Annotated in this window: 51 protein-coding genes and 1 pseudogene (2 of these 52 running past the window's edge); 19 read left to right on the top strand and 33 right to left on the bottom strand. The window is 73.3% G+C overall.

The features are described 5' to 3' along the window. Positions 1-437, bottom strand: the 5' portion of a protein-coding gene (locus AC1VWI_RS01805; protein ID WP_499516694.1) for an EamA family transporter. It extends 466 nt beyond the left edge of the window; only the first 437 of its 903 coding nucleotides appear in the window; its start codon is at positions 435-437; its stop codon lies off the left edge, out of view. Beyond that, positions 437-1,042 carry a GNAT family N-acetyltransferase gene (locus AC1VWI_RS01800; protein WP_499509098.1) on the bottom strand — a complete coding sequence of 202 codons (606 nt, stop codon included), beginning with the start codon at positions 1,040-1,042 and terminating at the stop codon, positions 437-439. The genes AC1VWI_RS01805 and AC1VWI_RS01800 overlap by 1 nt, the downstream gene beginning before the upstream one ends. Before the next feature lie 61 nt (positions 1,043-1,103). On the opposite strand from AC1VWI_RS01800, the gene AC1VWI_RS01795 reads away from it, so the two are divergent. Then, the gene (locus tag AC1VWI_RS01795; RefSeq protein ID WP_499509097.1) at positions 1,104-1,523 is read left to right on the top strand and encodes a hypothetical protein; all 420 of its coding nucleotides are present in this window, start codon (positions 1,104-1,106) and stop codon (positions 1,521-1,523) included. Between the two features lie 27 nt (positions 1,524-1,550). On the opposite strand, the gene AC1VWI_RS01790 is transcribed toward AC1VWI_RS01795, so the two are convergent. Together AC1VWI_RS01790 and AC1VWI_RS01785 are read right to left on the bottom strand one after the other, a co-directional pair. Then, complete coding sequence (locus tag AC1VWI_RS01790; RefSeq protein WP_499509096.1) at positions 1,551-2,474, bottom strand: RNA polymerase sigma-70 factor; 924 nt, start codon at positions 2,472-2,474, stop codon at positions 1,551-1,553. 26 nt (positions 2,475-2,500) lie between these two features. Then, positions 2,501-2,974 (bottom strand): carboxymuconolactone decarboxylase family protein, encoded by a 474-nt coding sequence (locus AC1VWI_RS01785; RefSeq protein WP_499509095.1) that lies wholly within the window; start codon positions 2,972-2,974, stop codon positions 2,501-2,503. A gap of 160 nt (positions 2,975-3,134) precedes the next feature. Here AC1VWI_RS01785 and AC1VWI_RS01780 point away from each other — a divergent pair, with 160 nt between their 5' ends. Continuing rightward, positions 3,135-3,788, top strand: coding sequence for a DUF2238 domain-containing protein (locus AC1VWI_RS01780; protein WP_499509094.1), 654 nt, complete (start codon positions 3,135-3,137; stop codon positions 3,786-3,788). Here the strand turns inward: AC1VWI_RS01780 and AC1VWI_RS01775 are convergent. From AC1VWI_RS01775 to AC1VWI_RS01765, 3 genes are read right to left on the bottom strand one after another with little or no spacing between them, the layout of a single operon-like run. Beyond that, positions 3,781-5,007: a cytochrome P450 family protein gene (locus tag AC1VWI_RS01775; protein ID WP_499509093.1), complete on the bottom strand. Its 1,227-nt coding sequence runs from the start codon at positions 5,005-5,007 to the stop codon at positions 3,781-3,783. The two genes, AC1VWI_RS01780 and AC1VWI_RS01775, sit on opposite strands and share 8 nt — an antisense overlap. Next, entirely contained in the window at positions 5,004-5,726 is a 723-nt protein-coding gene (locus AC1VWI_RS01770) for an SDR family oxidoreductase (protein ID WP_499509092.1), read from the bottom strand. Before AC1VWI_RS01770 ends, AC1VWI_RS01775 begins: the two co-directional genes overlap by 4 nt. Before the next feature lie 50 nt (positions 5,727-5,776). After that, positions 5,777-6,637, bottom strand: coding sequence for a DUF427 domain-containing protein (locus AC1VWI_RS01765; RefSeq protein ID WP_499509091.1), 861 nt, complete (start codon positions 6,635-6,637; stop codon positions 5,777-5,779). 164 nt (positions 6,638-6,801) lie between these two features. On the opposite strand from AC1VWI_RS01765, the gene AC1VWI_RS01760 reads away from it, so the two are divergent. Next, positions 6,802-7,410 carry a CGNR zinc finger domain-containing protein gene (locus AC1VWI_RS01760; protein ID WP_499509090.1) on the top strand — a complete coding sequence of 203 codons (609 nt, stop codon included), beginning with the start codon at positions 6,802-6,804 and terminating at the stop codon, positions 7,408-7,410. Positions 7,411-7,446: 36 nt separating this feature from the next. Here the strand turns inward: AC1VWI_RS01760 and AC1VWI_RS01755 are convergent, their stop codons facing one another. From AC1VWI_RS01755 to AC1VWI_RS01745, 3 genes are all read right to left on the bottom strand, one after another. Further along, positions 7,447-8,316, bottom strand: coding sequence for an alpha/beta fold hydrolase (locus tag AC1VWI_RS01755; RefSeq protein WP_499509089.1), 870 nt, complete (start codon positions 8,314-8,316; stop codon positions 7,447-7,449). Positions 8,317-8,389: 73 nt separating this feature from the next. Continuing rightward, the gene (locus AC1VWI_RS01750) at positions 8,390-9,295 is read right to left on the bottom strand and encodes a LysR family transcriptional regulator (protein ID WP_499509088.1); all 906 of its coding nucleotides are present in this window, start codon (positions 9,293-9,295) and stop codon (positions 8,390-8,392) included. A gap of 80 nt (positions 9,296-9,375) precedes the next feature. Beyond that, entirely contained in the window at positions 9,376-9,810 is a 435-nt protein-coding gene (locus tag AC1VWI_RS01745) for a VOC family protein (RefSeq protein ID WP_499509087.1), read from the bottom strand. 159 nt (positions 9,811-9,969) lie between these two features. Between AC1VWI_RS01745 and AC1VWI_RS01740 the strand changes: the two genes are divergently transcribed. After that, a complete protein-coding gene (locus AC1VWI_RS01740; protein WP_499509086.1) occupies positions 9,970-10,677 on the top strand; it encodes a TMEM175 family protein in 708 nt (235 codons plus the stop codon). 15 nt (positions 10,678-10,692) lie between these two features. On the opposite strand, the gene AC1VWI_RS01735 is transcribed toward AC1VWI_RS01740, so the two are convergent. Together AC1VWI_RS01735 and AC1VWI_RS01730 are read right to left on the bottom strand one after the other, a co-directional pair. Continuing rightward, positions 10,693-11,439 (bottom strand): DUF4232 domain-containing protein, encoded by a 747-nt coding sequence (locus AC1VWI_RS01735; protein WP_499509085.1) that lies wholly within the window; start codon positions 11,437-11,439, stop codon positions 10,693-10,695. Between the two features lie 114 nt (positions 11,440-11,553). Then, positions 11,554-12,948: a serine/threonine-protein kinase gene (locus AC1VWI_RS01730; RefSeq protein ID WP_499509084.1), complete on the bottom strand. Its 1,395-nt coding sequence runs from the start codon at positions 12,946-12,948 to the stop codon at positions 11,554-11,556. Positions 12,949-12,957: 9 nt separating this feature from the next. Between AC1VWI_RS01730 and AC1VWI_RS01725 the strand changes: the two genes are divergently transcribed. Both AC1VWI_RS01725 and AC1VWI_RS01720 read left to right on the top strand, forming a co-directional pair. Next, on the top strand, positions 12,958-13,545 hold the full coding sequence (locus AC1VWI_RS01725) for an RNA polymerase sigma factor (RefSeq protein ID WP_499509083.1): 588 nt from the start codon (positions 12,958-12,960) through the stop codon (positions 13,543-13,545). Positions 13,546-13,678: 133 nt separating this feature from the next. Further along, the gene (locus tag AC1VWI_RS01720) at positions 13,679-17,485 is read left to right on the top strand and encodes a Kelch repeat-containing protein (RefSeq protein WP_499509082.1); all 3,807 of its coding nucleotides are present in this window, start codon (positions 13,679-13,681) and stop codon (positions 17,483-17,485) included. 59 nt (positions 17,486-17,544) lie between these two features. On the opposite strand, the gene AC1VWI_RS01715 is transcribed toward AC1VWI_RS01720, so the two are convergent. Both AC1VWI_RS01715 and AC1VWI_RS01710 read right to left on the bottom strand, forming a co-directional pair. Continuing rightward, positions 17,545-17,748, bottom strand: a complete 204-nt coding sequence (locus AC1VWI_RS01715; RefSeq protein ID WP_499509081.1) for a hypothetical protein — start codon at positions 17,746-17,748, stop codon at positions 17,545-17,547. 249 nt (positions 17,749-17,997) lie between these two features. After that, positions 17,998-19,434 carry an aldehyde dehydrogenase gene (locus AC1VWI_RS01710; protein WP_499509080.1) on the bottom strand — a complete coding sequence of 479 codons (1,437 nt, stop codon included), beginning with the start codon at positions 19,432-19,434 and terminating at the stop codon, positions 17,998-18,000. A gap of 210 nt (positions 19,435-19,644) precedes the next feature. Between AC1VWI_RS01710 and AC1VWI_RS01705 the strand changes: the two genes are divergently transcribed. Further along, positions 19,645-20,268 (top strand): TetR/AcrR family transcriptional regulator, encoded by a 624-nt coding sequence (locus AC1VWI_RS01705; protein WP_499509079.1) that lies wholly within the window; start codon positions 19,645-19,647, stop codon positions 20,266-20,268. A 50-nt stretch (positions 20,269-20,318) separates the two neighbouring features. Here AC1VWI_RS01705 and AC1VWI_RS01700 read toward each other — a convergent pair whose 3' ends face one another. After that, positions 20,319-21,281 (bottom strand): zinc-dependent alcohol dehydrogenase family protein, encoded by a 963-nt coding sequence (locus AC1VWI_RS01700; protein WP_499509078.1) that lies wholly within the window; start codon positions 21,279-21,281, stop codon positions 20,319-20,321. A gap of 92 nt (positions 21,282-21,373) precedes the next feature. On the opposite strand from AC1VWI_RS01700, the pseudogene AC1VWI_RS01695 reads away from it, so the two are divergent. Continuing rightward, a pseudogene (locus AC1VWI_RS01695) lies at positions 21,374-22,004 on the top strand (TetR/AcrR family transcriptional regulator). A 119-nt stretch (positions 22,005-22,123) separates the two neighbouring features. Here AC1VWI_RS01695 and AC1VWI_RS01690 read toward each other — a convergent pair. Both AC1VWI_RS01690 and AC1VWI_RS01685 read right to left on the bottom strand, forming a co-directional pair. Then, positions 22,124-25,843, bottom strand: a complete 3,720-nt coding sequence (locus AC1VWI_RS01690) for a S8 family serine peptidase (RefSeq protein ID WP_499509077.1) — start codon at positions 25,841-25,843, stop codon at positions 22,124-22,126. Between the two features lie 494 nt (positions 25,844-26,337). Next, the gene (locus AC1VWI_RS01685; protein WP_499509076.1) at positions 26,338-27,309 is read right to left on the bottom strand and encodes a LysR family transcriptional regulator; all 972 of its coding nucleotides are present in this window, start codon (positions 27,307-27,309) and stop codon (positions 26,338-26,340) included. A 130-nt stretch (positions 27,310-27,439) separates the two neighbouring features. On the opposite strand from AC1VWI_RS01685, the gene AC1VWI_RS01680 reads away from it, so the two are divergent. The 4 genes from AC1VWI_RS01680 to AC1VWI_RS01665 all read left to right on the top strand — a co-directional run bounded on the left by AC1VWI_RS01680 (position 27,440) and on the right by AC1VWI_RS01665 (position 30,766). After that, positions 27,440-28,135: a type 1 glutamine amidotransferase domain-containing protein gene (locus AC1VWI_RS01680; protein WP_499509075.1), complete on the top strand. Its 696-nt coding sequence runs from the start codon at positions 27,440-27,442 to the stop codon at positions 28,133-28,135. Between the two features lie 44 nt (positions 28,136-28,179). Beyond that, positions 28,180-29,697, top strand: a complete 1,518-nt coding sequence (locus AC1VWI_RS01675) for an MFS transporter (RefSeq protein ID WP_499509074.1) — start codon at positions 28,180-28,182, stop codon at positions 29,695-29,697. Positions 29,698-29,702: 5 nt separating this feature from the next. Beyond that, positions 29,703-30,488 (top strand): SDR family NAD(P)-dependent oxidoreductase, encoded by a 786-nt coding sequence (locus AC1VWI_RS01670; protein ID WP_499509073.1) that lies wholly within the window; start codon positions 29,703-29,705, stop codon positions 30,486-30,488. 104 nt (positions 30,489-30,592) lie between these two features. Continuing rightward, positions 30,593-30,766 (top strand): hypothetical protein, encoded by a 174-nt coding sequence (locus AC1VWI_RS01665; RefSeq protein WP_499509072.1) that lies wholly within the window; start codon positions 30,593-30,595, stop codon positions 30,764-30,766. Positions 30,767-31,006: 240 nt separating this feature from the next. Here the strand turns inward: AC1VWI_RS01665 and AC1VWI_RS01660 are convergent, their stop codons facing one another. The 5 genes from AC1VWI_RS01660 to AC1VWI_RS01640 form a co-directional block, all read right to left on the bottom strand. Beyond that, the gene (locus AC1VWI_RS01660; RefSeq protein ID WP_499509071.1) at positions 31,007-31,384 is read right to left on the bottom strand and encodes a thioesterase family protein; all 378 of its coding nucleotides are present in this window, start codon (positions 31,382-31,384) and stop codon (positions 31,007-31,009) included. An 83-nt stretch (positions 31,385-31,467) separates the two neighbouring features. Beyond that, complete coding sequence (locus AC1VWI_RS01655; protein ID WP_499509070.1) at positions 31,468-31,842, bottom strand: DUF488 domain-containing protein; 375 nt, start codon at positions 31,840-31,842, stop codon at positions 31,468-31,470. Positions 31,843-31,943: 101 nt separating this feature from the next. After that, positions 31,944-34,304 (bottom strand): SpoIIE family protein phosphatase, encoded by a 2,361-nt coding sequence (locus AC1VWI_RS01650; protein WP_499509069.1) that lies wholly within the window; start codon positions 34,302-34,304, stop codon positions 31,944-31,946. Between the two features lie 118 nt (positions 34,305-34,422). Continuing rightward, positions 34,423-35,319, bottom strand: a complete 897-nt coding sequence (gene murQ, locus AC1VWI_RS01645) for an N-acetylmuramic acid 6-phosphate etherase (RefSeq protein WP_499509068.1) — start codon at positions 35,317-35,319, stop codon at positions 34,423-34,425. A gap of 58 nt (positions 35,320-35,377) precedes the next feature. After that, positions 35,378-36,328: a MurR/RpiR family transcriptional regulator gene (locus tag AC1VWI_RS01640; protein WP_499509067.1), complete on the bottom strand. Its 951-nt coding sequence runs from the start codon at positions 36,326-36,328 to the stop codon at positions 35,378-35,380. Positions 36,329-36,533: 205 nt separating this feature from the next. Between AC1VWI_RS01640 and AC1VWI_RS01635 the strand changes: the two genes are divergently transcribed. The 4 genes from AC1VWI_RS01635 (at position 36,534) to AC1VWI_RS01620 (ending at position 43,297) form a co-directional block, all read left to right on the top strand. After that, complete coding sequence (locus AC1VWI_RS01635) at positions 36,534-37,529, top strand: N-acetylglucosamine kinase (protein ID WP_499509066.1); 996 nt, start codon at positions 36,534-36,536, stop codon at positions 37,527-37,529. An 8-nt stretch (positions 37,530-37,537) separates the two neighbouring features. Next, positions 37,538-39,124, top strand: coding sequence for a sodium:solute symporter (locus AC1VWI_RS01630; protein ID WP_499509065.1), 1,587 nt, complete (start codon positions 37,538-37,540; stop codon positions 39,122-39,124). A gap of 85 nt (positions 39,125-39,209) precedes the next feature. After that, entirely contained in the window at positions 39,210-40,388 is a 1,179-nt protein-coding gene (locus AC1VWI_RS01625) for an anhydro-N-acetylmuramic acid kinase (RefSeq protein WP_499509064.1), read from the top strand. Between the two features lie 50 nt (positions 40,389-40,438). Continuing rightward, positions 40,439-43,297 (top strand): FAD-binding and (Fe-S)-binding domain-containing protein, encoded by a 2,859-nt coding sequence (locus tag AC1VWI_RS01620; RefSeq protein ID WP_499509063.1) that lies wholly within the window; start codon positions 40,439-40,441, stop codon positions 43,295-43,297. Between the two features lie 9 nt (positions 43,298-43,306). Here AC1VWI_RS01620 and AC1VWI_RS01615 read toward each other — a convergent pair whose 3' ends face one another. Continuing rightward, positions 43,307-43,846, bottom strand: a complete 540-nt coding sequence (locus AC1VWI_RS01615; protein ID WP_499509062.1) for a precorrin-3B C(17)-methyltransferase — start codon at positions 43,844-43,846, stop codon at positions 43,307-43,309. A gap of 148 nt (positions 43,847-43,994) precedes the next feature. On the opposite strand from AC1VWI_RS01615, the gene AC1VWI_RS01610 reads away from it, so the two are divergent. After that, a complete protein-coding gene (locus tag AC1VWI_RS01610; protein WP_499509061.1) occupies positions 43,995-44,450 on the top strand; it encodes a hypothetical protein in 456 nt (151 codons plus the stop codon). A gap of 45 nt (positions 44,451-44,495) precedes the next feature. Here AC1VWI_RS01610 and AC1VWI_RS01605 read toward each other — a convergent pair whose 3' ends face one another. After that, entirely contained in the window at positions 44,496-45,653 is a 1,158-nt protein-coding gene (locus AC1VWI_RS01605; RefSeq protein ID WP_499509060.1) for a serpin family protein, read from the bottom strand. 143 nt (positions 45,654-45,796) lie between these two features. On the opposite strand from AC1VWI_RS01605, the gene AC1VWI_RS01600 reads away from it, so the two are divergent. After that, the gene (locus AC1VWI_RS01600) at positions 45,797-46,015 is read left to right on the top strand and encodes a hypothetical protein (RefSeq protein WP_499509059.1); all 219 of its coding nucleotides are present in this window, start codon (positions 45,797-45,799) and stop codon (positions 46,013-46,015) included. Between the two features lie 129 nt (positions 46,016-46,144). Here AC1VWI_RS01600 and AC1VWI_RS01595 read toward each other — a convergent pair whose 3' ends face one another. The 7 genes from AC1VWI_RS01595 to AC1VWI_RS01565 all read right to left on the bottom strand — a co-directional run bounded on the left by AC1VWI_RS01595 (position 46,145) and on the right by AC1VWI_RS01565 (position 52,041). After that, positions 46,145-46,678, bottom strand: coding sequence for a GNAT family N-acetyltransferase (locus AC1VWI_RS01595; protein WP_499509058.1), 534 nt, complete (start codon positions 46,676-46,678; stop codon positions 46,145-46,147). A gap of 207 nt (positions 46,679-46,885) precedes the next feature. Continuing rightward, positions 46,886-47,326 carry an ATP-binding protein gene (locus AC1VWI_RS01590; protein WP_499509057.1) on the bottom strand — a complete coding sequence of 147 codons (441 nt, stop codon included), beginning with the start codon at positions 47,324-47,326 and terminating at the stop codon, positions 46,886-46,888. Between the two features lie 144 nt (positions 47,327-47,470). After that, positions 47,471-47,920, bottom strand: coding sequence for an SRPBCC family protein (locus tag AC1VWI_RS01585; protein ID WP_499509056.1), 450 nt, complete (start codon positions 47,918-47,920; stop codon positions 47,471-47,473). Positions 47,921-48,095: 175 nt separating this feature from the next. Continuing rightward, positions 48,096-49,136 carry a hypothetical protein gene (locus AC1VWI_RS01580; protein WP_499509055.1) on the bottom strand — a complete coding sequence of 347 codons (1,041 nt, stop codon included), beginning with the start codon at positions 49,134-49,136 and terminating at the stop codon, positions 48,096-48,098. A gap of 334 nt (positions 49,137-49,470) precedes the next feature. Continuing rightward, entirely contained in the window at positions 49,471-51,351 is a 1,881-nt protein-coding gene (locus AC1VWI_RS01575) for a transketolase (protein WP_499509054.1), read from the bottom strand. Between the two features lie 128 nt (positions 51,352-51,479). Beyond that, on the bottom strand, positions 51,480-51,647 hold the full coding sequence (locus AC1VWI_RS01570) for a hypothetical protein (protein ID WP_499509053.1): 168 nt from the start codon (positions 51,645-51,647) through the stop codon (positions 51,480-51,482). Between the two features lie 37 nt (positions 51,648-51,684). Continuing rightward, entirely contained in the window at positions 51,685-52,041 is a 357-nt protein-coding gene (locus tag AC1VWI_RS01565; protein ID WP_499509052.1) for a PRC-barrel domain-containing protein, read from the bottom strand. Between the two features lie 214 nt (positions 52,042-52,255). On the opposite strand from AC1VWI_RS01565, the gene AC1VWI_RS01560 reads away from it, so the two are divergent. Next, entirely contained in the window at positions 52,256-53,674 is a 1,419-nt protein-coding gene (locus AC1VWI_RS01560; RefSeq protein ID WP_499509051.1) for an RtcB family protein, read from the top strand. 43 nt (positions 53,675-53,717) lie between these two features. On the opposite strand, the gene AC1VWI_RS01555 is transcribed toward AC1VWI_RS01560, so the two are convergent. Next, complete coding sequence (locus AC1VWI_RS01555) at positions 53,718-54,161, bottom strand: archease (RefSeq protein ID WP_499509050.1); 444 nt, start codon at positions 54,159-54,161, stop codon at positions 53,718-53,720. 50 nt (positions 54,162-54,211) lie between these two features. After that, on the bottom strand, positions 54,212-54,636 hold the final stretch of the coding sequence (locus tag AC1VWI_RS01550; protein WP_499509049.1) for a methyltransferase. Its footprint extends 727 nt past the window's final position; the window shows 425 of its 1,152 coding nt (coding positions 728-1,152); the start codon falls outside the window, past its right edge — the gene reads right to left on this strand; the stop codon is at positions 54,212-54,214.

Raw genomic sequence — 54,636 nt, 5'->3', positions numbered from 1 at the left:
CCGCCGGCCGCGAGCAGGGCCCAGAACGCGTCGAGCCATCGCCTCGATCCGGCCAGGGCCACCGCCAGCGGCCCGAGGAACTCGACGGTCACCGCGATCCCCAGCGGGATCCGGGCCAGCGCCAGGTAGAAGCACAGGTTCATCAGGCCGAGCGTCACGCCGTAGCCGAGCACCACCGTCCATGTGCGACGGCTCATGCGCAGCGACGGCCGCCACAACAGCATCAGCACCGCCGCCGCGAAGAACAGCCGCAACGCGACCGTCCCGAAGCTGCCCACCGCGCTGAACAGGTGCTTGGCCAAGGCCGAGCCCACCTGGACGCTGACGATGCCGAGCAGGACCAGTGCCGTGGGCGGGATCGCGCCGTAGGCACGTCCGGCCGGCGTGGTCAGCGAGGCCCGGGGGGACGGGCCGCGTTCCGTCCTGCCGGCGGTCATCAGGGGCACGGGTGGATTGTCGAGGACCGGCCGCCGCGCGCCACGTGGTTCTCCCGCGCCGCCGGGTCGCGGAGGCCGACCGCGTCGTGCTGCCAGAACGCCTCGGCGTAGACCAGGGTGCCCGTCATCCAGGGTTCGTACGCGGGGAGCGCGATCGCCTGGAAGGCCCCGTCCGGGATGCGCAGGGACGGCTTGCGGAAGCCCTGGTCGCCGCCGGGCAGGAACCCGAGGCGCGCGTAGTAGGCGGGGTCGCCCTCGACGAAGACGACGGGGACCGCCCGCTCGACCAGCGTCCGCAGTCCGCGCCGGACCAGGGCCGTGCCGATCCCGGTCCCTTGGTGCTCGGGCAGGACGGCCAGCGGGCTGAGGACCTGCACCTCGACCAGGCGCCGGGGGGCGTCCAGCAGGCTGCGGGTGAACATCACGTGCCCGACGGCCCGGCCGTCGTGTTCGGCGACCAGCGAGAGACCGTCCGTGGGCGTGACGCTCCCGCGCAGGGTGCCGACCAGATCGGCCACGACCGGGCCGTGGCCGTGGCCGAAGGCCCGCAGGTGGACCTGACGTACGGACTCGGCGTCGTCCGGGAGCTCTTCGCGAAGACCCATGCCCGGAGGGTAGGTTCCCGTCCCGGCCGGCGCACACGGTTTTGAGCGGGGAGGAGGCGTCGTGGGGTGGAGTCCGCTGATCTTCACGTTCGTCGACGGCGCGGAGGTGCCCGTGCCCGTCGACGGCGCGTTGGTGCGGGCCGTCCTGGAGCCGCACGCCGTCGGGGAGCCGCCGCTCACCGCGGCCTCGGACGAGGGGCTGTACTTCCTGGTGCGGGCCGCGGACGGCGGCGAGGCCGAGGTCTACGTCGGCGAGCGGGACATCATGGTCTCGCGCCCGCACGCCGGCGGGGTGTTCGGGATCGTCGCGGAACTCGTCTCCCGGCTCGGCGCGGTCGTCCTCGACCCGAGCGACGGCGCCGTCGTGTGCCGGGCCGAGGAGTACGCGCACCTTCCGGCGGGCATGCGGGACGCCGCCGTCGTCGTCGAGATGACGGGCGAGGCCCTGGAGACCGCGCTCATCGGGCCTCGCCGGCCCTGACGACCAGGCCCGCCAGGCTCAGTGCCGTCAGTTCCCCTGCCTGCGCGCCCGCTTCACCTCCCGGTGCACCGCCCAGGCGTCGGCGACCGGGCCGAGGTGGCCGAGCTTGTCGGGGTTGAGCACCGAACGGATGGCCTGGATCCGTCCGTCGAGCACGTCGAGGGCCATGGTGTGCAGGACCTTGCCGTCCCGGTCGCGGAAGACCGCTCCGGGCTGGCCGTTGACCTCGCGCGGCTCGAACGTCACGTCGATCCGGACCAGCCAGGGGAAGACCGTGCCCAGCACCCGGGCCACGTTCTCCGCGCCGACGACGGCCCGCGCCAGCTGCGGGGCCCTGCCGCCGCCGTCCCCGACGAGCTGCACGTCGGCGGCGAGCAGGTCCCGCAGCGCGTCGACGTCGCCGTCCTTCAACGCGTCGAAGAACCGCCGCGCCAGTTCCTGCCGCGCCTGGCGGTCCGCCGCGAACCGCGGCCGTCCCGCCTCCATGTGCCGCCGCGCCCGCACCGCCAGCTGACGGCACGCCGCCTCCGAACGCCCCACCGCCTGGGCGACCTCCTCGAAGCCGAAGCCGAACACTTCCCGCAGCACGAACACCGACCGCTCCAGCGGGCTGAGCCGCTCCAGCAGCAGGAGCGCGGCCATCGAGACCGAGTCGGCGAGCTCCGCCGACCGCGCCGGATCCTGGTACGGATCGCTCAGCAGCGGCTCGGGGAACCACGGCCCGACGTACGCCTCCCGCCGCACCCGCGCGGAGCGCAGCACGTCGATCGAGATCCGGGTCACCGTGGCCGACAGGAACGCCTTGGCCGACACGGGCCGGGCCGGCGAGCCGTCGAAGCGCAGCCACGCCTCCTGCACCGCGTCCTCGGCCTCGGCCACGCTGCCCAGGATCCGGTAGGCGATCGAGAACAGCAGCGGCCGCAGCTCCTCGAACTCCTCCACCTTGCCCACGCCGGATCCCCTTCCCCCGGTCCTGTTCAGTGGAACCGCCCGGGCTCGTAGTCGCCGGCCGGCTGCCGGGCGATGACGTTCAGCCGGTTCACCGCGTTCATGAAGGAGACCAGGATCACCAGGGCGGTGAGCTGCTCCTTGTCGTAGTGCCGGGCGGCGCGCGCCCACGCCTCGTCGCCGACCCCGCCACCGCCGTCCGCGACCCGCGTGCCCTCCTCCGCCAGTTCCAGCGCGGCGCGTTCGGCCTCGGTGAAGACCGTGGCCTCCCGCCACGCCGCGACCAGGTGGAGCCGCACCGGGGTCTCGCCCGCGGCGCCGGCCTCCTTGGTGTGCATGTCGATGCAGGCGCCGCAGCCGTTGATCTGGCTCACCCGCAGCGCCACCAGCTCCTGCGTCGCGGCCGGCAACGACGACTCCTTGAACGACCTGCCCACGGCCATGAAGTGCTTGAGGGCCTTGCCCGCGGTCGGGTCGGCAAGGTAGTCCAGTCGCGCGTCCATGGTGTGCTCCTCCGGTGTCCGCCGTCCGTGTCGTCCACGGCTTCACCCCTTGGGACGAGACAGCCCGGACGCCAGTGACACGGTCAGGTGTGAGCCGCGTCTCACGATTGAGTAGCCGTACTCATGCGCCCCTGCACCGCACCCCGCGACCCTGGTGGACATGACAGACCTCACCGTCCCCGTCCGGCGCGTCGGGCTGCCCGTGCTGGCCGGCGGTTTCGCGCTCGCCGTCCTCGTGGTGTCCGGAATCCATCCCCGCGAGCGCGGCACATGGGTGCTGGAGACCTTCTGGATCATGATCGGGCTGCCGCTCGCGGTCGCCCTGCGGCGCCGGTTCCCGCTGACCGGGCTGCTGTGCGTGCTGCTGGCCCTGCACGCCCTGGTCCTGTCGGTGGGCGGTCACTACACCTACGCCCAGGTCCCGTTCGGCGAGTGGCTGCGCGACGCCCTGGACCTGTCGCGCAACCCGTACGACCGGATCGGCCACCTCATGCAGGGCTTCGTCCCTGCCGTGCTCGTCCGCGAGATCCTCGCCCGCACCTCCCCGCTGCGCCGCAGCCGGTGGCTCGCGCCGCTCACCGTCTGCGCCTGCATGGCGTTCAGCGCGTTCTTCGAACTGCTGGAGTGGTGGGCCGCGTTGATCGGCGGGGACGCCGCGGACGCGTTCCTCGCCACGCAGGGGGACGTCTGGGACACCCAGTGGGACATGTTCTGCGCCCTGGTCGGTGCCGTGCTGTCGCTGCTGCTGCTCAGCAGGCTCCACGACCGCCAGCTGGACGTCCTCGCGCCGCGCGGCACCGGGCGGCTCAGGTGAGGGCCACGGGCAGCCGGGCGTGCCCGTTGGAGATGAAGGACGTCACCGGCTCCAGCGCGCCGGGTTCCTCGGCGAGCGTCATCGCGGGGTGGCGCGCGAAGAGCGCGGGCAGGGCGACGGCGGCCTCCAGCCGGGCCAGTGGGGCGCCGAGGCAGTGGTGGACGCCGTGCCCGAAGGCGAGGTGGTCCTTGTCGGCCCGGGTGACGTCGAAGTCGTCGGCGGTCGGTCCGTGCCGGCCGGGGTCACGGCCGGCGGCGGCGTACGAGGCGAGGATCGCGTCCCCCTTGGCGATGGTGGTCCCCGCCACGTGGATGTCCTCCACCGCGTAGCGCAGGGGCAGGTGCGCGACGGGTGCGTCCCGGCGCAGGCTCTCCTCGATCACGTCGTCCCAGGTGGCCCGCCCGGCACGGACGGCGTCGAGCTGGGCCGGGGAGGTCAGGAGGGCGAAGCAGGCGTTGTCGAGGAGGTTCACCGTCGTCTCGTGCCCGGCGGCGATGATCAGCAGCAGCGTGTCGGTCACCTCGGCCCGGGTGAGGTGTTCGTCGTCCTCCTCCGCGGCGACCAGGGCGCTGGTCAGGTCGTCGCCGGGCCGCCTGCGGCGCAGGGCGACGAGTTCGTCCAGCAGCGCGTACGTGTTCCGGTGGTTGGCGGCAGCCTCCGCCGCCCCGAGGGAGGTGGTGAAGAGGTTGTCGATGCACACCCGCAGTCCGGTGGCCATCCCGCCCTCGGGCACGCCCATCAGTTCGGTGACGACCCGTACGGGGATCGGGTACGCGAAGTGCCTGCGCAGGTCGGCCACCCCGTCGCGTGCCGCGGCGGGCAGCCCGTCCAGCGTGGCGTCGACGATCCGCTGGATCCGCGGGCGCATCGCCGCGGTCCGGCGCGGGGTGAACGCCGGTGCCACCAGCCTCCGCAGCCGCCGGTGGTCGTCGCCGTAGGCGGTGAACATGTTGCGCACCGCCACCCACGCGTACAGCGGCCACTGCGGGGTGATCCCGCCCGACGCGAAGCGCGGCCAGTGCCGTTGGGAGTCCTTGGACACCCGCGGGTCGGTGAGCAGGTGCTCCAGCGCGGCGTGGCTGTTCACCGACCACGCCTCGACGCCGCCGGGCAGCAGCACCTTCGTCACCGCGCCGCGGGCACGCAGCGCGGCACTCTCGGTGTGCAGGGCCCGGCCGCCGGGGTCGAGGAGGAAGGGGGAGTGGCGCCGGTCGGTCATCGTCGCACCAGCGGCTGGCCGCCGTCGACCGCGAGGGAGACCCCGGTCATGAAGGTGTTGGTCATCGCGAACACCACGGCCTGGGCGACGTCCTGCGGCGTGCCGATCCGCCGGGCGGGGTTGCTGCCGGACAGGCGGGCGAAGAGCCCGGACTTCCCCTCGTCGCCGAGTCCGTCCCACGCGCCGGTGTCGATGGTGCCGGGGGACACGGCGTTGACGCGGATCGGGGCGAGTTCCACGGCCAGCGACCGGGTGACGGTGTTGACCGAGCCGTTGGTGGCGGCGACCCCGAGGAAGCCCGGGTCGGGTTCGAGGGCCGCGACGCCCGAGAACAGGACGAAGGACCCGTCCTCGGGCATGCGCGGGGCGAAGTGCTTGGCCAGCATGATCGGCCCGACCACCTTGGTGTGGAAGGACAGGATGATCGCCTCGGGGGTCAGTTCGCTCACCTTCCCCCGGGCCCGGGCGGACGCCGTGGAGACCACGTGGTCGACGCTGCCGAGGTCCTCGGCGAGTGCGGCGATCGTGCCCTCGTCGGTGAGGTCGACCCTCCGTACGGTGACGTCCGTGCCCTTGTAGGCGTCCTCGAGGTCGCCCGGCGTCCGCCCGGCGGCGACGACGTGCGCGCCCTCGGCGAGCGCGGCGTCGGCGACGGCCCGGGCGATGCCGCTGCCGCGGCCCACCACCAGGACGGTCCGGTCCTGCAGGGAAGCTGACATGGGACTCTCTCCTTGATCTCGTCGCGTGTGAGGGTGCGCCGGCGGTGTGCCTAGCGGCCGCGGACCTCGTCGGTGTCCAGGCCGCGGTCCACGCCGTGGGGGATCACCTGCTGGCCGGGCTCCGGCTCCAGCCGCTTGCCGTCGAGGGTGACCTCGACCTTGTCCGGCTCGAAGGAGACCAGGTCGTCGATGCGGCCGACCTCGGGGTAGGCGTCGCGGTACGACCACGCCGCCTTCCGGACACCGCCGATGTCGTAGTAGGCGGCGATCCCCTTGTACGGGCAGAAGGTCCGGTCCTCTGCGGGCGTCAGCGCGCTCTCGTCGACGTCCGCGCGCGGCACGTACCACCGGGGCGCGAAACCCGACTCGTACAGCACCACGGGATGCTCGGACCGGGCCACCACACGGCCTTCTGAGCGGACCTCCAGCGTGCGGGACGTGGTGCGGATGTCGATGCGGTGGTACGCGTCCGCGGCGTGGCCGAGGATGCGGTCGTCCTCCTCGTAGAAGGCGTCCATCGCCCGCCAGGCGAAGGCGATCCGCCCCTTGAGGTCGCCCGCGTGCTCCGGGAGCCCGACCAGTTCCCAGGCGGCGCGCTCGGCCGTCCGCCCGCCGGCGCGTACCGCGAACCAGGCGGTGTCCCCCAGGTCCTTGTGCCGCGTGACGTGGTCCCCGGCGACCAGCGCCTCGGGCAGGACGTCGGAGCGCGGGAAGTACGCGACCGGATAGCGGCCCGGCTCGTGGAGCAGCACCACGTCCTCACTGTCGGCGATCCACTCGTCCGCGAACCGGACCCGCATGCGGCGTCGCAGGCGCTCGGCGAAGAGCATGCGCTCGGGGAGCGGATCGGGCACCAGGAAGTGCCCGATCCGGGTGGCGGAGAGCGGACCTTGCTGCCAGGACAGTCCCATGGCTCTTCCTTCCTCGTCGGCCCTCGTAATGGATACTTCGACGCTAGAACCGTTAGTGGCGTGGAACAAGCGATCAAGGATTCGTCTTTTGGAGGCGATCACGTTGTAATTCGACGGTCGGGGATCCGCTGGATTCCCGGTCTTCTAATGCATATCTTTCATCTGTGAGCGTTCGTGTAGGGCTCGAGGAGCTGCAGGCCGCGGGTTTCCCCATGGGCGGGGAACCCCTGGTCGTCCTGGACCTCGCGGACACGGTGAAGACCGCCCGCGAGCCGGCCGCCGACCTGATCGGCACCCCTGCCGCGGCCGCCGCCTGGTGGGGGATCCAGGCGAGGCGGCTCCCGCCGGGCCCCGCCCCCGATCCGGTGGCGACCCGCAGGCTCCGCGCGGCCGTCCGGGAGGCGTTCGACGCGCATCTGGAAGGCCGGCCCGTGGATCCGGCCGCGGTGGAGGACATCAACGCCGCGGCCTCCTCCGCGCCCGTCAGCCCCCGGCTCGTCGTCACCGGCGAAGGACTCCGGGAGACCGCCAGGCGGCACACCGAATACGGCGGGAACGCCGCGCTCGCGGTGATCGCGGCCGAGGCCGTGGCGCTGCTGGGCAACCCCGACCGGCTGCGGCTCCTGCGGCGCTGCGCCAACCCGGAGTGCTCGATGCTGTTCCTGGCGGGGAACAGGCGCCGCAAATGGTGCGCGAGCAACATCTGCGGCAACCGGACCCGCGTCGCACGCCACTACGAACGCAACCGTTCCGGCCGCACCCCGGCCGGATGAGCTGCCCGGCCCGGGCCCGGGGCGGCGACCCGCCGCTCAGACCGGGACCCGGCCCAGGAAGCCACGGATGTACTCCGCGATGGGCTCCAGATGGCTCTCCAGCGCGAAGTGCCCGGACTCCACCAGGTGTACCTCGGCGTCCGGCAGGTCGTGCCGGAAGGCGCGGGCACCGTCGGGCCCGAAGATCTCGTCGCGCTCGCCCCACACGGCCAGCAGCGGGACCTGGGAGTCCCTGAAGTACTGGTGGACCGCCGGGTACATGTCGACGTTGCGCGGGTAGTCGCGGAACAGGCTCAGCTGGATCTCGGCGTTGCCCGGCCGGTCCAGGAGCGCCTGGTCGTGGACCCAGTTGTCGGGACTGACCAGGCTGGGGTCGGCCACCCCGTTCAGGTACTGCCAGCGGGTGGCCTCCAGGGTCAGCACGCCGCGCACCGGCGCCTCCGTCTCGGGGTTCGGGTCCTTGGCGTAGGCGAACAGCCCGTCCCAGAAGGGCATGACGAACCCCTCCGTGTACGCGTTGCCGCTCTGGCTGACGATCGCGGTGATCCGCCGCGGGTCCGCCAGCGCCAGCCGCCATCCGATGGGGGCGCCGTAGTCCTGGACGTACACGGCGAAGCGGTCCACGCCGAGCTGTTCGAGCAGCCCGGAGGTGACCTCGGTGAGGGCGTCGAAGGTATACGGGAAGTCCGTCACCGCCGGCATGGCCGACTGGCCGAAGCCGATGTGGTCGGGGGCGATCACGCGGTGGCGGTCGGCGAGGGCGGGGATCAGGTTCCGGAACATGTGCGAGCTCGTCGGGAACCCGTGGAGCAGCACCAGGACGGGTGCCCCGGGGTCACCGGCCTCCCGGTGGAAGACCTCCAGGCCGTTGACCTCGGTGGTGCGGTAGTGGACGGTGCGGGTCATCTCTGACCTCCTGGGCGCTGTGATCGGTTGCTGTTGTGGGGGCGGGCACCGACGACGGCGGGGCCGGGCGCGGCTAGGCGGTCGGGAGCGCCGCGGCCGTGTCCACGTTCGGGAGCCCCCGGCTGCGCAGGTCGGCGATGAACCGCCGGACCAGGGCGTCCGAGGGCGTCATCGTCAGGGCCACGATGTCGCGGTGGACGCGGGGCTCCAGCCGCCGGACCACCGCCGCGGGACGGCCGGCCAGGGCCGACACCGGGACCAGGCTCACCCCCATGCCCGCTCCCGCGAGCTGAGCGGCGGTGCGCGGACTGCGCGTGCGCAGCACGGGACTCAGGGTCACCTGGTGCGAGGTGACGAACCGGTCCACCCAGACCGCCATCCCGTTGTCCGGGTCGTAGTGGACGAAGGGCTCGTCGGCGAGCTCCTTGACCGCGACCGACGCCCGCGAGGCGAAGGGATGGCCGGGGAAGGTGACCACCACCATCTCCTCCCGCCCCAGCACCTCCGCGTGGGCCGTGGTCGCGGTGGGTTCCGGTCCCACCACCAGGTCGGTGGCGCCGTTCATCAGGTGCTCCACCATGCGGTCGGCGCTGCTGAACTCCGCCAGTTCCAGTCGGACCTCGGGCCGGCGCGAGCGCCAGCGGCGCAGTACCGGTACGAGGAGCCACGCGGTCATGGTCTCCGCGCAGGCGATCCGCAGCCGCCCGCCGCTGCCCGCGCCGACCTGCCGTCCGATCCGGACGGCCCGGGTCGCGGCCGCCAGTGCGATCCGGGCCTCCTCGGCCGCGGCACGGCCGGCCGCCGTCACCCGCACACCGCGGGCCAGCCGCTCGACCACGGAGGTGCCCAGTTCCCGTTCCAGCGCCGCGATCTGGTGGGAGAGCGCCGGCTGGGACATGTGCAGGGAGGCCGCGGCCCGTGTGACCGAACCCTCGTCGACCAGGGCCACCAGGCACTCCAGCGCCCGCAGTGTCGCCATGTCTAAAATCTATCCGAACTGTTCGAAACGTCCATAAGCCGAAAATCGCCCGGCTCTCTCTGCGGCGGTGCGCGCCGGCTTCACTCCGCCCGGTGGAAACCGCGCTCCTGCACCACCCAGGTGTTGCCGTCCGGGTCGGCGAAGTCGACGAAACTGGCGTAGTCACGGCGCTCGGGGTCAGGCCCGGGCCGGAAACCGCCCCTCCACCCGTCGAGGGGCCACTTGTGCCGGACCTCGCCGACCGCCACGCCGCGCCCGGCGAGATCCCGGCGGGCCCGCTCGACGTCAGCGACGACCAGGTGGAGGTTGCGCAGCGAACCCGGGACGGCATCGGTGAGACCGATCCCGATCTGCACCGAGCACGCCGATCCCGGCGGCGTCAGCTGCACGACGCGGAAGTCGTCGCCGGGCGCGTAGTCGACGTCGAGGGTGAAGCCGGCGCGCTCCGTGTAGAAGACCAATGACCGGTCGACGTCGCTCACCGGAAGGATGACGACCTCGAAGCTGTAATCCATCAGTCCATCTTTGATCAACGCTGCGGCACATCGCCACCGATGGGGCATGCGCAGCTCGAATGGCCAGCGAAGAAAGCGAGAATCCCGCGCCGGCGCCCCCGCGACCGACATGCTCTTCGGCCTCCGTCGCCCCCGTACCCCGGCGCCTAGGATCACACCATGGCAAACCGACCGGATCGTGATGTTCCGTCAGGCCCGGCCGCCGACGACGGCATGCGCCTGGCGGACACCAGCCGGGTCGAGGGCTTCAGCGACGCCGTCTTCGCCATCGTGATCACGCTGCTCGTCCTCGACCTCTACGATCCGGACCACGGGCCCGGCGAACTCGTGCCGGGGCTCGCCGGCAAGTGGCCGGCGTACGTGGCGTTCCTCGTCTCGTTCGTCTACGTCGGCGTCATCTGGCTCAACCACCACGGGCTCTTCCGCCTGATCCGCCGGATGGACGTCGGCCTGCTGTGGATCAACCTCGCCATCCTGTTCAGCGCCGTCATCGTGCCGTTCCCCACCGCGGTCCTCGGTGACGCGTTCGGCGATGCGGGGACCCCTCACGACCAGCGCGTCGCGGTCGTCCTGTACGCGCTGGTCGCGGCCGTCATGTCGGCGCCGTGGTGGGGGGTGTTCGGTTATCTGTGCGACCACCCGGAACTGCTCGAGCCCGGTGTGTCGCCCGGCTACCTCCGCTCGCAGCGGACCCGCCCGCTGACCGGTCTCGTCCTGTACGTGGTCTGCGGCATCGGAGGCTGGTTCATCGCCCCCGTCGTGGGGCTGGTGTGCATCGCCGTGGTGATTCTCTACCACGCCCTCACCAGCGAGGGCCTCCACGAAGGCCCCCTGGGCCGGCTCCTCGGGGCCGCCCGGCGGCGATGAGCCGCGCCGCACCCGTCACGCGGGTCCGCTGCCCGGCTGGAAGGGCCCCAGGCGGGGCACGGACGCCTTGCCGGTGTTGGAGACCTTGCCGCCGGTCCACGGCACCTTCAGGGACGTCGTCTCGTCCGGCGGGGTGACCAGCACCGCCGCCGGGGTCACCGTGGTCACGCCCGTGACGGCCGGGTTGGAGAAGGACATCGCCGACCAGGCACTGGCTCCCGGCGCGAGCGAGACCCGCCGTGCCGGCTGACCCGTGGCGCGCTCCGGGTCCACGGTCACCTGTTCCCCGGCGGCGTTGACGAAGGCGACGCCCGGGAAGCCGTGGACCGTGCAAGTGCGAGCGGAGCGGTTGGTGAGGACGACCGGGAAGTTCTCCTGGCCCGCGCCGGGGTCGTTGCGGCCGATCGACGCGCTGAGGTCCGAGGTGCGGCAGCGCCCGCCGGCCTGCGGCGGCGTGGAGGCGGTGGGGGACGGCGGGTGCGCCGCGGGGGCGGAGCCGGCGGTGTCCTCGGAGGGCGTGGTGGAGGTCGGCGGCTCACTGCTCGCCGGATCCCCGCTCGCCGGACCGGCCGAGCCGGGGAGGGTGTGCGGGGCGCTCGCGGTGCCGTTCCCGCCGGCCCCACAGCCGGTCAGGGCCGCGGCCAGGACGAGCCCGCCCGCGAGCAGCGGGACGACTCCGCCGCGGCCGGTGAGCCGGCCGGACGGCGTCGCGCTCCGGTCGAGCCGCTCGATGGGCCTTGCCTCGTGCTGGGCCACGCGCATGTCTCTTTCCTCCTCGGCAGGGCGCCGCCGGGTGCCCTGTGCCGGGTCCGCATCCTGTACTCCTGGTGAGATGCACCGCGGGCGTCGGAAGTTCTCGGCGATCCGTGGCACCGCTCAACCGGTGATCTGCAGGCCGCCGAGGACATCGTCGGTCAGGCCGGGGCCGCCGTCCTGCCGGATCTGCACGTACACCTGGGGCTGCGCGGCACCCGCCCGGGTGAGGCTGATCTCGTCGATCGAGCCGCCCTCCGCGCCGCAGCCGGTCCAGTGGCGGACCCGCCCGCTCCATCCCGGCGACCCTTCGGTCCCGTAGCCGCGGCTACCCCGGTAGCGGCAGCCGCCGTGCCGGACGGCGTCCACCCGGGCGGTGAGGTCGCCCCGCTCGCTCAGCCCGACGAACACGCCGTCGACGCCGGAGCCCAGGTCCTGCCAGCTCCTCACGTCGCCGGCGACCAGGAGGGCCGGTTCATGGGCGTCGGGAAGGCCCAGCACCCCGGGGCTCCAGCCGCCGCGGACGAGTTCGCGGCCCCAGCCCGCGGGGACCTGCACCCGGATCCGGCCGGTGGCGTCGCTGACCGACACCGGCGGCACTTTCTGCGGGGCCCCGGAACGCGAGGCGGCGAGACCCGCGCCGGCGGCCGCGAGCGCCGCGGCGCACAGGGCGATCACCAGGGTCCGCCCACGCCGCCGGCGCGGCCGTCCTTCCTCGTGGCCCGCGGACCGGGCGGCCAGCGCGTCCAGTTCGTCGGCGAAGCGCGACGCGCTGGGCCAGCGCTTGCGCCGGTCCGGCTCCAGGGCGCGCAGCAGCGCCCGCTCCACGGCCGCCGGGAGGTCCGGGCGCAAGCGGCCGGGCCGTACGACCTTGCCCGCGGGGCCGGGCACCGAGCCGGTGACCAGGTGGTACAGCAGGGCCCCCAGGCCGTACACATCGGCGCGCACGTCGATGCCCCCGTCCGGGCGGGCCTGTTCGGGCGCCATGTAGCCGGCCGAACCGGCGGCCATCGTCAGACCGGAGGCCTGGGCAAGCGCCTTCGCCAGGCCGAGGTCGGCCACGAGCACCCGCTCCTGACCCTCCCGCGCCCCGGTGATCAGTACGTTGGACGGCTTGATGTCGCGGTGCACGACACCCGCCTCGTGCAGCGCCGCGACACCGCGGGCGGCCTCCGCCGTCAGCCGCAGCGCCTCGGCCAGGACCGGCCGTCCCTGGCCGAGGAGGTCGTCCAGGGTGCCCCCGTCGGCGTACTCCATCACGAAGTACGGCCGCTCGTCGGGCAGTTCCCCGATGTCGAAGACCTGCACGAGCCGGCTGGACGCGGCCTTGCGCAGCAGGCGGGCCTCGGAGAGGAAGCGCTCGCGCAGGTCCAGTCGGTACGCCCAGTTCTCGGCCATCACCTTGACGGCGACGGGCGCGTCGAGCGAGTCGTCATGGGCCAGCCACACCATCGCGAACGCCCCCGAACCGACGGGTCGCACCAGCCGGTAGCGGCCGATCTGCTGAGGTGGGGGCATGTGCCTATCATGCACCGACCCCGAGAAGGACCGAGGAGGACCCCTGTGACGCCCGCCCAGGAGACGGAGGAGCTCGCCGCGCGGGCGGCGGCCGGGGACGCCGCGGCCCTGGAACTGCTCCTCGCGCGGATCCGGCCCGAGGTCCTGCGCCGCTGCGGGCGCTTCCTGCCCCACCGCGAGGACGCCGAGGAGGCCGCCCAGGACGTGCTGTTCCAAGTCGCCCGCAGCATCGGCTCCTTCGAGGGACGGAGCCTCTTCCACACGTGGCTGTACACGGTCGTCGCCAACTGCTCGCGCCAGAAGTACCGCGAACTCAAACGGCGACGCGCCGAGCAGCCCCTCTCCGCGGCCGAGGCCGACACGCCCGACCCGCGCAGGACCAGCGTGGTCGCCGGGACCCGGCTCGACCTGCTGGAGGCCCTCGAGCGGCTGGAGGCCACCGGCCCCGAACTGGTCGCGCCGCTGGTGTACCGCGACATCTGCCAGATGGAGTACCGCGAGATCGAGGCGCGCCTCGGCATCCCGCTCGGGACGGTCAAGTCGCGGCTGCACAAGGCGCGCAGACAGGTCCGGCAGTGGCTGGTGGACACGGCCTGACACGCCCGCGACCGCGGTTCGCGGGAAATTCCCCCGCCGGACCCGGAACTTCCGCCGGACTTCGCGCAACTCACCCATCCGGGGGCGGTGTGTGCCGCCGCCCGAGGATGCCGACAGGAGTTGCGATTTGTCCATGTTCCCGAGCCGTCCGCCCCAGCGGCGCAGACGGCTGTCCCTCGGCGCCGGGCTGCTGAGCGCCGCCGTCCTCGCCGCGCTCGGCGTCCCCGCCCAGGCCCTGGCCGCAGAGGGCGGACGGACCACGGCGCCGCCCACGTCCGCGCAGACGCCGGGGGGCCACGTCGAGCCGCTCTGCGGTAAGCCCAAGCCGCACGAGTTCACCTGCTTCGGACTGCGCCGCACCGACGTTCCCGCGCGCAAGGGCGCGCGGGCGGCCGGGCAGGACCCGGAGGGCTTCGGGCCCGCCGACCTGCGCAGCGCCTACGGCCTGCCCGCCGACGGCGGGGCGGGCCGGACCATCGCCGTCGTCGACGCCTTCGACAACCCGAACGCCGAGGCCGACCTCGCCCTCTACCGGGCGCAGTACGGGCTGCCCGCCTGCACCACCGCCGACGGTTGCTTCACCAAGGTCGACCAGCGCGGCGGCACCGACTACCCGGACCCCGACCCCGGCTGGGCCGGGGAGATCTCCCTCGACCTGGACATGGTCTCCGCCGTCGCCCCGAACGCCCGGATCCTGCTCGTCGAGGCCGACTCCGCCGGCATCGACGACCTCGGTGCCGCCGTCGACCAGGCCGTGGCGCTCGGCGCGGGATACGTCTCCAACTCCTACGGCTCCAACTACGCGTTCTTCCCCGAGGACCCGGCTGAGTCCGCGGCCGACGTCCACTACGACCACCCCGGTGTCGCCGTCGTCGCATCGTCCGGGGACTCCCGCTACGGCGTCGCCTACCCGGCCGCGTCCCCCCACGTGACCGCGGTCGGCGGCACCACCCTCACCCGGGACGCCGGCACCGCCCGCGGCTGGGCGGAGTCGGTGTGGAGCCACGACGGGGCCGGAACCGGCTCCGGTTGCTCCCGCTACGAGGCCAAGCCCGCCTTCCAGAAGGACACCGGCTGCCCGGGGCGCACGGTCGCCGACGTCTCGGCCGTGGCCGACCCGGCCACCGGTGTCGCCGTCTACGACAGCTACAGCGGCGGCGGCTGGGGCGTGGCGGGCGGCACCAGCGCCTCCGCGCCCATCATCGCCGGCGTCTACGCCACCGCCGACGCCCCGGTCGCCGGAACCTACCCCAACACCTACCCGTACGCCTCCGGCGGCGCCGGACTGCACGACGTCACCTCCGGCGCCAACGGCCGGTGTTCCCCGGCGTACCTGTGCACCGCGGGCCCCGGCTACGACGGGCCCACCGGCCTGGGCACCCCCGGCGGCACGGGGGCCTTCCGGATGGGGCCGCACGGCACCGTGACCGGCACCGTCACCGACCGGCGCAGCGGCGCGCCCGTGCCAGCGGCGGTGGTGAGCGCGGGCATCTTCCGCGCCACCACCGACGCCCGCGGCCGCTACCGCCTGCCGCTGCCCGCGGGCCGGCACGACGTCCGGGTCGAGGCGTACGGCTACGCGCCCGGGCAGGCCGCGGCCGTCGACGTCACCGACGGCGCCGCGCTGCCCCGGGACGTCGGCTTGCGTAAACTGCCTACCTCTCGGGTCTCAGGCACCGTCATCGACGGGTCCGGGCACGGCTGGCCGCTCCACGCGAAGATCACCGTGGACGGCGTCCCGGGCGCCCCGGTCTGGTCCGACGCCTCCACCGGCGCGTACCGCCTCGACCTCCCGGGGAACCACACCTACACCCTCCGGGTCGTCAGCGACGACTCCCACTACCGGTCCCTGGTACGGCAGGTGATGGTGGGCTCCGCCGACCGCGGCCTGCGCCTGGCGCTGCCCGCGGACACCTGGGCGACCGGCAACCCCGCCTACCGTCTGACGGTGCGCACCCTCGACACGCAGCCTTTCGACTCCACGGCCGGGGCACCCGGGGGCTGGAGCGTGGTCGACGCCCCCGGCACCGCCCACGGCTGGGCGTTCGACGATCCGGGCGGCCGCGGCAACACCACGGGCGGCTCCGGAGCCTTCGCCGTCGCGGACAACGACCACGCCGGCTGGGACACCGCACTGGACACCCAGCTGATCAGCCCCGCCTACGACTTCAGCGGTACGGGCGATCCCGCGCTGGCCTTCGCCACCGACTACCAGGGTTCCGCGGAACAGAGCGGCGACGTCGACGTCAGCGACGACGGCGGCAGGACCTGGACGACGGTGTGGCACCAGGACCAGCTGTGGAGCAGCGGCCGCGTCGACGTCCCGCTGACCGCCTACGCCGGCGAGCGCGCGGTGCGGCTGCGCTTCCACTTCACCGGGCCCGGCATGCTGTGGGCCGTCGACGACGTGGCGGTCAGCCGGCGGGTCCTCACCCCCGTCCGCGGGGGAGTGGTCACCGGCACGGTCACCGACGCCAACACCGGACGGGGACTCGTCGGCGCGGTGGTGCACGGCGGGGCCCACGGCCCTTCGGCGCCGACCACCGCCACCACCGGCGACCCGCGCACCGGTGACGGCCTCTACCGGCTGTTCGTCCCCGGTGGCGGCAGCCGCGCCGTCACCGTCGCCAAGCCCGCGTACCGGACGGCGTCCCGTACCGTGACCGTCCGGCCGGACCGGGCCGTCAAGGCCTCCTTCTCCCTCACGGCGGGGCGGCTGTCGGTCGGCACCACCCGGATCGACACCACCACCGCACCCGGTGGCAAGGCGGCCCGGAAGGTGACCGTGCGCAACACCGGAACCGCCACCGCCACGCTCCGCATCGGCGAACGCACCGGCTCCGGCCCGGACTCCGGGCCCCCGGCCACGGGCTGGCGCACCCTGCCGGACCTCCCCGCCCCGGTGATGGACAACGCGGTGGAGACCTACGGCGGCAGGCTCTACTCCGCCCTCGGCTCCGACGGCTCCACGCCCACCGCCGACCTGTACGTCTTCGACCCGTCGGCGGGCACCTGGACCCGCGGCGCCACCGCGCCCGAGCCCCGGCAGGCCACCGCCCACGGGATCATCGACGGCCGCCTCTACGCGGTCGGCGGCTGGGGCCCGCAGGAGACGGTCAGCAGCACCCTGCAGGTCTACGACACGGCGCGGAACACCTGGGCGCTGGGCCCTGGCGTTCCCCAGGGCCACTACGGCGCGGCGGGCGCCGTCCTCGACGGGCGGCTGTACGTCGTCGGCGGCTGCACCAACACCGAGTGCGCGAGCACCGTGTACGTCTTCGACCCGGCCTCCGGCAGGTGGGCCAGGGCCGCGGACTACCCGCAGTCGGTCAGCTGGGCCTCGTGCGGTGCCATCAGCGGCAAGCTCTACTGCGCGGGCGGCACCCACGAATACGTGGAGACGGCCGCGGCGTACGTCTACGACCCTGCCTCCGACGCCTGGCAGCCCCTCGCGGACATGCCCGTGGGCCTGGCCACCGCCGCCTACGCAGCCGCCGACGGGCGGCTCCTGGTGTCCGGCGGCTTCAAGCGGGTCGGCGTCAACAGGGTCCTGACCCCGGAGGGCTACGCCTACGACCCCGGCAGCGACACCTGGTCCGCGCTGCCCCGCACCACGACCGCCGTGTACCGCGGCGGCGGCGCGCCCGGCATGTACCGGGTGGGCGGCAGCGACCAGAGCCGCTTCCCCGTGCCGGTGGCCACCGTGGAGGAACTGCCGGGCTGGGACGGGACCGAGACGGACGTGGGCTGGCTGTCGGAGAGCCCGGTCCGTCTGACCCTGCGGCCCGGCGAGCGGGCGACGTTCACCGTCACGGCGGACGCCCGTGGGATCCGCGGGCCGGAAGACCGGACGGCGTCCCTGGTGATGCGCAGCGACACACCGTACTGGCTGCCGCCGGTCCCGGTGTCCCTGCACGTCATGAAGGGGCGCACCCCGTAGGCCTCATCGCCGCGATCCCGGACGGACCGGAGTCCGTCCGGGGTCGCGGCGCGTGTCTGCTAGACCCACCTGCAGGTGAGCCACTTCTCGTGGTCGTAGTGGTCCTGCGACGGGTACCGCTCCACGATGGGCACCACCTCGGTGGTGTCCTCGGGCCGGACGCGTTCGGGCAGGGCGCCGAAGCGGGCCTGGCGCGTCACCGCGCCGGTGTCCGCGGCCTTGGCCACCTTCACGACCTTGACGGCCTTCTGCGTGTTCGGCATGCCGGTCCTCTCTCTCGCGGTGTCGTCCTCAGAAGACCTGGAGGAAACACCCGCAGGCGATGGTGACGACGGCCACGGCCACCGTGGCCACTTTCATGACGCTGAGCACTTTCACGGAACCCTCCGGTGGGGGATCGGCGGAGTCGGGCACCACCGCGGCTGCTGCCGACGGTCGCACAGGCAATCGTCACCTGTCAAGGAGGTGACGATTGCCGGGCCTGTAAGGTCCACCGCGCCATGGCGCGGGCATCACGGCTGGTAGACGGAGTGCAACTCCTGGTACGCCTGGAGCCCCTCCGGGCCCAGCTCCCGGCCGAGGCCGCTGGCCTTCACGCCCCCGTACGGGGAGGCGAGGTCGGGCACGTAACCGTTGATCCCCACCGTGCCGCTGCGGATCCGCCGGGCGACGCGCGTGCCGTGCTCGGGATCGGCGGTCCAGACCGTGCCCGCGAGGCCGTACGCGGAGTCGTTGGCGAGCCCGACGGCCTCGTCCTCGCCGTCGTACGGCGTGATCGACAGGACCGGCCCGAAGATCTCCTCCTGGGCGATGACCGAGGCGTTGTCGACGTCGGCGAAGACGGTCGGCTGGACGAACCATCCCCGGTCGAGATCGGCCGGCCGCCCGCCGCCCGTCGTCAGCCGGGCGCCCTCGCGCAGTCCCCTGGCGATGTAGCCCTCCACGCGGTCGCGCTGCCGGGCGCTGACGAGCGGTCCGATCTGCGTGGTGCGGTCCAGGGCGTCGCCCACGACGGCGCCGCCCGCCATCGCCGTGCAGAACTCGACCACCTCGCCGTAACGGTCGGCGGGGGCCAGGATCCTCGTACTGGCGAAGCAGGTCTGGCCGTTGTTCAGCAGGCCGGCCATGAAGAACGGCTCGGTCAGCGAGCCCAGGTCGGCGTCGTCGAGGACGACCGCGGCGGACTTGCCGCCCAGTTCCAGCGTCACCGGGCGCATCAGCGACGCGCACGCGACCGCGACCTGCCGTCCCGCCGCGGTCGACCCCGTGAACGACACCTTGTCGACCCCGGGGTGGGAGACCAGGTGCGCGCCCACGCCGGGACCGCCGGGCACGATGTTGACGACCCCGTCGGGGAGGCCCGCCTCCTCGATCGCGTCCGCCAGGACCATCGAGTCGAGCACGGTCTCCGGCGCCGGCTTGAGCACCAGGGTGCAGCCGGCGGCCAGCGCGGGCGCGATCTTGAAGAAGGCGATGGTCTGCGGGAAGTTCCAGGTCATGATCGCGGCGACCACCCCCACGGGTTCTCTGCGGACCAGGGTGCTGCCGCCGGGCAGCCCGGCGCGGCGTTCCTCGAGGGGCGCCCCGGTGACGAGGCCCGCGTAGTAGCGCAGCAGGGCGGCCGGGACCGTCCCCTCGAAGGGCTCGGCCGTGGAGATCGGCATGCCGTTCTGCGCGCTGACCGTGCTCGCCGTCAGGCGGCTCCGGGCCTCGAGCGCGTCGGCGAGCCGCAGCATGACCGAAGCGCGGCGCTCGGGCTCCCACCGCGGCCACCCGCCGGGGGCGTCGAAGGCGGCACGGGCCGCCCGCACGGCGTCGTCCACGTCCGCGTCCACGGCCTCGGGCACCGAGCCCAGGTACACGCCGGTGCTGGCGGACGCGGCGGTGATCGTCCGGCTACCGGCTGGTGTCGTCCACTGCCCCCCGATGAACAGGCGTTTCACATCCATGATGGGTACTTCTTCCGGCTGCGGCCGGGCCGTCTTCACCCGGCTTCGGATGATTCGGCGCGGCGGGAAGCCGGCGTGCGTCCGTCCAGCCGGCCGTCGGGCGGCCGGTGGCGGCTTCCGCCGCGTGGGAAGCGTTCTTTTCGCTACTGATGGCCGAGAATACTCCTATCTGATGGCATCTGCCCTCAGATGTGGAATCGGGGTGACCGTATGAGGAAGTACGGCGGAATGACCGCCGAGGAGCGCGTCGCGGCGCGGCGGCGCCGCATCATGGACGCGGCGATCGAGCTGTTCTCCGCCCAGGGCTACGGCGGGACCTCGATGCGCGCGGTGCTCCGCCACTGCCGGCTGCCCGACCGCTACTTCACGGAGAGCTTCGCCTCCCTCGACGAACTGTTCGCCGCGATCCTCGAGGAGATCCAGCAGGACGAGGCCGCGAGGTGCCGGGCGGCCCTCGCCACGGGCGGAACGCGCCACGACCGGGCACGCGGCATGCTCGACGTGCTGGCCGGCGGCGTGGTCGACGACCCGCGCAAGGGACGCATCAAACTGGTCGAGTCACTCGCGGGCGGACCGCTCGCCGCGGCCGAACGACGCCGCGGCCTGCGCCGGCTCGCCTCGCTGGTGAAGTCCTTGCTCCGCGAGGACTGGGCCGCCCCCGGCACCGACGTGACCGCCATGGCCATGGCCGTGGTCGGCGGGGTCAACCAGATCCTGCTCAACTGGGTGGACGGCGGCCTCGCCTTCTCCCGCGAGGACTTCGTCGACCAGGCGCTCCACTTCTTCGACGCCGTCGCCGCGTTCGGCGCCGGCCCGCCGCCCGAGGGACGTTGACCTCGTGCCCTCGCCGGGACGCATGGCCGTCCCGGCGTCGGGACCTTCGACTACGGCGTCAGCACGATCCTGCCGAAGACCTCGCCCGCGTCCATCTTCCGGTGCGCCGGCACGGCTTCGTCCAATGGCAGCACCTCGTGCACCACCGCTGCGATCTCGCCGCGACCGGCCGCGGCGAACTGCTCGCCGCGCACCGCACGCAGGTCCGCCGGGGCGACGGTGGCCGCGCTGAAAGTGGCGAAGGACAACGACTTCTGGAACGCCGCCATGAGCTTGGTGCCGAAGTCCGCGGGCGGCTGACCCGCGACGGCACCGACGGCCACCATGCGGCCGTTCGGGGTGAGCCTGTCGAGGAACGACGGCATGTCCTCGCCGGCCACGACGTCGATGATGACGTCATAGCCCGCAGGAGCCTCTTCCCCTCCGTCGCCGGAGCGGTCCAGCACGTGGGTCGCGCCGAGACGGCGCAGCCGCTCGCCACGCCCGGCCGACGAAGTCGTGACCGCCACCGCGGAGGCACCACCGCGGGCCGCGAGCTGCACGGCCATGATCCCGATGCTGCCGGCCGCGCCCCGCACCAAGACGGTCTCCCCGGGGGCGAGATGGGCGTGGCGAAGCCCGAAGTGCGCCACCGCGCCGGCACTGCCGAGCGTCACCGCGTCGACGACGGACAGGCCACCGGGCAGCGGAAGGATCCGCTCGACCGGTACGACGGCCTGTTCGACGTAGCCGCCGCCGGTGCCGGTGGAGCCCCACACCCGCCGGCCGATCCACGAGGCGTCGACGCCGTCGCCGACCGCCGTCACGGTGCCCGCCACCTCGCTGCCCGGGATGAAGCCCTCCGTGAATCCGTAGGCGGCCAGAGCCCCGCTCCGGATCACGGTGTCGACACCACCGACACCCACCGCCTCGGTGGCGATCAGCACCTGCCCTGCAGCAGGCGCGGGTACCGGCAGGTCGACCACCGCCAGACCCTCAGGACCTCCGAACGTCCGGATCACGATCGCCTTCACTGTCGTCTCCCTGTTCTCGGACCGCCTTCCGGCGGGCTCCACGCCGTGGACGGTAACCGGACGCCCCCGTCCGTTTGGGTAAAGTGAGACGCGTGACCGACCAAGTGCCCCAGAAGCTGCGGTCCGACGCGATGGACAACCGCGACCGCATCCTCGACGCGGCCCGGGCGCTGTTCTCGGCCGGCGGCCTGGAGGTGCCGATGCGGGAGATTCGCGCGGCGCGCCGGGGTGGGACCTGCCACCTTGTACCGGCGCTTCCCGACCAAGCAGATGCTGGTCGCCGAGGCCTTCGCGGACCAGTTGCACGCATGCCGGGCCATCGTCGACGAGGGGTGCGCGGACCCCGATCCGTGGCGTGGCCTGTGCCTGGTGATCGAGAAGATCTGCGAGCTGCACGCACGCGATCGGGGCTTCACCGAAGCGTTCCTGTCGGCCTTCCCGGGGACGCCGGATGCCGGGGGACGTGAGTACACGGTGAAGGCGGTCGCCGGACTGGCCCGGCGGGCCAAGGACGCGGGGCGCCTGCGGGCCGACTTCGTCCTGGACGACCTCGTCCTCGTCCTGATGGCCAACAAGGGGATCCACACCGCATCGACCGCCACCCAGGTCACGGCCTCCCGACGCTTCGCGGGGCTGGTGATCCAGGCGTTCGAAGCCTGCCCCCGGCACGCACCGCTCCCGCCGGCGGCGCGACTGGCCCCCGCTGCACCGGCCGGCGGCTGACCGGGGACGAGCGGGGACGAGCGGGGTCGACGCTCGACGTGAGCGGAGCGGAGCGCCCGGGAACGCCGGCGGGCGGGGCCGCTGGCCGCGGTCCCGCCCGCCGGGTGTACTGCCGGGCGTCAGCGCAGGCCGAAGGCCCGGGTGATCGTCTGCGAGACGGTGTTGCCCGCGTCGTCCCGGGCGGTGACCCGGAGCGTGGCGAAGCCCGCGGACTTCGGGGCGCGCAGGCCCGCCCGCCAGCCGCTGCCGCTGCGGTCCAGGTCGGCCCGCTGCCAGGTCTTCCCGTCGTCGTAGGAGACCTCCAGCGAGGGCTTCCCGATGGCGGCGGTCGTACCGGGCAGGTGCGAGGCGGTCACCGTCAGCTTGGCGTGCCGGTCCACCCGGCCGGCCCTGTCGGTGTCCACGCCGTAGTCGAGCTGGATCAGCGGCAGGGACACCGCCGACTCGGGCCCGGTGGCCGCGGAGGTGAAGTTCCACTCCGTCAGGGTGTGCGTCGAGTACGGGTGGGTCCAGGCCGCCCGGTCGTTGTCGACGACCAGCCGGTAGGGCAGCCGCTCTGGGGCGAGTCCGGTGATCGGCAGGTACTCGGCGTTGCCCCAGTTGAGCTGCCGGTCGCCCTGGTAGAGCGACATCCAGTCCTTGACGTCGTAGTTGCCGTAGGCCTCTCCGACGTGGCCGGAGCCGGAGTCGCCCCAGCCGGGTGCCGGGATGTAGACCCCGTCGAGGTAGCGCACCGGCTGGTAGCCGATGGGGCCCATCCGGGGGCGCTGGATCGGCCCGAACCAGCTGACCTCGGCGGTCTTCCCGGCCGGGTAGCGCAGCACGTCCATCGCGTGCTGCCCCGTCTCGCTCAGAATGAAGGCGTCGTCCAGCCAACTGGCGTCGGCGGTGACCCAGTCGGTCCGGTCGCCCTGGGCGGGAGCGGTGAGCTGGTTGCCGACCACCCAGCCGCGCCAGACGTCGGGGCGGAACTCCATCGCCTTGCCCTGGCGGTGGTTGCGGAACGAGACGTCCACCTTGCCCAGCTCGCGCTGCGTGACGCGCCAGGTCGGGTCCGCCGGTACCGCGCCGGACCAGTGGTGCACCACGTCGTAGACGTAGTCGGTCGTGGGGTTCGAGGTGACCTTCAGCTTGACCGGGCCGTGCCCGAGCGCTCCGATGAGGTCGGCGCCCTGGTCGGCGTCGAGGGTCGCCACCGTCAGCGGCGCCGGGCTCTCCGGGCTCCAGGGGCCCTCGTCCCAGGGCTGGAGCCGGCCGATGCCTTCGTTGACGACGACGAGCACCTGCGCGCCCGCCGCCGCCGCGGCTTCCGCCTGTGCCTGGATGCCGGACGGGTCACCGCCCCGCACCACCACGGCCTTGCCGCGGACGTTCGTGCGGGCCAGTTCTGCGGCCGTGCCCTCACCGGCGTAGACCGCCGTGAGCGTCCGGGTGCCGGCCGGCAGCGGCTCGGCCCCGCGCTTGACCAGCGGGTCGGCGTAGGTCCTGGAGGCCGTGCCCACGGTCAGCGCCGGCTGCTCCAGGCGGAAGCGGGCACCGAACTCGAACTCGCCGTCGGTGACCTTCTTGCCGGTCGGGAGCGCCCAGATGCTGTCGTAGGTCTCGTTGGGCAGCATGGACGACTCGACCAGGCTGTCACCGAAGGACCGGTGGACGTCCAGGCGCGGTGCGACGGCGGTGGTCTGCTGCGGGGCACGCGCCAGGATCTGACGCATCTTGCGGCCGTCGAGGGTGACGGACCGGTCCTGGTCCAGCTGCACGTCGTTGAAGGCGAGCAGTGCCATGCCCAGGGAGTGCGGGCCGTTGGCGCCCCGCACGTCCGCGGTGAGCCAGCCGCTGTAGGTGCCGACGGGCAGCCGCGCGGTGCCGGTGCCGGACGCGTCGAGGTCGATCGTCGTGAAGAGGCCCTCGGCGGTCAGCATGACCCGGCCGGCCAGCGGCTTGCCCGACCGGTCCTTGGCGGTGATGGTCAGGGTCTGCCGCCGGCCTTCCTTGGCGGCGCCGATCAGCGTCTTGGCCCGGACCGTGCCGGTGCCGTCCGTGCCGGTGATCATGCCGCTGATCGACTGGTCGAGCGGCAGCCGGTCCAGGTCCGCGGTCAGGGAGACCGAGGCCGTGCCGTGCGCCGGGACGGTGACCTTGTCCTCGGAGAGGGTGAACAGCCCTGCCGGGGCCTTCGAGTCGATCGCCAGGTCCAGACCGACCGGCGCGTCGCCGGTGTTGGTGTAGGTCACCTTCTGGACGTCGGTCTCACCCGGCTTCTGCGGCCAGGCGTGGAAGCCGGAGAAGGCGCTGACGGTCGCGAAGACCGAGGTGTGGACGGCCGCCGGCGCGTCCAGCCGGCCGGCACCGGCCTCGTACGGGGAGTACGCGGGGGTGGCCTTGGCGCTGCTGACCAGCGCCTCCTTCAACTGCGGGCCGGTCCAGTCCGGGTGGGCGGCGGCCAGCAGAGCAGCGGCGCCGGCGACGTGCGGGGTCGCCATCGAGGTGCCGCTCATCGTGGTGTAGTAGCCCGAGCCCCGCTTGTAGTGGGAGCGGGCCGCCAGGATGTCGACGCCGGGCGCGGTGATCTCCGGCTTCAGCCCGGCGTCGCCGTCACGCGGGCCGGTGCTGGAGAAGTCGGCGAGGTGGTCCGCGGAGTCCACGGCGCCGACGGTCAGCGCGGAGTCCGCGGCACCCGGGCTGCCGATGGTGTGCGGGCCGCTGTTGCCCGCCGCGATGACGAACAGCGCGCCGGTCTCGCGGCTGAGCCGGTCGACCGCCTGGCTCATGGGGTCGGTGTGGTCACCGCCGCCGCCCAGGCTCATGCTGATGATCCTGGCCTTCTGGTCCCGGGCGGCCCATTCCATGCCCGCGATGATCCAGGACTCCTGGCCGCTGCCCTCGCTGTTGAGCACCTTGCCGATGTCCAGGCGGACGCCGGGGGCGACGCCCCGCTCCTTGCCGTCGGAGGCGCTGCCGGTGCCGGCGATCGTCGAGGCGACGTGGGTGCCGTGGCCCTGGTAGTCGAGGGTGTCCTGCTCGTCCGGGATGAAGCTGGCGCTGGTGTCGATCCGGTCGACGAGGTCGGGGTGTTCGGCGTCGACTCCGGTGTCGAGCACCGCGACCTTGACGCCCTCGCCGGTGTTGCCCTCCGCCCAGACCTTGTCCGCGCCGATCTGGGCGGTCGAGTCGGCCAGATCGGCCTTCACCTTGCCGTCGAGCCAGACCTTGGCGACGCCGCCCGCGAAGGCGGGCTTCGCGGACCGGGCCGCCGCACCGGCGCCGCCGGTCAGGGCCGACCAGAACGCCGGAGCCTGCTTGCGGTTCTGCGCGAGGGCCGCGCCCTGGATGCTGTCCAACCGGTGCACGTCGCTGGAGCCCGCCATCTTCGGCAGGGTCCGGGACGTGGCCGCGGCGTCGGTGTAGCTCACGATGAGCGGCAGCCGGGAGGAGTGCGCGTCGTCGTAACCGTCGGCGATCAGCCGGGTCACGTTGAACAGCTGCTTGTCGAGCGTCCCGGCGCTGACGTAGGGCAGGACGGCGTCGGGGTACACGTAGGTGGCCCCGTCGACGACCGCCCGGTGGAATCCGGTGGTCGTGCCGTTCGCACCTTGGAAGGACCGGACGGTGGTGCCGTCGGCGGCGGTGCCGATCGTCACCTTGTCGCCGGTGATGAGGGTGACGGTGTGCGTGCCGCCGTTGCCGGGTGGCCGTTGTGCGGCGCCGGCGGCGGGCCCGCGACCGGCGGGGTCCGCGGATACGGCGGCCGTGGCCGGTATGACCCCGAGTGCCAGGGCGGCGACCACGCCGAGCGTGATCGCCCCGGACCTGGTCCGGGGGATGTGAACCGTGGGCAAGGAAACTCCTCAAGCCATGTGAAGAGTGGACGGCCATTGATCTTCGAGGCGTCCCCGTCCCCGCTCAAGGGCCCGGGGCGTCGCTCTTGTGCCATGGCACAGTTGTGTCATCACGAGGCCGCCCGAACGCCGTCGTGTGCCGACAAGACCCGCTATGACCGGGAGTTCGGGGACACGGCCGCGGGCAGCTTCGTGCGGTGCCGGATCCATCCGGTCCGGCCGCGTGGATGGCCGTGGACGTACGCGGAGGGCAACGTCACCAGGCCCCGGCCACGTGCCGCGGAGCTTGGTGGCCCGTCAGGAATGCCCAGGGACGGCGACGTTGGGGATCCACCGGTCCCGGGCCTGCCGGCGATCTCCGGGTGTTCTCGGCCTCCGGAGTCGACTTGACCGCAAGGACGACCGCGAGGTGCTCCGGCCGTTCCCTGACGTAATCTCACCTACGGTGCCGGAGCCGCATGTTGTCGCACCCAGACGGGCAACGGCGCCGCCCGTCACCAGTCGCGGGCCGCCTCCAGGAGCCGTTCGCGTACGGCGGTGACCGGCGCACGGGCGGGCGCGCCCGCCCGTGAGACCAGGAAGCCGGTGTTGATGGGCGGGTCCTCCGGCGTCAGCAACTCCACCAGCGCGCCGGACGCCAGCTCCGCCTCGCACAGGTAGCGGGGGAGCACCGTCGCACCCCCGCCCGCGACGACGGCGGCGAGCACCCCGCGCAGGTCCGGGACGACGACGGCGGGCCGGGCGGTCAGACGCGTACGGAAGACGTGGCGCCAGTAGCGGCGCAGGATGGGCAGGTCCTCGGCGTACGCCACCAGCGGGACCTCGCGCAGCGGGCCGGGGTCGTCGCAGGTGAGCTGCCCGATCCCGGCGGCCCATTCCGGCGTCGTCACCAGGACGAACTCCTCGTCCATCAGCGGGACGGCGGCCAGGGAGCGGCCGCGCGGCCGCACCGCCGACAGGACGAGATCGAAGCGGCCGCCGTGCAGGCCCTCGAGCAGGTCCTCGGCGAGGCCGGTCGTGATGCGCAGCAGGACACCCCGGGCCGCCAGCGGCGCGAGGACGGGCAGCGCCCGGACGGACACCATCTCCGCCGGCCCCGCCAGGTGCACCGGTTCCGGGGGCGCCTCCGGGTCCGGGCGACCGCGGCCGGCGACCTCGGCCAGCGCGTCCAGCGGCCCGGCGACCTGCCCGGCCAGTTCGTCGGCCACGGACGTGGCGGCCACGCCCCGCGGGAGCCGCTCGAAGAGCTGCCGGTCGAGCTGCTGCTCCAGCGCACGCACCTGCGCGGTCACGGTGGGCTGCGAGATGCGCAGCATCCGCGCGGCCGTGGTCAGGGAACGGGCCCGGTACACCGCGAGGAACGTGCGCAGCAGCCCCAGGTCCAAAGGGACGCCGGGAGGCGGGGCGGCGGCCGTCCCGCCGTCGTCGGGGCGGATTGCGTTCCCATCGGCATTCTGATGAGCCATGTCGAGGATCCTATTGGTTGGCTGATGGCTGTGCGACCTAGGGTCGGGAACGTTCCGCCGCCGGTCAACCGGCGGTCCCGCACATGCCGCCCCGGCCGTATCCGGGCGGAGACCAGGAAGTACGCAGAACATGGCAGAGATCCTTCTCGTGGTGACCGGCGCCGATCACCTGACGCTGGCCGATGGCACCGAGCACCCCACGGGCTTCTGGGCCGAAGAGCTCACGGAGCCCTACCGCGCCTTCACCGAGGCCGGTCACCGGGTGGCCGCGGCCACCCCCGGCGGCGTCGTCCCCACCGCCGACCCCGTCAGCCTCGCGCCCGAGCTCACCGGCGGTCCGGCGGGCGCCGCCGCCGCGACCGCGGCCCTGCGGGCCGTCACCGCACTGCACACCCCGCTGGTTCTGGCGGACGTCGACCCGGCCCGCTACGCCGCCGTCTTCTACGTGGGCGGCCACGGCCCGATGCAGGACCTCGCCGGGGACGCCGACTCCGCCCGGCTGCTGTGCACCGTCCTCGCGCAGGGCACCCCGCTGGCCGCGGCCTGCCACGGGGTGGCCGCCCTGCTCGCCGCCCGGGACTCCGACGGCGTGTCGCCGTTCGCCGGGTACCGCCTCACCGGCTTCAGCGCCGCCGAGGAGAAGCAGACCGGGCTGGCCGACCGGCTGGAATGGCTGCTCCAGGACCGGCTCGTCGCGCTCGGCGCCGACTACTCGGCGGGCGAGCCCTGGGCCCCGCACGTCGTCGTCGACCGCGGCCTGCACACCGGGCAGAACCCGGCGTCCTCCGCTGCGCTGGCCGCCGCAGTGCTGAAGACCCTCGGCTGACCGGCGCGCCCACCCGCGGAAAGACCTACGGAAGCACCCACTTCATGCGAACACCTCCGGTGCCCCCGGCCGTGGCGGACCCGGGCCGTGGCCTCGTCGCCGCCCTCGGTCTCGGCGCCATGGTCGTCTCGATGATGCAGACCCTGGTGGTGCCGGTCCTCGGTACCGTCCAGCGGGACCTGCACGCCTCGGCCGCCGACGTCAGCTGGCTCACCACCGCGACCCTGCTGTCGGCCGCCGTCTGCACACCCCTGCTCGGCAGGGCGGGCGACCAGTACGGAAGGCGACCCGTCCTGCTCGGCGCACTTGCCCTCACCCTGATCGGCTCGGTCCTGGCCGCCCTCTCCGCGACACTGCCCCTGCTCATCGCGGGACGTGCCTTGCAGGGCGCGTCCACCGCGGTGTTCCCGCTGGCCCAGGCCGTGCTCCGCGACGAACTGCCCGCCAGGCGCCTGCCCGCGGCGATGGGCACGGTCAGCGGCACTCTCGCCTTCGGCAACGGCCTGGCGCTGGTGGGCGCCGGCCTCCTCACCACAGGATCCGCGCCCGACTACCACCGCGTCTTCTGGCTGGCGGCCGCGATGTCCGCGCTCAGCCTGGCGGCGGTCGCCGCCGTCGTCCCGCCGTCGCGCGCGACGACCGGCGGACGCCTCGACTGGCGCGGAGCGCTGGGCCTGGCCACGACGCTCGTCCTGCTGATGCTCCCGCTGTCCCGCGGTACGGTGTGGGGCTGGACCTCCGCGCCCACTCTGGGCTGCCTCGCCGCGGGCGCCCTGGCGGCGGCCGCCTGGATCCGGGTGGAGCGGGCCGCCGCCGATCCGCTGGTGGACGTGCGGATGCTCGTCCACCGGCCGGTGCTCTTCGCCAACCTGGCCGGGTTGCTGCTCGGATACGCCATGTTCTCGCAGTTCATCCTCGTCTCGGCTCTGGTGCAGACACCGCCCGCCGCCGGGTACGGCTTCGGGGCCTCCGTCCTGCGTGCCTCGGTCCAGTACCTCCTGCCGCCCGCGCTGGCCTCGCTGGCCGCCGCCCGGCTCGGAGGCCTCCTGGTACGCCGGACCGGACCGCGACGAACCCTGGCCATGGGCGCGGCGGTGGGCACCGTCGGGTTCGCGCTGTCGGCGACCGCCCACGGCAGGGGCTCCCTGGTCGTCGGGGCCGCCGTGCTCGTGGGCGTCGCCATCGCCTTCGGCTTCACCGCGCTGCCCGCGGCCTTGCTCACCGCAGTGCCGCCGGAGCACACCGGGACCGCCAACGGCGTCAACTCCGTCGCCCGTTCCGTGGGCAGTTCGCTGGCCGGCGCCCTGGTGGCCACCCTCGTGGCGGCCGGAGCCCCGGGCCACGCACCCGCCGAGAGCCGCTTCACGCTCTGCTTCGCCCTCGCCGCGGGCGCGTTCGTCCTCGTCGCGGCGTTCGCCCGCTTCGGCATGACCACGCCCGCCGGCGGCATCGTCCCGCGCCACGACGCGCAGGAGGCGAGCACTTCCGGACCGGTCCGGCCCCTCACCCCCGTTTCCACTCCACCGGAGGGCACCCAGGTTGTCCCCGGACCAGAAAGGTGAACGACATGGCCACGATCCTCATCACCGGCGCCTCCGACGGGCTCGGCCGCGCCCTCGCGGAGGACCTCGCCGCCGACGGCGGACACACCCTGCTGCTGCACGGCCGTGACCCCGGGCGCCTCGCCGAGGTCGCCACGGCCACCGGCGGCGAGCCCCACCGGGCCGACCTTTCCTCCCTCGCCGAAGTCCGGCGCCTGGCCGCCGGCATCGCCGCCCGGCACGACGGGCTGGACGTGCTCGTCAACAACGCCGGCGTCGGCTTCCACGCGGAGGGCACCCGGCGGCAGACCTCCGTCGACGGACACGAACTCCGCCTCGCCGTCAACTACCTGGCACCGCTCGTGCTGACCCGGGAACTCCTCCCGCTGCTCCACCGCGCGGCACCGTCCCGGATCGTGAACGTCGCCTCCATCGGCCAGCAACCGCTCGACCTCGACGACCCCGAACTCACCCGCGACTACACCGACGTCGCCGCCTACTGCCGCTCCAAGCTGGCGCTCATCTGCCACAGCCTCGACCTCGCCGATGAACTCTCCGGCACCGGCATCACCGTCAACAGCGTCCACCCGGCGACCTTCATGCCCACCGCCATGTCCCGGCGCTCGGGGATGGACGTCGTCGACTCCCTGGAGCAGGGCGTCGCGGCCACGCGGCGCCTGGTCGACGCCCCCGCGCTGGCGGGCGTCACAGGCCGGTACTTCGAGGGCGAGAAGGAAGCCCGGGCGGCCGCCGAGGCCTACGACCCGGAGTACCGCCGGCGCCTCGCCGCGGTGACCGCGTCGCTGCTCTGACCCGGTCGGCCCGCCGGTGCCGGGGTCGTCCGCCCGGCAGTGGTCGTGGTTTCGACGCCCGCCCCACGGGCACGCGCCGGTTGAGAGGCCGTGGAGGTGCCGAGATGAGCGCCGGAGAGAAAGCCAAGGCGAAGATGGAACAGGTCGTCGGGAAGACCGTGCGGAAGGCGGCCCACGCGGTGCACAAGGAAACGCTCGCGGCCAAGGGCGCCGCCCTCGAATCGCGCGGCAGGATGCGGGGCGCGAAGGAGAGGACCAAGGACGTCTTCAAGCACTGACGGCCAGCCCTGACGAAGCCGTCGGGCGGTGGCCGCAGCCCGGTCGTGCCGTCCGGCCGGATGGCGCAGGGGCTCGGTGCTGCTCTCGCCGGCGAGCCGCGTCCGAGGGACTGAGGCCCGCCGCCTTCGACCGCAAGGTAACCAGCGACACGAATATGAGCCGGGCGGGGGCCGCGGCCGGCGGCTTTCACGCCGCAGCAGTTCCCGGACCGGCTCCCGTGCCGAGGTACGCCCGCCGCGTCAGGACGGCTCGGCGGGGTGCTCCGGATCGAGGGCGGCAAGGAAACGTTCCCTGTCGACGACGGCCCGGTCGATCTCGCCCGTCGCGACGAGCCGGCCCCAGTCGTCGACGGCCCGCACCCGGAAGGTGAGGCGCCGGCCGGTGGGGGAGGGCGGAGGCTCGGCGAAGACGTCGACCTTGCCGCCGACCGGTGTGGCGCGGACGTGCTGGATCCGCAGTGCCGTTCCCACCGTCGTCTGGCCCGCCGCCGTGAAGGGTGCCGCGGCGTGCACCGTCTCCGCCTCCAGCCAGGCGACGAGCTGCGGCGTGGACAGGACGGGTACGTCGCCGCTGCCCACCGTCGTCGCGGTGTCGGCATCGGTCACCTCGTAGCGCATGCCACCAACGCTAGTACCGTCACCGCCCTGCTCCGCGGCAGCCACGTCCGGCCGGACCTCCAACTCGACGGCGGGGCGGGCGACTAGCGGCCCGCGGGCCCCGCGGAGTCCAGCCACTGGGCGAGCACCGCCGCCTCGCTGTGGTCGACGTCCTTGGTGGCGGTGAGCAGGGTGACCTTGTCGTGGGCGGCGAGGTCGCGCAGGTGCTCGACGGCCGGCCGGTGCTCGGGGTCCTCCAGTTCGGCGAGGTACCGCTCGCGGAACTCGGCGAAGCGTTCCGTGTCGTGGTGGTACCAGTGACGGAGGTCGGCCGACGGTGCCACGTCGCGGAGCCACTCGTCGAGGTGGGCCCGCTCCTTGCTCACGCCCCGGGGCCACAGCCGGTCGACGAGGACGCGTTTGCCCTCCTGGGACGAGGCGTCCTCGTAGATCCTCCGGTAGCCGAACCGTCCGGCCATGGCCGTCGTCACCTTCCCCGGTCGCGGTACCCCCGCGATCTTCACTCTATCGGCGGTGCGGCGCCGCGGCCCGTCCGGAAGGGCGGCGGCCGCGGCCGGGCTCAGCCTGCCTGGTCCAGCTGCTGCTCCGACCAGATGATCTTCCCGAGTTCCGTCGGCCGGCTGCCCCAGCGGGAGGACAGCTGCGCCACCAGGAAGAGTCCGCGGCCGCCCTCGTCGAAGGTGCGCGCCCGGCGCAGGTGAGGGGCGGCGTTGCTCCCGTCGGTGACCTCGCAGATCAGCGAACGGTCCTTGATGAGCCGCAGGCGGATCGGGGCGCGTCCGTGCCGCAGGGCGTTGGTGACCAGCTCGCTGACGATGAGCTCGGTGGCGAAGGCCCGGTCCTCCAGCCCCCAGGCGGCGAGTTTCGCGGTCGTCCCCTCGCGTACCGCGGCGACGGCCGAAGGATCGGCCGGCACGTCCCAGTGGGCGACGTCGGCCCCGTCCAGCGCGCGGGGCCGCGCGACGAGCAGCGCGGCGTCGTCGCTGCCGTCCCCGGGCGGCAGGGCGCCCATGATGTCGTCGCAGACCGCCGTGATCGAGGACGTGGCCGTGGCGAGGGACGTCTGGAGCCTGGCGATCCCCTCGTCGAGGTCCTGGTGCCGGGATTTGACCAGCCCGTCGGTGAACAGGACGAGCAGGCAGTCCTTGGGCAGGGTGACCTCGGCCGACTCGAACGGGAGCCCCCCGAGGCCCAGCGGAGGTCCCTCCGGGAGTTCCACCCGGCGGCTCGTGCCGTCCGGCAGCACGAGCAGCGGTTCCACGTGGGCGGCCCGGGCCATCCGGCACCGGCGCGAGACGGGGTCGTACACCGCGTAGAGGACCGACGCCCCGACTTCCGGATCGGGGGCGTTGGCCTCCGTCTCCTGGTCCAGCCGGTTCACGATGTCGTCGAGGCGGGTGAGCAGTTCCTCCGGCGGGAGGTCGATGTCCGCGAGGGTACGCACGACCGAACGCAGGCGTCCCATCGTCGCGGCCGCACGCACCCCGTGCCCGACGACGTCGCCCATGACCAGGGCGACGCGTGCGCCGGACAGCGGGATCACGTCGAACCAGTCGCCGCCCACCCCCGCGGCGAGGTCGGCGGGCCGGTAGCCGTAGGCGGCGTCGACCGCGTTCTGGGCGGGCGGTTCCCTGGGCAGCAGGCTCTGCTGCAGCGTCAGGGCGGTACTGTGCTCGCGCTGGAAATTGCGGGCGTTGTCGACCGAGATGGCGGTCGTGGCGGCCAGTTCCTCGGCGAGCAGCAGGTCGTCGGAGTCGAACGCCGTCCCGCGGCGCAGGAACGTCACCACCCCCAGGGTGCCGCCCCGGGCCGTCAGCGGCACGCAGATGGCCCCTCCGCGCGCGTCCCGGTCGAAGCCGCCCTCCTGCCCGGCCCAGGCCGCGGCCTCGTGCGGCAGGTCGACCCGTACGGCCCTGCGCTCGGCCAGGGCACGACCGGGCAGGGACCGGCGGTCCACCACGTGCCAGGAGGGTGAGGGCGGGGGCAGCGCGCGGCCGCTCGCCGCCGCGAGCCGGACCTCCACCGGGTCGCGGGAGGCCGCACCGCGGGCTCCGAGCGCCTGGGGCAGCAGATGCACCATGGCGACGTCGGCGAGGTCGGGCACCGCGAGCTCGGTGAGCTCCTGGGCCGTGCTTCCGACGTCGAGCGAGAGACCGATGCTGCGCCGGGCGTCGTTGAGGAGGATCAGGCGCCGGCGGGCCCAGAATTCCGCGGAGTTCTCGCGTGCCATGGAGCACAGGCCCACCACGGTGCCGTCCTCGTCCCGGAGGGGGTCGATGTGGAGGGCCCATTCATGGGGTCGCTTTTCCCCGGGCACCTGCTCGTGGGTGACGACGTACTGCGTCGTTCCGGTGTCCCGGGCGCGGCGGAGCGCCTCCTCGACGGCGTAGTGCTGGCTGTCGGGGGTGAGGATCTCCGTGAGCCGGCGTCCCCGCATGCGGTCGACGTCGGCGTTGAAGAGCCGGCAGGTGAGTTCGTTCGCCCACTGCAGGCGCAGTCCGGGCGACCACACGACGATGGCGGCGGACGACTGGGACCAGGCCCGCTCCAGCATGCCGCCGCCGCGGTCGTCGTCCGCCGACGGACCGGACGGCCCGCTGACGAACCAGACGGTGGACCTGCCGTCGGCGGACGCCGGCCGGATCAGGACCTCCACCTCCACGGGACGGCCCGCCTTGTCCCGGAGCACGGCCCGGTCCTCCCAGCGGCGGCCGGTCAGGCCGATCGCCAGGGCCTGGCGCGCGTCGTCGTCGGCGAGGTCCAGTGCGGGACGGCCGATCACCTCGTCCCTGCGGTAGCCGAGGATGCTCTCGGCCCCCGCGCTCCAGCCGTCGACGCGTCCCTCGGGGTCGACGGAGATGACCGCCCCTCGGTGCGCTGCCGGACCCCGGTGTGTGCCCCCCGATTCCGCTCCGTGCATATGCAGATCGTCTCGTCCATGGCCATGGGCGAGGAGGCTCGCCCCCTCAGGGGGAGAACCGCTGCGATGGGCGGCAGATTCCCCTGTGCCCGTGACGGGCCCGGGGCCGGGCCCGGGATCAGGCCTGGCCCGCGGCGGTGCGGGTGTCGCCGTGGGCCTGCTCGATGCGCCGGGCGGCCTCCTCGGCGGTGGCGCCGGTCAGCAGCATCACGATGGCCGTCTTGGCGTGGCCGCCCGCGGCGCTCAGGGCCTGGGCGGCGATGTCGGGGTCGGCGCCGGTGGCCTGCACGACCATGCGCCGGGCGCGGTCGACGAGCTTGTTGTTGGTGGCGCGCACGTCGACCATGAGGTTCCCGTAGACCTTGCCGAGGCGGACCATCGCGGCGGTGGAGAGCATGTTGCAGACCATCTTCTCCGCGGTGCCGCCCTTGAGCCGGGTGGAGCCGGTGAGGATCTCCGGGCCGGTGGGCACCTCGATCGGGACGTCGGCGTAGCGGCTGACGAGGGCGTCGCGGTTGCAGGCCACGGAGACGGTGACGGCGCCCCGCGTCGCGGCGTGCTTGAGGCCGCCGATGACGTACGGGGTGCGGCCGCTCGCGGCGAGGCCGACGACGGTGTCCCGGTCGCCGACGCCGATCTCGTCCAGGTCGGCGATCGCCCTGGCGGGCTCGTCCTCGGCACCCTCGACGGCGACGATGAACGCGCCCGGGCCGCCGGAGAGCAGGCCCACGACCTGCTCGGGCGCGGTGCCGAAGGTCGGCGGGCACTCGACGGCGTCGAGCAGGCCGATGCGGCCGCTGGTGCCGGCGCCGAGGTAGATCAGGCGGCCGCCGCGGCGCAGGGACTCGGTGATGGCCTCGACGGCGGTGCCGATCTCGGGGAGTGCCTCGCGGACGGCGAGGGCGACGGTCTGGTCCTCGGCGTTCATCACGGACAGGAGTTCGGAGACCGGCATGCGGTCCAGTTCGGCGGTCCGCTCGTTGCGGGTCTCGGTGCCGAGTGTGCTGAGGTCCACGGCGCGGTCGTCCTTTCGGTGGTGCTGGTGGTGCCGGGGTGTGGTGCGGGGCCGGCGGTCAGTCGTCCGCCGGGGTGCGGCGCTGTGGCTGCGGGCGCCTGCGGCGTTGCACGGCCCCGTAGGTCTTCTGCAGCGCCGCGGTCGTGGCGTCGTAGGAGCGCTGGGCGACGCCGACGAACAGGCAGTCGATCACAGCGAGTTGGGCGATCCGGCTGACGGTCGCGCCGGACCGGAAAGGGGTCTCGCGGGCGCAGGTGGCGAGCACCAGGTCGGCTCCGTCGGCCAGGGTGGAGCCCGGGACGTTGGTGAGGGCGATCGTGGTGGCGCCGCGTTCTGCGGCCGCCTGCAGGGGCTCGACGGTGTCCTCGGTCTCCCCGGAGTGGGAGATGGCCAGGGCGACGTCGCCGGGGCCGAGCAGGGCGGAGGCGGTCAGGGCCGCGTGGCGGTCGGTCCAGATGAACGCCATGTGGCCGATGCGGTGCAGCTTCTGGTGCAGGTCCTGGCCGACGAAGGCGCTGGCGCCGACGCCGAAGATGTCCACGCGCCGGGCGCCCGCGACGGCGTCGACGGCGCGGCCGAGCGCCTCGATGTCCAGTCCGGCCCCGGAGTCCTCCAGGGCGCGGACCTCGTTGTAGACGATCTTGTGGACGATCTGTTCGAGGGTGTCGGTGGCGCTGATGTCGGTGCCCGGGGTCGGGCGCTCGCCGCCGAGCGCGTGCTCGCGGGCGGCGGCCGCGGCCAGCGCGAGCCGCAGTTGCGGGTAGTTGCCCAGTTTCATCGTCCGGCAGAACCGCATGACCGTGGCGACCGAGGTGGTGGCGCGTTCGGCGAGGGCGCTGATGGACAGCTCCGCCGCCTGCGCCGGATCGGCCAGGACGGCTTCGGCCACCCGTCGTTCGGAGGGCGCCAGGCCGGGCAGGGCCGCGCGGATGCGCGCCAGGGTGTCGCCGCCGGTGGCGGACTCCTGGGCCGGCTGCGCGGCGGTGCGGGTCGGGTCCTGGGAGGCCATGGATGGGTTCCCTCCTGAGTGGGTGGCGTCAGCGTAACCACGCCCCGTCGGTTGCGTCAAAAATTTACGTGATGCATTTCGTGAAGTTACTTATTGACATACGGACGTCTGCCTTCCGATACTCGCTGCACCGCGATCCGCGCCGGTCACCGCCCACCGTGACCACCCGACGTGCCGGATCCCGTACGACACGAGGGCGTGCCGCATGACAGCAGCAGTGGCTGTGGACCTGGGGAAGACGGGCTGCCGTGCCGTGCTCACCGGCACGGACGGCACCGTCGGTCCCGTCCACGAGGTTCCGGGGGCCCCGGGACTCGCTGCCGAGGGCGGCGTCGAAGCGGCGCGCGCCGCCGTGCGTGCCGCCGTCCTGCCACTGATCGAGGGGTACGCCCCGGGCCGGCTCGCCGCTGTCTGCGTCGGCGCCGCCGGAGCGGCCGCGGCCCCGGAGGCCGCCCGCACCCTGGCCGAACTGCTCCTCCAGGACCTGCCCGCGGACGAGGTCGCCGTCACCAGTGACGCCGTCACCGCCCACGCGGGCGCCCTGGGCGGCCGTACGGGCGTGGTGCTGGCCATCGGCACCGGCTCCGTCGCCATCGGCATCGGCGAGGACGGCTCGTACGCCCGCGTCGACGGCTGGGGGCCCTGGCTCGGCGACGAGGGCAGCGGCGCGTGGATCGGGGTGACCGGCCTGCGGGCCGCACTCCGCGCCCACGACGGACGCGGCCCGGACACCACGCTGCTGGCCGCCGCCACCCGGCGCTTCGGCGACCCCGACGCGCTGCCCGCGGCCCTCGCGGCCGGCGGCAACCCCGCCCGGACCGCGGCCTCCTTCGCCCCGGACGTGTCCCACGCCGCCGCATCGGGTGACGCCGTCGCCGGGGTGATCGTCCGGGACGCCGCCACCGCACTGGGCGAGGCCGTGCTCGCGGCCGCCGCCCGGATCACCGGGGAGGTCCTGCCCGTCACCGTCACCGGCGGGCTGACCGGCCTCGGCGAACCGCTCATGGCACCGCTGCGCGCGATGCTCGAGGGCTCCGCGCCACCGCTGAGTCCGCGGCCCCCGCTCGGGGACCCGCTGGACGGCGCGCGCCTGCTGGCACGGGACGCCACCGTGCCGCACGAACCCCACGTCGTCCGAGTCCGCCGGACGACGTCACCCACTGTCCCCACCACGCCGGTGATCCCGCCGGCCGCTGCTTAGGAGCGAGCGTGCGTCAACTCGACCTCGTCGTGATCGTCGTCTATCTGATCGCCATCGCCTGGATCGGACTGCGACTGGCCGGACGGCAGAAAACGGCGAAGGACTACTTCGTCGGCGAAGGGCACATGCCCTGGTGGACCGTCTCCTTCTCCGTGGTGGCCACCGAGACCAGCGTGCTGACCGTCATCAGCGTGCCCGGCGGCGCCTACAGCGGGCAGGGCTTCGGCAACGTCGAACTCGCCCTCGGCTACGTCATCGGCCGCGTGGTCGTCGCCACCGTGCTGATCCCCCTGTACAAGCGCGGCGGCTTCGTCAGCGCCTACCAGTACCTGGGCAGCAGATTCGGGTTGAAGCTGCAAGGACTCGCCTCGGTGACCTTCGTGTTCACCCGCCTCCTCGCCGAGGGCGTCCGCCTGTTCGCCTCCGCGATCCCGATCAAGCTGCTGCTCGACGAGTTCGGCGTGCACGCCGGTTACCGCCTGATCATCATCGTCCTCACGGTGATCACCGTCGTCTACACCTACCTCGGCGGCATCAAGGCGGTCATCTGGACCGACGCCATCCAGATGGGCCTGTACCTGGGCGGTGCCATCCTCGCCATCGCCGTGCTCTCCGGCCACGTCGGCGGCAGCGGCTTCTCCGACGCCCTGCACTCGGGCCACTTCAAGCTGTTCGACACCAACTTCGACCTGGCGCACGTCCTCACCAGCCCGTTCGCCCTGCCGACCGCGATCATCGGCGGTGCCATCTTCGCGATGGCCAGCCATGGTTCCGACCAGCTGATCGTCCAGCGCGTCCTGGCCACCCGCTCGCTGCGCGACGGCCAGAAGGCCATGATCGCCTCCGGTGTCTTCGTCACCCTCCAGTTCGCCGCCTTCTCGCTCGTCGGCGCGCTGCTGTGGTCGTACAACAAGGGCAAGAGCTTCTCCGAGCTGGGCCTGCACAGCTCCGACAACCTCTACCCGAACTTCATCCTGCACGGGCTGCCCGTGGTGATCTCCGGCCTGCTCGTGGCCGGCATCCTCGGCGCGGCGATGGGCTCGCTGTCCTCCGCGCTGAACTCCATGTCCAACTCGACCGTCGCCGACATCATCCACAGCTTCTTCCGCAGCACCCCGTCGGAGGAGTCGCTGCTCAAGCTCGCCCGGGTGATGACGCTGGTGTGGGCCGTGCTGATGGCCATCTTCGCCTGCGCCTTCAGCACCAGCACCGGCAACGTCTACCTGACCGGCCTGACCATCGCGGGCTACACCTACGGCGCGCTGCTCGGCGCCTTCCTGCTCGGCCGGATCATCAGGCGCGCCAACGAGGTCGACGCCGTCGTCGCGTTCCTGGTCACGGTTGGCGTGATGACCTACATCGTGCGCTCGGTGAAGATCGACGTCACCGTGGCGGGCGCGACGGTGCCGACCGCCATCGCCGCCCAGTGGCTGGTGCCGATCGGCGTGCTGATCACCCTGGTCATCGGCGGTGTGATGAGCCTGTTCCACAAGGCCCCCGAGGTCCGCGAGGTGCGTGAGGTCGAGCTGACCGACGGCGGCCCCGAGTCCGGTTCCGGCTCCGGTCGTGTCGCGGCGGGCGCAGGCCTCGAGTGAGGACCCCCGGGGTGGGGACCGCCGACGGGCGGCCCCCACCCCGGGCACCGCACGACCGCCCCGGAGACCACAGTTGGGAGAAGCCATGCGCGTGATCGGCCTGATGTCGGGCACCTCGTACGACGCCATCGAGGCGGCCGCCGCCGACCTCACCCTGGACGGCGAGACCCTGCTCATGCGGCCGCTCGGTCATCTGTCGGTGCCCTACGCCGACGACCTGCGGGACCTGATCAGCGCGACCCTGCCGCCCGCGACGACGACCACCCAGGCCGTGTGCGCGCTGGACACCGGCATCGGCCAGGCCTTCGCCGACGCCGCGGCACGCGCGCTCGACGAGCTGTGCACGGGCGCCGCCGACCTCGTCGTGTCCCACGGCCAGACGATGCACCACTGGGTCGAGGACGGCACTGTCCGCGGCACCCTGCAACTGGGCCAGCCGGCCTGGATCGCCGAGGCCACCGGGCTGCCGGTGGTGTCCGACCTGCGCAGCAGGGACGTGGCCGCCGGCGGCCAGGGCGCCCCACTGGTCGGGATGACCGACACCCTGCTGCTGCGCGGGCTGCCGGGAGTGCCTGCCGCGCTCAACCTCGGCGGCATCGCCAACATCACCGTCGTCGCCCCCGGCGCCGAGCCCCTGGCCTTCGACACCGGCCCCGCCAACGCCCTGCTGGACGCGGCCGTACGCCACTTCACCGACGGCGCCGCCGCCTACGACGAGGACGGCCGCCGCGCCGCGGCCGGACGCACCGACCCCGACCTGCTCAAGGTCCTCCTCGACGACCCCTACTACCGCAGGCCCGCACCGAAGAGCACCGGCAAGGAACTCTTCCACCTGCCGTACCTGCAGCGGGCCCTGGCCGCCGTGCCCACGCCCGGCACCGACGACGTCCTCGCCACCCTGACCAGGCTCACCGCCGTCACCGTCGCCGACGCCTGCCGGGCGCAAGGGGTCACCAGCCTGGTCGTGTCCGGCGGAGGCGCCCGCAACCCGGTGCTGATGCGCATGATCGGCGAGGAACTGCCCGGCGTGACGCTGCGGCCCAGCGACGACCTGGGCCTGCCCTCCGACGCCAAGGAGGCCCTCGCCTTCGCCGTGCTCGGCTTCCTCACCGTCAACGGCCTGCCCGGCACCCTCACCTCCGGGACCGGCGCCCGCCGCGCCACGGTGCTGGGCAGCATCACCCCCGGCCTGGCCCCGCTGCGCCTGCCCGAACCCGCCGCACAGCCGCCCCGCCTGCTGCGGATCACCGGCCCCGACCACTGACCGTCCGCCGCCGCCGCGTCGCACCGTCGTACCGTCGTACCCGAGGAACCATGAGCACCTCCGCCGCCACCCCCGCCACCACGTCCCGCACCGTCGACCCCGGCCCGGCCGCGTGGCTGACGGCGTGCGTGGCCGACCCCTCCCGGGTCTCCACCGACGTGCCCCGCCGGGTCGCGGCCGCCCACGACGCCTCGCCGTACCTCTTCACACCGCAGGCCGTGGTGCGCGCCGCCTCCACCGCCGAGGTCGGCGCGCTCATGGCCGGGGCGCGCAGGGCCGGGATACCGCTCACGCTGCGCTCCGGCGGCACGAGCCTGGCGGGGCAGGCCGGCGGCGACGGCGTCCTGGTGGACGTCCGCACGCACTGGCGCTCCGCCGAGGTCCTCGACGAGGGCCTGCGCATCCGGCTGCAGCCGGGACTCACCGTGCGCCAGGCCAACGCGCGGCTCGCCCGGCACGGCCGCCGGCTCGGCCCCGACCCGGCCAGCGAGAGCGCCTGCACCATCGGCGGGCTCGTCGCCAACAACTCCAGTGGCATGAACTGCGGCACCCAGGACAACGCCTACCGCACCATGGAGTCGCTGCAGTTCGTGCTGCCGTCCGGCACCGTCGTCGACACCGCCGCCCCCGACGCGGACGCCGCACTGCGCGCCCACGAGCCCGGTCTCCACGCCGGGCTGCTGCGGCTGCGCGACCGGGTCCGCGCCTCGGCCGCCTCCCGCGCCACCATCGAGCGGCTGTTCGCAATGAAGAACACCATGGGGTACGGGCTCAACTCGTTCCTCGACCACACCGACCCCGCCGACATCCTCGCCCACCTGATGATCGGCAGCGAGGGCACCCTCGGCTTCGTCGGCGAGGCCGTCTTCCGCACCGTCCCCCTGCTGCCGCACACCGCCACCGGCCTGCTGATCCTGCCGGGCCTCGCCGAGGCGACCGACGCCCTGCCCGCGCTGCTGGCCGCCGGCGCCCGCACCGCCGAACTCCTCGACGCCGCCTCCCTGCGCGTCGCACAGCAGGCCGCCGACCCCGTCGAGGAACTGCGCGGGCTGCGGGTGGAACGCCACGCGGCCCTACTCGTGGAGTTCGCCGAGGACAGCGCCGAAGCGCTCGACGCGACCGTGGCCGCCGCCCAGCCGGTCCTGGACCGGCTGCCCGCGGTCACCGGGTCCGCGCTCACCCGCGACCCGGCCGTCCGCGGCCGGCTCTGGCACCTGCGCAAGGGCCTGTACACGGCCGTCGCCGGGGCACGGCCGGCCGGGACGACCGCGCTCCTGGAGGACATCGCGGTCCCCATGGAACGGCTGACCGGCACCTGCGAGGGCCTGATCGGCCTGTTCGACCGGTACGGCTACCAGGACGCGGTCATCTTCGGACACGCCCGCGACGGCAACCTGCACTTCATGCTCACCCAGGACTTCGACACCCGCGCCGAGACCGAGCGCTACGCCCGCTTCACCGACGCGATGGTCGACCTCGTCCTCGACGCCGGTGGCACCCTCAAGGCCGAGCACGGCACCGGCCGCGCCATGGCCCCCTTCGTCCACCGCCAGTACGGCGACGAGCTGTACGAGGTCATGCGTGAGCTGAAGCGCCTGTGCGACCCCCACGAGGTCCTCAACCCCGGCGCCCTGCTGACCGACGACCCGGCCGCGCACCTGCGCGACCTGAAGAGCGTGCCCGCGGTCGACCCGGCCGTCGACGCGTGCGTGGAGTGCGGCTACTGCGAGCCCGTCTGCCCGACCGCCGACGTCACCACCACGCCCCGGCAACGCATCGCCCTGCAGCGCGAGATCGCCCTGGCCACCGCCGCCGGCGACGAGGAGCGCCGCCGCGCCCTGGAGGCGGACTACGCGTACGCGGCCGTCGACAGCTGCGCGGCCGACAGCCTGTGCGTCACCGCCTGCCCCGTCACGATCGACACCGGCGCGGTCATGAAGCGCCTGCGCGCGAAGCGCCACAGCCCCACCGCCCAGCGCCTCGGCAACACCACCGCCCGGCACTGGGGGAGTGCCGTCACCGGAGTGCGCGCCGCCCTCAACACCGCCCACGCGCTGCCCATCCCGGTCACCCGCGCCGCCACCGGCGCGGTCCGCAAGCTCGGGGCGACGGAGCTGGTGCCCACCTGGTCCGGCGACATCCCGCGCGGCGGCCCGGCCCGCCCCGCCCCGCGGCACCCCGAAGGGGCACAGGCGGTGTTCTTCGCCGCCTGCATCGGCAGCGTCTTCGCCCCCGAGGGAGACTCCGGCGGCGCGGCTGGCGCCTTCCTGCGGCTGAGCGAACGCGCCGGCGTCCAGGTCACGGTGCCGGACGGCCTGACCGGCCTGTGCTGCGGCACGCCGTGGCAGTCCAAGGGCTACACCGACGGCCACCGCACCATGGCCGGACGGACCCTTGAGGCACTGTGGCAGGCCAGCGACGGCGGGCGGCTGCCGGTCGTGTGCGACGCCTCCTCCTGCACCCACGGCCTCGAGCAACTGGCCGACACCCTCCCGGAGTCCGACCGCGCCCGGTTCTCGGCGCTGCGCTTCGTCGACAGCGTCGCCTTCACCGCCGAGCACCTGCTCCCCGCGCTGCCCGCCCCGCGCCGCATGGGCACGATGGCCCTGCACCCCACCTGCTCCACCGTCCACCTGGGCATCGACGCCGCCCTGCGCCAGGTCGCGGCCGCGGTCAGCGAACAGGTCACCGTCCCCGACAACTGGGGCTGCTGCGCCTTCGCCGGGGACCGCGGACTGCTCCACCCGGAGGTCACGGAGTCCGCGACGGCCGCCCAGGCGGCGGAGATCACCGCCGGGACGTACGACGCGTACGCCTCGTGCAACCGCACCTGCGAGATGGGCATGACCCGCGCCACCGGCCGCCCCTACCGGCACGTCCTGGAACTGCTGGACGAGGCCACCGCCTGACGGGCGGGCTCAGTGCCCGCCCGGCCCCGGCAGGCACGACCCGTCCGCGGTACGCCCGACCACCTCCGCGTGCGCCTTCCCCGTGCCGTCCACGGCGCCGTTGACGCAGACCCGTCCCTCACCACCGCCCACGAGCACATTGCGCAAGGGGTCGAAATCATCGCCCTGCACCTCGATCTGAGTGGACGTCAGAACCAGGGCCCGTGCCGCCGCCGCGCGCAGTGCCTCCTGCGAGGTCCCAGAGGCCGCCAGTTCCGTCAGCGTCGCCGCCAGCGCCGCGGCCTTCGGCGCCCCCTGCCGCTTCTGCTCCTCGGTGATCGGCAGGGCACTGCGGTAGGCGTGGTTCTCCGCGACCCGCTGGTTCCAGTCGAGGGTCATGCACGGCGAGGGCTCCGCCGGCTGCGCCTCCGGCGGCGGACAGAGGCCCTTCCCCGCGGGATCCGGGCCCCCGGCCCCTGGACCGGCGGCCGGACCGGCGCACCCGGCGACGGTGACCGCGAGCAGGACCAGCGCCAGTGCGCCGGCGTAACGGCGTCGAGTTTGCGTCACGTCGTGATCATGCCACGGCGCACGACCACGCTCTCCGCGGCGTCGCCACCGGCTCGCCCGGCGCTTCGCGGGTGACCTGGCGGGTAGACATCGTGGCCCGAGGGCATGACGTCCCGCGGGGGCGGACAGCGCGTGGGGGTGGGGACCGATGGCCGATCGTACGGACGTCCTGCTGGAACTCTGGAAGGACCAGCGCGCGCAGGCCCTTCAGTCGGAGAACCAGCGGGCCGCACTGACCAACATCGTCATCGTCGTCGTCGCGGCCGGGCTCGGATTCCTCGCGCAGAAGGAGCACTTGCGCACCGGCGACCTCTGCGTCACCGTGCCCATGGTCCTCCTGGGCGTGTACGGCACCCTCACGTGCTGGAAGTACCGCGAGCGGACCAGCCTCCACAACCGGCAGGTACGCACGCTGTACGCCGCGATCGCAGACGAGCACCCCGAACTGGGTCTGCGGCGCGTCAAGTCCGAGCCCTACGCCCGCCACGAGGCCAGGTTCGCCCGCACGGCGAGGATCCGCCTCTACGTGCTCTGGATGGGCCTGCACATCGGGGTCGCGGTGGGAGGGGTGTTCCTGAGCGTGTGGATCGTTGCCGCCCAGTGACGGCCCGATCGGCGTGCGCCGCGGGGCCGGCGGCACGGCCTTGCGTCACTCGTCCTCCGCGTCCCAGTCCTCGCCGGGGAACCGAGCGTGCACCCACCCCGCGTTGAGCACCAGCCGGGAGGTCCGGTGCACGGCCAGGAAACCGATCGGCCCGGTGAACTCGACGGCGACGCGTTTCGTCGTGGACGGCGGTATGCCCAGCGCCACGGCGCCGAACGCCGTGACCGCGGCGGAACGGTAGCCCAGCGCGCTGAAGGCGGCCGTGACCGTCTGCCCGGCGGCGCCCACGACGAGCGGCTCGCGGCTGATGCCGGGGAAGTGCCCCCGGGAGGGGTCCGCTGCCGAGGCGAGCCCGAACAGCCCGGCGTGAGTGAGCAGATCGTGGTGAGCCGTCACCTCGAACGGCACCGCGGTCACCGACAGGTACGGCTCGCGGTCCCAGCTGTGCACGCGGGACACCGTGACCCCGGGACCGGGTGCCCCGTACGGAAGCCGGTCCCCGGGGACGGCCGGGTACGTGCACTGCAGTGCGCCCACGCCCGCCGCAAGCACCTCGCCACCCGCCACGTCCTCCTCACCGCGCAGCAGGTGGACGTCGATCCCGCCCGTGCCCACCACCTTCAGCACCGTCACCCGTCCGCACGGCGCCTCCACCACCTTGGCACGGTCCAGCAGCGCGGTGGTGCGGTGGAGGACCCCGCCGTGGTTCCGGAACGGCCGGAGCCAGTCGGTCCTGACCGTCAGAGCGCCGGCCAGTACCAGCTCCGACTCCGCGTTGAAGGGCACCGGCATCCTCGGGATCAGGCCGCCGGAGCGCTTGTCGGCCCAGGCGTCCAGCGCCCCGCCGTCGGCGGCGACGTCGCCGCTCAGCACTCCGTGCGAAGCCGGTGGAAGCGCGCCGACCCACCCGGGTTCCAGCGGCAGCGAGGCCTTGCTCCACAACCCGATCGCGGCGGCCACGCCCGGCAGCCCGTCCAGGCGCGCCAACAGCCGTCCCGCTGCCTCGGCGGCCTCACCGGACCCGATCCCCGTCGCCCGCTCCAACTCGTCCCGCGCGGCACCGTCCGATCCTGCCGCCAACAGGGCCAGCAGCGGCCACACCCCTGCGGCGGAGAACACCGTCTCCTCGCTGTGCCGCAGCGCCTGGCCTGCCCACCCCACGGTCAGCGCGTTGACCGCGCGGACCGTCGTCGCCTCTCCCATGACCCGTGATCATGGCAGCGCGCCCTCCCGGCGCCAACCGGGTTTCCCACAAGCTCAAATGAGGCTCAAGCGGGAGGGACAAGCCACCACTCCGCGGATACGATGCAGGTCACGTAGCTGTTGACACACGGGGGAGAGCTGCTGTGGTCGAACTCGGGATCCTCTTGCTCCTGCTCGCGTCCTTCGTGACGTACCTGGTCGTCAAACTCCTGCGGCGCAGCAACCGCCGCACGGAGAACGTGGACGGCCTCCTCATCGAGCAGGCCCGCCGTGAGCAGGCCCACGCCGACCGTTGGACGTACAACTCGGCGTCCGTGCACAACGCTCCACTCACCCACTCCTCGGACCCGTTCCACCCCTGACCGGCGGTCGCGGCGGACCAACCCACAGCAGCGCCGTCAGGGGAAATCCCCTGGCGGTGCTGTCAGTTGGGGCTGTTATTCTCCAGCGGCTCGTGCCACGCACGATCACACAGAGGAGGTGCAGGACCATCACGTGGTTGCAACTCGTGGCTCGGCGTTGACGAAGCCGAGCCGTCGGTTCATGCCGATGGCCGATGCGTTGTCAGGGTGGTGGAAGGTCTGCAGCCAGTGGGTTCCGTGAGAACGCGCGAAGCCAATGGCCAGGAGCTTCATGGCCAGCGAGATTCCCCTTCCCCGATGGCTGGCCAGCAGCCCGGTCATCTCGCTGAGGGCGTGCCCTTCGGGTTGGAGCGACGTGGTTGCCATGCCAACCCATGACCCACCGTCCAGGGCAAGGACGACACCTTGGGGATCGTAGGTCGGAGTCTCGATGCGCTGGGCGAGGTACTCGTCGAACGTGTAGAACTCCCCCCGCTCCGGGATGTCGGCGGAGCACGTCTTGTTCAGGTCGTAAAGCGCACGCCGATGTTCAACCGTGTCGCCGACAGCTGCCATGGTCGTGAACTCGATGCCAGCCTGCTGGCAGCGTCGGAGGTACGGTTCGAATCGGGCATCGTCGAACGCATCCAGGTCGAGTTTGAGCCGAACCCACTCGACGGCCACGAGGGCACCTCCAGGATCACCAGCCTGAACACGTTCTCGAAGCCTATCGATCAAGGACACGTCACATCACAGTAGGCGAACGTTGCCTGATGCGGCACTAGCCCTTTCCCGGCCCCACCCGGGGCACGCTCCTGCCCGTGGCCCTACCGTCCGGTACGGCGGGGCCACGGCCGTGCCGTTGACCCTGCGCCATGAGGTGACAGGGTTTCAGCGTGCCGGCTCCTCATTGGGGTCGGCCGACTTCCCGCCGGGTGGTGTGAAGCAGGCCGTGATCGTCTTGCCGTGGTGCTGGGCGTGTGTGTGCCAGTGGTCGGCGAGACCGTCCACGATGGCGAGCCCGCGCCCGCCGGTGGCCTCCGCGTCGGCGTCGCACGGGGTGGGCACCGTGTCGTCGTCATCGTGGACGCTGACGTGCAGGCAGCGGCTGTCCCAGGTGAGGACGACCTCGGCGTCGCTGTGGGCGTGGACGTGCGCGTTCGTGACGAGCTCCGACACGGCCAGCAGGATGTCGTCGACCGTGCCCGGCGCGTCCTTGGTCCAGTCCAGAGTGGCGAGGTGCTGCCGCGTCCACCGCCGGCCGGCCCGCACTCCGCCGGACACCGGGAACGACCGCGCCCAGCCGACGGCCTTCATCGAGGAGTCGGCCATCGGAGAGCTCCCTTCTGCTCATGGGTGGCAGAAGTACGCCTACCCCGCCTGCCGCCGCGCATCGCGGTGCTAACGGACGGCGCGGGTCCCGGACACCGATCGGCGTCCGGGACCCGCGCGTCGGGCTCGCTCCAGGCGGCGCTCCTACACCTCACCACGCCAGGAGCCGCTCTCGATGCCGCGGGCCTCGATGTACGCCTTGAAGCGCTTGAGGTCGCCCTTGGCCTGGCGCTTGACGACGCCGAGCTTGTCGGCCACCGTGTCGGCCACGCCGTGCGGCTCGTGCCGGAGTTGCAGCATGACCTTGGTGTGCCGGTCGTCCAGGCGGTGGAAGGTCACGACCCCCGCCTGGTGGACGTCGCCGCCGACCGTGGTCCAGGCGACCCTCTCGTCCGGGATCTGCTCGCTGATCTCGGCGTCGAACTCGCGCGTCACGCCGTCGACCTTCGCGACCCAGTGCGTCAGGGTCGGCGTGCGCTGGTCGATGCGCTCCACGCCCTCCATGAAGTGGGGGAACTCCTCGAACTGCGTCCACTGGTTGTACGCCGTCGTGACCGGCACCGCGACCTCGACCGACTCCTCAACCGTCGACATGCGCCCACCTTTCGGGTCGGCATCCGCTTCGGGATGCAGGGTCCTTCTTCTCGGTGGTGGCGCCTGCCCGAGCCAGATGGCGCCAAACAGCGCTCCGGGCACGGCCGCCCGGGCCCGTGGGCGGCATGCGGGGGTCCCCGCCGTGGTGCCACGGCGGGGACCTCGTGGAGCCGGCTCAGACGGCGGCGCGGGTGCGCTGCTTGGCTGCGCTGATGACGTCGGGGCGTCCGCGGTGCTGCCGCTCGTAGTCCATGGCCTGCCGGGCCTGCAGCGGTTCGGCGCCGCGCAGCCGCGCGGTGATCTGGTCCGGGCTCATCGTGTCGTAGCCGGGCCAGGGCTGGTTGGCGCGCAGGTTCTCGATGGCGTTCAGGATGCCGACCCGGTCGCCGTGCTCCCGTTCGTAGTCCTCGATGACGGAGAGGTCCGCCTGCGAGAAGATGCGCAGCCGCTGGATGATCTCGGCGACGGGGAGCCGGTCGTAGTCCGCCAGCGGGAGGTCCACCTTCCGGGCCACGGGGGCGTGGGCCTTCCCGGTCGGGCGCGGTGCGTCGGCGGCGGGACGGGGCGCCGGCTGCCCGGCGGTCCAGACGGCCTGGAGCCGTTGGGCGGTCGTGCGGAGCGTCCGGACGGCGGCGTCGGCCAGACCGGCCGCACCGTGGGCGTGGTGGCCGTTGCCGGCCGCCGTGGTGGCCACCGCCAGGGCCTGTTCCTCGACGCTGGACTCCAGGTCGCGCAGCAGTTGCTCGTCCTGCCGGCGCAGCGTGGTCAGCAGCGCGGCGGCGCGGTCGTCCTGGGCCAGGGTGGCGATGCTCTCGCCCGCCCGGCAGGCCGCGAGGGCCCGCGCGGTGGCGGTGTACTCGGCCTCGGTGTTCCTCAGCAGCTGGTGCTCGTCGGCCTGCCCGCGCCCCGGCAGGACGCCGCGGACCATGCGGGTGCCGATGTGCAGGGGCGCCATGGCCGTGTGGAACGCGCCCGCCGACGCCGTCCGGACCATCTCGGCGGTGTCCCGCAGGAGGTGGCGCGGCCGCATCTCACGGACGTGGGTGTCGATCCGGGCGATGTGGTGCTGGGTCTGGGCGGCATGACGTTCCAGGGTCTGCCGATGGGGACCGACGGGGGTGACGGCCATGTCGGTCCGGAACCGGTCGACCACCGCGGCGTGTGCCTCCCGCACATCCTCGAGCGCGGGTATGAGCGCATCCGTCGTCAATGTCATGCCTGCTCCCTCGTGGGGTGTCGTGGCGGCCGTGAAGGCCGCCCTGGCGTGCGGCGGCGCCGCCGGGTGGGGCGGGCACCGGCACCAGCGTGGGCGAAGCGGAGGAAGATCGCCCGGCGAGGCGGGCTCGTCGCACGCGGCGGCGCGGCGGGCCGGGGGCGCGTGTCAGTGCCCGGCGCCGGTCCCCGGGAACTGCGCGGCGGTGCCCCGGCCGGCGCTCCGGTTAGCCCGTACAGGTGACGCGGCGCGTCGAGCACGGGCCCGCGCCGGTACGGCGGCGGCCGCCGTCACCCGTGACGGCGGCCGCCGGTGCTCGTACCCGTCGGGGCGGGGGTCATCCCGAGGTCAGACGCCTGGCCGCCTCGGCGATGTGCGTGCGGGAGATGCCGGCGGCGTCCAGGAGTTCCTCCGCGGTGCCGGAGCCCGGCAGGTCACGGACGGCCAGGTGGGCGAAGGCCGGCCCCTGGCGCCGCGCGGCGAGGGCGGACAGGACGGCCTCGCCCAGGCCGCCCTCGGGGTGGTGGTCCTCGGCGACGACGAGGGCGCCGGTGTCGCGGGCGGCGCGCGCGAGGGCGTCGGCGTCCACGGGCTTGACCGAGTACAGGTCGATCACGCGGGCCGCGATGCCGTCGGCGGCCAGCGCGTCGGCCGCGGCGAGGCACTCGTGCAGGGTGACCCCGGCGCCGACGAGGGTGACCCGGTCGTCGCCGGACTGGCGCAGGGTCTTGGAACCGCCCACGGGGAAGGTCTCGTCGGGTCCGTACAGGACGGGATAGGCCCCGCGGGTGGTGCGCAGGTAGGAGATGCCGTCGAGGTCGGCCTGGGCCGCCGTCAGCGCCGCGGCGGAGGTGGCGTCGCTGGGGTAGAGCACGGTGGAACCGTGGACCGCGCGCATCATCGACAGGTCCTCCACGCCCATCTGGGAGGGGCCGTCGGCGCCGATCTCCACGCCGCAGTGACTGCCGGAAAGGGCCATCGAGATCTGCGAGATGGCCGCCATGCGGATGAAGTCGTGGGCCCGGGTGAGGAAGGCCGCGAAGGTCGCCGCGTACGGGCGGTAGCCGCGCACGGCCATGCCGACGGCCGAGGCGATCATCTGCTGCTCGGCGATGTACGTCTCGAAGTACCGGTCGGGGTAGGCCTTGCCGAAGTCCTCCGCGTGCGTGGAGTTGCCGACCTCGGCGTCCAGGACGACGACGTCGGGGCGCGCACCGACGGCGACGAGCGCCTTGCCGAAGGCGACCCGGGTGGCGACCTCCTCCCCGAGCCGGAAGCGCGGCAGTTCCATGGGCGTCGTCGCGGCCATCGGCGGGCGCGGCGCGGCCTCGGGCGGCCGCGGGCCGCGGACCGTCAGGTGACGCACGCCCCCGAGTTCCTCGATGGCGTGCTCGGCGAGGTCCGGCGGCAGGGGCTTGCCGTGCCAGCCCTCGATGTCGGCGACCTCGGGGACGCCCTGGCCCTTGACGGTCCTGGCGACGATGACGGTGGGCGCCTGCCCGTCCGCCGCGGTGGCCAGCGCCCGGTCGACGGCCTGGAGGTCGTGCCCGTCGACGACGAGGGCGCGGCAGCCGAAGGCCTCGACGCGGCGGGCGTACGCCTCGGTGTCCCACTGCAGTTCGGTGGGGCCGCGCTGGCCGAGCCGGTTGACGTCGACGATGGCGACGAAGTTGGGCAGCAGCCGCTGACCCGCCTTGTCCAGGGCCTCCCAGACCGATCCCTCGGCCATCTCGCTGTCGCCGCACAACACCCACACCCGGTACGGCTCGTGCTCCAGATCGCGGCCCGCCGTGGCGATGCCCACGCCGTAGGCGATGCCCTGGCCCAGCGAACCGGTCGCCACGTCCACCCAGGGCAGGACGGGGGTGGGGTGGCCCTGGAGGCGGGCTCCGAAGGTGCGGTAGGTCGTCATGAGTTCGTGCTCGTCGACGGCGCCCGCGGCGTGGAACATCGCGTACAGCAAGGGAGAGGCGTGTCCCTTGGAGAAGATGAGGTGGTCGTTGGCCGGGTTCTCGGGCTGCTGCCAGTCGTACCGCAGGTGACGTGACATCAGCACGGCCATCAGGTCGGCGGCGGACAGGCTGGACGTCGGGTGGCCCGAGCCGGCCGCGGTGCTGGCCCGCACGGAGTCCACCCGGAGCTGCTGGGCGAGTTCGAAGACCTGTTCCAGGTCGCTGTCGGGCCCGATCGGGCGGGCGGCGGCTTTCTGGTCCGTCATGACGGATTCCCTACTTCGCGCGGAGGACTCTGCGTACCTGATGTCTGCTACCCCGCCCGGGCGCGGAAGTGTGCTCCCCCCGCGGGTTCCGGCTGCACGCAGCCCGTGGCCGGCGCCCCCAGCCGGTCTCAGCGCAGAAGCCCACGGCGCGAACGCCGCCATCTCACAACGACGTACACCAGGTCGAGCACGAGCACGACGACGCCGATGACCAGCAGATACAGCAGACCTTCGGCGACCACGCCGATGAGTCCGAGGACCACGGCCACCAGAAGCAGGAACAGGAAGAGCGCCATGGCCGGGACACCTCCTTGGCGCGGCGGGGTGAGGCGTTCAGCGGCGGGCGAGTTTGCGTTCGCCGCCGGCGCCCGGGTGGTAGGCCATGTCGTAGTACTGGAAGATCTCCCCTTCCTGCTCTGCGGGCAGGACGTCGTCCGTCCCGATGGACGGACCCTTCTTCACCAGCCCCTTGGGCTGGGCGACCTTGACGTAGCCGGGCCCCACGACCGCCTCGTCGAGGGGGACGAAGACCAGTCGCTGCCGCGTGGGCAGACCGGTGCGCACCGTGGCCACCGCCGGCTCGTCGGTGGCGGTGTCGACGTAGATCGCCTCGAGCGCGCCGATCTTGTGCCCCTTGGGGTCGATGACGTCGCGGTCGCGCCACTCGCGGATATCGGCTGAATGGATCATGCGCTGCTCCTCGGTGGAGCGCCGATTCGGCACCGTGCCCCGGCGCGGACGCACCGGGATCACCCTTGCGGGTCGTCGCTTGTGACAGCGCACCGGCCCTTTTCCTCATGCTACGTCCGGAATCCGGATCCGGCCGGGGCTCCGTTTACCGCCGTCCCGCGCGGCAACGCGAAACATAGGGGGCGTTGACCGGCCACCGGCCCCGGAGGCTGTGATGGATGTCGTGGAAGAGGGCCCCTACCGTTTCCGCATCGCTCCGCGGGCGCTGATGCGCGTACCCGGCGTCGTGTTCGCCTCGCGCGACCTGATCGGCCATGCCGAGAAGGCCCTGGAGCAGGTCGTCAACGTGGCGACGCTGCCCGGCATCGTCGGCGCCTCCTACGCCATGCCCGACGTCCACTGGGGCTACGGCTTCCCCATCGGAGGCGTGGCCGCCACCGACGTCGCCGACGGCGGCGTGGTCTCCCCGGGCGGGGTGGGCTTCGACATCTCCTGCGGCGTGCGCCTGCTGGCGGCCGACTGCGACCGGCGGACGGTCGGACCCGCCCTGCCCGCGATCATGGACGGACTGGGCCAGGACACACCCCGCGGCGCCGTCACCGGAGCCGTCTGGCACCTGGGCAGCGACCGCCGGCTGGAACGCGTGCTGACCGGCGGGTCCCGCTACGCCGTGGAGGAGGGCCACGGCGAGGACGGCGACCTGCGGCGGTGCGAGGACGAGGGCACCGTGGCCGACGCCGACCCCGGACAGGTGAGCGCACGCGCCAGGGAACGCGGCCTCGGGCAGGTCGGCAGCCTCGGCTCGGGCAACCACTTCCTCGAGGTGCAGGAGGTCGCCGAGGTGTACGACGAAGCGGTCGCCGCCGCCTTCGGACTCGCGCTCGGCCAGGTCTGCGTGATGATCCACTGCGGTTCCCGGGGACTGGGGCACCAGATCTGCTCCGACCACGTGCGGGCCATGGACCGGACCATGCGGCGGTACGGCATCGAGGTCCCCGACCGGCAGCTCGCCTGCGTCCCCGTGGACTCGCCGGAGGGCCGCGCCTACCTCGGCGCGATGGCGGCAGCGGCAAACTACGCCCGGGCCAACCGCCAGCTCCTCGGCGAGCTGTCCCGCCGTGTCTTCCGCCGCGAGGCGGGGGTCCGTCTGACCCTCGTCTACGACGTGTCCCACAACCTGGCGAAGATCGAGGAGCACGACGTGGAGGGCGCGGGCGCGCGGCGCACCCTCTGCGTCCACCGCAAGGGCGCCACCCGGGCGCTCCCGCCCGGTCACCCGGACCTGCCCGCCGACCTGCGCGGCGCCGGCCAGCCCGTGCTCATCCCCGGCACCATGGGCACCTGCTCGTACGTCCTCACCGGCGTTCCCCGTGGCGACGCCTTCCACTCGACCTGCCACGGGGCGGGCCGGGAGAAGAGCCGGCACCAGGCCGCGCGAGGGGTCAGCGGCAGGGAGCTGCGGGCCCGGCTGGAGGCCCGCGGGATCGCGGTCCGCGCCTCGTCCTGGCGCGGCCTCGCCGAGGAGACGCCCGAGGCGTACAAGGACGTCTCGGCGGTGGTGGAGGCGAGCGAGGGCGCCGGACTGTGCCGCAAGGTCGTCCGCCTGGTGCCCCTGGGCGTGGTGAAGGGTTAGGCCCGCCGTGGACCGCCGCCGTTCGGAGGTCCGCCGCCGTCTTTCAGACGTCGACCGTCGCCGCGCAGGTCCATCCGTACGGGCCGGGCGCCAGGTGGAGTTCGTTGAGCGAGACCGCCTTCGGCACCGCGCCGGTGACCTCGACCGACCTCACGTCGGCCATCGCCATCCGTACGTCCAGCCCGTCGGCGTCCGACTCCGCCTCGACGTCGACGGGCACCTCCCCGTGCACCTCGAGCCGGAAGATGACCTCGTCCAGCAGGTCCGCCAGCAGGTCGTCGTCGGCGGCGTCGGCCACCGGTATCCGCCGCACGCGCGCCGGCCGCACCCCGGCGACGTCCGCGAAGCACTCGACCAGGCCCAGCACCGCCTCGACCAGGCACTGCTCCCTGGTGGGCCCCCACGCCTCTATCCGCACATCGGCGGTGTGCGGCACCGCACGGTGTCCGCCCGCCTCCGGTCCGCCGCCGTACGTCTCGTCCACCATGAGGATCGCCTGCCCGGTTCACCCGACCTCAAGACTCCGGCGGCCCGGCGTCAGCGCTTGACGGCCCGCAGGACCACGAACTTCGGATTCGACGCGACGACCTCGCAGTTCCCGAAGAGCCGCCGCAGGCGCACGTGGTAGCCCAGATGCCGGTTCCCGATGACCAGCAGCTCACCACCGGGCCGCAGCGCGGACCGGGCGGTGACGAACATGCGGTGGGCGGTCGCGGCGGTGACCGCCTGGTGGGAGTGGAACGGCGGGTTGTTGAGGACGAGGTCGGCGCCGTCGGGCCGGACGGCGGCCACGGCGTCGGCGGCGTCCCCGACGAGGAACCGGGCCTTGCCCCCAGGACCCACGTTGTCGTGGAAGGTCTCCTCGGCGGAGGCGACGGCCTGGTGCGACTCGTCCACGAACAGCACGTCGCTGTCGGGGTTCGCCAGCGCCACCGCGGTCCCGACCACGCCGTTGCCGCAGC

It is taken from the genome of Streptomyces sp. TOM-9, from assembly GCF_056858595.1.
Note: the sequence above shows the minus strand (reverse complement) of the source record. Positions and strands in the feature narration are given on the sequence as shown.

Excerpts from the sequence above, each read along its gene's own strand:
- AC1VWI_RS01800 (WP_499509098.1), bottom strand. The coding sequence starts at position 1,042 with ATGGGTCTTCGCGAAGAGCTCCCGGACGACGCCGAGTCCGTACGTCAG.
- AC1VWI_RS01785 (WP_499509095.1), bottom strand. The coding sequence starts at position 2,974 with ATGGACGCGCGACTGGACTACCTTGCCGACCCGACCGCGGGCAAGGCC.
- AC1VWI_RS01780 (WP_499509094.1), top strand. The coding sequence starts at position 3,135 with ATGACAGACCTCACCGTCCCCGTCCGGCGCGTCGGGCTGCCCGTGCTG.
- AC1VWI_RS01775 (WP_499509093.1), bottom strand. The coding sequence starts at position 5,007 with ATGACCGACCGGCGCCACTCCCCCTTCCTCCTCGACCCCGGCGGCCGG.
- AC1VWI_RS01770 (WP_499509092.1), bottom strand. The coding sequence starts at position 5,726 with ATGTCAGCTTCCCTGCAGGACCGGACCGTCCTGGTGGTGGGCCGCGGC.
- AC1VWI_RS01765 (WP_499509091.1), bottom strand. The coding sequence starts at position 6,637 with ATGGGACTGTCCTGGCAGCAAGGTCCGCTCTCCGCCACCCGGATCGGG.
- AC1VWI_RS01755 (WP_499509089.1), bottom strand. The coding sequence starts at position 8,316 with ATGACCCGCACCGTCCACTACCGCACCACCGAGGTCAACGGCCTGGAG.
- AC1VWI_RS01750 (WP_499509088.1), bottom strand. The coding sequence starts at position 9,295 with ATGGCGACACTGCGGGCGCTGGAGTGCCTGGTGGCCCTGGTCGACGAG.
- AC1VWI_RS01745 (WP_499509087.1), bottom strand. The coding sequence starts at position 9,810 with ATGGATTACAGCTTCGAGGTCGTCATCCTTCCGGTGAGCGACGTCGAC.
- AC1VWI_RS01740 (WP_499509086.1), top strand. The coding sequence starts at position 9,970 with ATGGCAAACCGACCGGATCGTGATGTTCCGTCAGGCCCGGCCGCCGAC.
- AC1VWI_RS01735 (WP_499509085.1), bottom strand. The coding sequence starts at position 11,439 with ATGCGCGTGGCCCAGCACGAGGCAAGGCCCATCGAGCGGCTCGACCGG.
- AC1VWI_RS01730 (WP_499509084.1), bottom strand. The coding sequence starts at position 12,948 with ATGCCCCCACCTCAGCAGATCGGCCGCTACCGGCTGGTGCGACCCGTC.
- AC1VWI_RS01725 (WP_499509083.1), top strand. The coding sequence starts at position 12,958 with ATGCACCGACCCCGAGAAGGACCGAGGAGGACCCCTGTGACGCCCGCC.
- AC1VWI_RS01720 (WP_499509082.1), top strand. The coding sequence starts at position 13,679 with ATGTTCCCGAGCCGTCCGCCCCAGCGGCGCAGACGGCTGTCCCTCGGC.
- AC1VWI_RS01715 (WP_499509081.1), bottom strand. The coding sequence starts at position 17,748 with ATGCCGAACACGCAGAAGGCCGTCAAGGTCGTGAAGGTGGCCAAGGCC.
- AC1VWI_RS01710 (WP_499509080.1), bottom strand. The coding sequence starts at position 19,434 with ATGGATGTGAAACGCCTGTTCATCGGGGGGCAGTGGACGACACCAGCC.
- AC1VWI_RS01705 (WP_499509079.1), top strand. The coding sequence starts at position 19,645 with ATGAGGAAGTACGGCGGAATGACCGCCGAGGAGCGCGTCGCGGCGCGG.
- AC1VWI_RS01685 (WP_499509076.1), bottom strand. The coding sequence starts at position 27,309 with ATGGCTCATCAGAATGCCGATGGGAACGCAATCCGCCCCGACGACGGC.
- AC1VWI_RS01680 (WP_499509075.1), top strand. The coding sequence starts at position 27,440 with ATGGCAGAGATCCTTCTCGTGGTGACCGGCGCCGATCACCTGACGCTG.
- AC1VWI_RS01675 (WP_499509074.1), top strand. The coding sequence starts at position 28,180 with ATGCGAACACCTCCGGTGCCCCCGGCCGTGGCGGACCCGGGCCGTGGC.
- AC1VWI_RS01670 (WP_499509073.1), top strand. The coding sequence starts at position 29,703 with ATGGCCACGATCCTCATCACCGGCGCCTCCGACGGGCTCGGCCGCGCC.
- AC1VWI_RS01665 (WP_499509072.1), top strand. The coding sequence starts at position 30,593 with ATGAGCGCCGGAGAGAAAGCCAAGGCGAAGATGGAACAGGTCGTCGGG.
- AC1VWI_RS01660 (WP_499509071.1), bottom strand. The coding sequence starts at position 31,384 with ATGCGCTACGAGGTGACCGATGCCGACACCGCGACGACGGTGGGCAGC.
- AC1VWI_RS01655 (WP_499509070.1), bottom strand. The coding sequence starts at position 31,842 with ATGGCCGGACGGTTCGGCTACCGGAGGATCTACGAGGACGCCTCGTCC.
- AC1VWI_RS01650 (WP_499509069.1), bottom strand. The coding sequence starts at position 34,304 with ATGCACGGAGCGGAATCGGGGGGCACACACCGGGGTCCGGCAGCGCAC.
- AC1VWI_RS01640 (WP_499509067.1), bottom strand. The coding sequence starts at position 36,328 with ATGGCCTCCCAGGACCCGACCCGCACCGCCGCGCAGCCGGCCCAGGAG.
- AC1VWI_RS01635 (WP_499509066.1), top strand. The coding sequence starts at position 36,534 with ATGACAGCAGCAGTGGCTGTGGACCTGGGGAAGACGGGCTGCCGTGCC.
- AC1VWI_RS01625 (WP_499509064.1), top strand. The coding sequence starts at position 39,210 with ATGCGCGTGATCGGCCTGATGTCGGGCACCTCGTACGACGCCATCGAG.
- AC1VWI_RS01620 (WP_499509063.1), top strand. The coding sequence starts at position 40,439 with ATGAGCACCTCCGCCGCCACCCCCGCCACCACGTCCCGCACCGTCGAC.
- AC1VWI_RS01610 (WP_499509061.1), top strand. The coding sequence starts at position 43,995 with ATGGCCGATCGTACGGACGTCCTGCTGGAACTCTGGAAGGACCAGCGC.
- AC1VWI_RS01605 (WP_499509060.1), bottom strand. The coding sequence starts at position 45,653 with ATGGGAGAGGCGACGACGGTCCGCGCGGTCAACGCGCTGACCGTGGGG.
- AC1VWI_RS01590 (WP_499509057.1), bottom strand. The coding sequence starts at position 47,326 with ATGGCCGACTCCTCGATGAAGGCCGTCGGCTGGGCGCGGTCGTTCCCG.
- AC1VWI_RS01585 (WP_499509056.1), bottom strand. The coding sequence starts at position 47,920 with ATGTCGACGGTTGAGGAGTCGGTCGAGGTCGCGGTGCCGGTCACGACG.
- AC1VWI_RS01580 (WP_499509055.1), bottom strand. The coding sequence starts at position 49,136 with ATGACATTGACGACGGATGCGCTCATACCCGCGCTCGAGGATGTGCGG.
- AC1VWI_RS01575 (WP_499509054.1), bottom strand. The coding sequence starts at position 51,351 with ATGACGGACCAGAAAGCCGCCGCCCGCCCGATCGGGCCCGACAGCGAC.
- AC1VWI_RS01570 (WP_499509053.1), bottom strand. The coding sequence starts at position 51,647 with ATGGCGCTCTTCCTGTTCCTGCTTCTGGTGGCCGTGGTCCTCGGACTC.
- AC1VWI_RS01565 (WP_499509052.1), bottom strand. The coding sequence starts at position 52,041 with ATGATCCATTCAGCCGATATCCGCGAGTGGCGCGACCGCGACGTCATC.
- AC1VWI_RS01560 (WP_499509051.1), top strand. The coding sequence starts at position 52,256 with ATGGATGTCGTGGAAGAGGGCCCCTACCGTTTCCGCATCGCTCCGCGG.
- AC1VWI_RS01555 (WP_499509050.1), bottom strand. The coding sequence starts at position 54,161 with ATGGTGGACGAGACGTACGGCGGCGGACCGGAGGCGGGCGGACACCGT.